Source organism: Aurantiacibacter aquimixticola, from assembly GCF_003605475.1.
Lineage (GTDB): Bacteria > Pseudomonadota > Alphaproteobacteria > Sphingomonadales > Sphingomonadaceae > Alteraurantiacibacter > Alteraurantiacibacter aquimixticola_B.
Window position 1 is genome coordinate 726,968 of the sequence record NZ_RAHX01000001.1, and the last position, 57,671, is coordinate 784,638.

Below are 57,671 nucleotides of genomic sequence, written 5' to 3' on the forward strand. Positions count from 1 at the left end.
ATGTCGGGCGATCCGCCGACGAACCATGCATTGGTTGGCCCGGTGCTCGTCCCGGTCTTGCCGAACAGCGGAATATCGAGATCGCGCAGACGGGTTGCGGTTCCACGCTGAACCACGCCTTCGAGCATGTGAACGGTCTGGAACGCGGTGCGCGCATCCATCACCTGCCGCCCGGTGCGCCCGAAACGCGGCATCGCGCCGCCATCGTACTCATCCATGTTGCAGCCGGTGCATTCACGCTCGTCCGCCCGCCAGATGACCTTGCCATCGCGATCCTGGACGTAGTCGATGACCGTCGGTTCGTTGAGCCGTCCGTGATTGACGAGCATGGCATAGGCCGCCGTCATCCGCTCGACCGTAGTGTCGCCCGCACCAAGCGCGAAGGCGGGATAGGGCTGATAATCAACACCTTCGGGTTCCAGGCCGGCATTCTCGAACGTGTCGATGACCTGCTCCATGCCGGAATCCATCGCGATATGGACCGTCATCAGATTCTTCGACTGCTCGAGCCCGTAACGCATAGGATATTCGCCGCCACCCCGGCTGCCGCCGAAATTGGTGAAGCATTTCTCGCCCAGATTACCGCCTTGATAATAGCAGTACTGCTTGTCCGGAACCATCGTCGCCGGGGTCATCCCGTTGTCGAGGCCGGTTGCGTAAACGAAGGGCTTCACCGTCGAACCGGGTTGGCGATTGGCCTGTGTTGCGCGGTTGAATGCGCCGAGGCGGCTGTCGAACCCGCCCTGCATGGCGAGGATGCGCCCGCTATCGGGCTGCATGGCAAGGAAGCCGCCGGACACTTCGGGCACGGTGCGCACGCGCCAGCCATTGCCGCTGGGCGAGGCGGCGATGACATGGCCGACCGCAAGATCATTGGGCACATTGGACAGCGGCGCTTCTTCTCCGCTGGTGAAGCCGATCGTCGCCGAGCCGCCATCGCGCTGCGTCACGACGCCGACGCGCCAGTCCTCGTAATTGATCGAAAGATACGAACTGCGCAATTGCGCAATCAGGTCGCCATTGTCCGGATTGATCGTCGCGATCGGGCCACTCCAGCCGCGATTGCCCTGGTAGCGAAGCATCGCACCGCGCAGGGCATCGCGCGCGGCATCCTGCATTTCCGTATCGAGCGAGGTCCGCACCCACAGGCCACCGGCATAGACGCTGTTTCGACCGTCTTCGCTTTCCTCGCCGAAAAGACCGATCAATTGGCGGCGCACTTCCTCGAGGAAATAGCCCGCATCGGCGCTGCGCTGCTGGCGTTGCCCCTGCACGATGCCGAGCGGCTGCGCCTGCGCCGCGTTCATCTGCGCCTGTGTGATATATCCATTGTCCTCCATCTGGCGGAGAACGAGATTGCGACGCTCCCGCGCGATATCGAAATTGCGTTCGCGGCTATATTCCTCGGGCGCGCGCGGCAGGATGGCGAGATACGCCATCTCGTGCAGTTCCAGATCGTCCACGTCCTTGTCGAAATAGGCGAGCGAAGCGGCCTGCACGCCGAAGCTGCGGCGACCGAGCGGAATTTCGTTTAAATAAAGGGTGATGATCTCCTCTTTCTCCAGCACGCCTTCGATGCGCGTGGCGAGGATCATTTCCTTCAGCTTGCGAGTGACGGAATATTCGTTGCCGACAAGGATGTTCTTGGCGACCTGCTGGGTGATGGTGGATCCGCCCACCGCACGCTCGCCCGAACCCAGCTTCGACATGTAATCGAACACGGCATTGGTGAAGCCACCCACATCGATGCCGTTATGGCTCCAGAACGTCTCGTCCTCGGCCGAAACATAGGCGTTGAGCAATTGCTCCGGCATGTCGCGGAATTGCAGCTCGACCCGGCGCTCACGCTCGTAACGGTGCACGATCTCACCATCGATGCCGCGCACGACGCTGGGCAGGTTGGGCTCATAATCGAGCAGCTTTTCGGCATCGGGCAGATCGTGTGCGAGCCAGAACCAGCCGATGATCGCCAGCAGCAAGCCGCCGCCCAACGCATAGAACAACACGCGGAACCAGCGCCGCGTCTCCCAGGCATGGCGCACATTGGTCCATGCGCCGCTTCCCCCGCGCGAAATGCGCCGGGTAAAGCCATTGCCGCTATCGGCCTCAGCGGAAATATTGTCACTCATGGCAGGGGCTCTAGCATGGGCATCGAAGATGAGGCCACAATGAATGCGCGCGTTTCATCGCGAAATTTTGCCTTCGATCAGGCGCCGGCCTGGCGGGCGAAATATATGCGGATCGCGCGCGCCATCACCTCGGCGAAACGCTCCTGCTCTTCAGGGGACGCAAGCGCGCGCGCTTCTTCCGGATTGGAGATGAAGCCCGCCTCGTAAAGCACGGCAGGAACGTCCGGTGCGCGCAGCACGGCAAGCGCGGCGGAGCGGCGCGGTTCGGGATGGAAACGCAGCGCGCCCTCGCCTTCCCGCTCGATCAGGCTCGCAAACTCCGCGCTGCGTTCCGAAGTGCGGCGCTGCGACAGCTCGACCAGGATCGCGTTCACCGCGGCATTGTTGGTGGAAAGATCCACGCCGTTGACAATGTCTGCATCGTTCTCTCGCTGCGCAAAGCGCGCCGCCGCTTCGGAGGATGCAGTTTCGGACAGGGTATAGATGCTCGCGCCTTCCACGCCTTCCTTGTCGCCAGCGGAGTCGGCGTGGATCGACACGAACAGATCTGCTCCCAAAGCGCGGGCGATTTCGGCACGCTCTTCGAGTACGATCAGCCGATCCTCGTCCCGCGTCATGGCAACGCGAACGCCGCCCTCCTCCAGCAATTCGTCGCGCAGGGCGCGCGCAAGGGCGAGAACGATCGTCTTTTCGCGATACCGCGCACCCACCGCCCCGGGATCGGGCCCGCCATGGCCGGGATCGATTACCACCAGCGGGCGGGACGCATCCTGCGGCCCCTCGATCGTTGGCAGGTCGAGCGCGGCTTCGGTTTCCGGCAGCAGGATCGTGAGCACGTAGTTGCGCCCGAGAACCGGCACCGGCACGCTTTTACCCCAGACATACAGCCCGCCCACCAGCAAAAGCGGCAGCAGGAAAAGCAGTCCTATCTGGATGCGGTGAGACACGGCGGTGTATCGAAACCCCTCTGCCCTGTTGCGTTTTCGCCTCGGACCTAGCGCCTATTGCGGGGTTGATGCCAAGGGATTTTTACCAAAGCGCGCAACAAGGTTGCCGAGACTATCCCCGGATGCTAGCCGTTTGCGCGCTGGCGAAGCCATCTTTTCAGATGCGCTTTTTCAGCCTTACGGGGCGGCACTCGCCGATGCCCGACACAGATTACAGGTTGATGCCGCAATGCAAAGCAAGAGCAACACTGCCACAACGCACCCGCAAGGGCGCGTGGCGGGTGTCGCTCCCATGCCGCAGCTACAGATGCTGCGCCTTCGCATAGCGGTAGACACGTTTCGCAAGCCCGCCCGCCACCGCTTTTCCAAGCGACATGGCAGCGGCGCGATCTTTTCCCCTCGGCACATCAGCGCCGGGGTTCACACATATCGGCAGACACGGCGTATCGGCGCGGCTTCAACCGGCCTGACCGCTTCGCATGTTTCTGCCCGGAGACAATTCAATGGCAACGCGCATGCTTATCGATGCGCGCCACACCGAAGAAACGCGTGTGGCGGTGCTCAAGGGAAACCGGATTGAGGAATTCGATTTCGAATCTGCCGAACACAAGCAGATCAAGGGCAATATCTATCTAGCCAAGGTTACGAGGGTCGAACCCTCCCTGCAGGCGGCTTTCGTCGACTTCGGCGGCAATCGTCACGGCTTCCTTGCCTTCAGTGAAATCCACCCGGATTACTACCAGATCCCGGCAGACGATCGCGCTCAGCTGCTCGCCGAAGAGGCCGCAGCCGCGGAAGAAGAGGCGCAGCTTCGCGCTGCCGAGGACGATGAAGAGGATGCCACCACATCCCCCGAGGAAGAGGCGGTCGATGAAGACGACGCCGTTCTCGAAGAAATAGATACGTCCGAAAAGGACGACGTTGCCACCATCGAGGAAGGCCATCTCGACGACGCGGACAGCGACGACGAGGATGACGACGACGAAAGCGACGACGGCGATAGGGAAGACGACAAGCCGAAGGGCCGCGGTCGTGGACGTCGGCAGGGTCGCGGTCGTGGCGGCAAGGGTCAGCAAGGTCGTAAGAGTGGCCGCGGCAGCCGTGCCAAGGAAATCGACGAAGCGCGCGCCAAGCGCCAGGCGCTTCGCCGTCGCTACAAGATCCAGGACGTTATCCAGCGCCGGCAGGTGCTGCTCGTCCAGGTCGTGAAGGAAGAGCGCGGCAATAAGGGTGCCGCCCTCACCACCTATCTCAGCCTTGCGGGCCGCTATTGTGTGCTGATGCCCAACTCCAGCCATGGCGGCGGCATTTCGCGCAAGATCAACAGCGGTTCCGATCGCAAACGTCTGAAGCAGATCGTAAGCGATCTTTCGCTGCCCAAAAGCATGGGCCTGATCGTGCGCACGGCCGGCCTTTCCCGCACCAAGACCGAGATCAAGCGCGATTTCGATTACCTCGCGCGGCTGTGGGACGAAATTCGCGAGCGTACGCTGGGATCGAGCGCGCCGAGCATGATCCATTCGGATTCTGACCTCCTCAAACGCGCCATTCGCGACATCTACAATCGCGAAATCGAGGAGGTGCTGGTCGAGGGTGAGGACGGCTACAAGGCCGCCAAGTCTTTCATGAAGCTTCTCATGCCCAGCCATGCGCGGCGGGTGAAGCATTACAGCGATCCCGTGCCGCTCTTCCAGCGCTACGGCGCGGAGGACGAACTGAAGGCGATGTACGAGCCTGTGGTGCAGTTGAAATCGGGAGGGTACCTCGTCATCAACCCGACCGAGGCGCTGGTGTCGATCGACATCAACTCGGGCCGCTCCACAAAGGAGCATGGGATCGAGGCGACCGCGCTCCACACCAATCTGGAAGCGGCCAAGGAAATCGCCCGTCAGCTGCGCCTGCGCGATATGGCTGGGCTGGTCGTGATCGACTTCATCGACATGGACCGGACGGGGAATGCCCGGAAGGTCGAGCGTGCCATGAAGGATGCGCTCAAGAACGATCGCGCGCGCATTCAGGTTGGCCGCATTTCGGGTTTCGGCCTGATGGAAATGAGCCGACAGCGCCTGCGCACCGGCGTTCTGGAAGCCACGACGCGCGAATGCCCGCATTGCGACGGCACCGGCCTTGTCCGCACGGCCAGCAGCGCCGGGCTTTCCGCCCTGCGCCTGATCGAAGACGAGGCGGCCAAGGGCAAGGGCTCGGTCATCACGCTCTATGCTTCCACGGAAGCTGCGGTCTACCTGCTCAACACCAAGCGCGCCGACCTCGCCGAGATCGAACAGCGTTACGGCGTCTCGGTCGCGGTAGAGCCGGAAGGCGAGGACGAAGGCGCGAAGATGCGCGTCGCTTCGTCCGGCCCGAAGCCTGCCAATGCACCGAAATTCGAAACCATCGTCGATGACGAGGAAGAGGACGAGGACGATACGTCGCCGGAAGACTCTGCCGAGGACGCCGATGATGATGGCGCGCCGAGGAAGAAGCGTCGGCGTCGCCGTCGCGGTGGCCGCGGCCGTAACAAGAGCCGCCAGCAGGATGATGGCGACAGCTCCGAAGAGCAGCCCTCCGATGAGGAAAGCTCCGATGACGATAGCGAAGAAGACGAAAAGCCGAAGAAGCGGCGCAGCCGTGGCGGCCGCGGCCGATCGCGCAAGGCCGACGACCAGGCGGATGACGTAAAGGCAGACGAGCCCGAGGCAGCGCCTGAAGCGGACGCGGAGGCCGAAGAAAAGCCGAAACCGAAGCGTACGCGTCGCAAGAGGGCCGATGCCGAAAACGCCGAAGACGCCAAGGCCGAGGAAAAGCCGAAGCCCAAGCGCCAGTCTCGTCGCAAGAAAGCGGACGAAGCGCCCGCCGAGGAGAAGGCCGAAGCCGAGGCCGAAGAAAAGCCCAAGCCGAAGCGCACGCGCAAGAAAGCGGTGGCCAAGGATGACAGCGCCGGTGGCGACAAGCCGGTCCTCGCCGAGGTGCTCGAAGGCGATCCGACACCGCAGGCCAAGGAAAAGCCCGCCGCCAACGATGCAAACGGGGATGCCGAAGCGAAGTCCGAAGACGGCGCACCCAAGCGCGGCGGTTGGTGGCAGCGCACATTCGGCCAGTGACGGATCGGGCCATGTCCGAAACCCCAGTTACCGTGATCCTGCTCGCCGCGCAGCGCACCGGGGTGGTCAATCCTCTCGCCGAGCGTGCCGGCGTCAGCCACAAGGCGCTGGTGCCGATCTGCGAGCGTCCGCTGATCGCGCATGTCATGGAAATCCTCACCACCCTGCCCGCCATCGAGGCAATCAGGGTGGTGCTGGAGCCTGACGGGCAGGAGGCTGTGGCCCCGGTTCTCGAGGAGTTTCGGGACCGGGGCGTGCCGATCGAGCTGGTGGACTCGGACAAGAACATCGTCGAAAGCGTGATCCACGCAACCAAGGGCGAGGACCGCGCCTTCATCGTCACGACGGCGGACAATGTCCTGCTGACGCACGAAGGCTTCGAACAGGCGCGCGCGACGCTTGCGACAAGTGACGGGATCATCAGCCTGACGACGCGCGAACGCGTTTGGGCCGTGCATCGCCAGGGGCAGCGCGGTTTTTACGATTTCAAGGATGCCGGCTATGCCAGCTGCAATTTGTTCGGTCTGAACGGTCGCAAGAGCCTGGCTGCGGCGGAAGTGTTCCGCGAAGGCGGGCAATTCATGTCCAACAAGGGCCGCATGATCCGCGCTTTCGGCCTGTGGAACATCATTCTGATGGCGACAAGGCGTATCACTCTGCGCGAGGGCATGGAGCGTCTGAGCAAACGCTTCGGCCTCGAGCTGAAGCCGGTCGTCTTCGAGGACGGCGCGCTGGCGGTGGATGTCGATAATGCCCGCACATACGCGGTCGCCGAATGGGTGCTGGGCCGGCGGCTCGGCATGGATATCGCAAAGCCGGTCATCGTGCCCGACGCATGAGGATTGCGCCCAGCTTGGCCCGGTCCTAAGCGCGCGAAACAGATAGCCGCAAGAGGCCCGCTCATGACAACCACCATACAGCCCCTGCGAATTCCCGATGAGGCCAAGGAGCGTGTGCGCACGCTCTTCATGGCCAAGCACGCGCTATGGGGCGGCGGGATGCATCCGGAAGACGGCAATCATGCGATCTACCACCACGAGGTGCGCACCAGCCTCGAAAATCTCGGCCTGAACCTCGAATTTGCCAACAGCTACGATGTGCTGTTCCAGCGGCCGGAAACTATCGATTTCGTGTTTCCGCTGCTCAATCGCGGCGGTTTCGTGAACAGCGAAATGCTGATCCCGATCCTGTGCAACATGCACCGCATCCCGTATCTCGGCGCGATGCCGTTCCTGCGCGGGCTCGGAGACGACAAATCGGTTTCGAAGCTTGCCTGCGTCCATGCCGGCGTGCCGACAGCGCCGTGGTTCTGTTATCGCCGCGGCGGTCCCGTCCAGGAAGCGGACCTGCCGCCCTCTCCCGACGGTCGCTGGGTCATCAAACCCAATGCGTCCTCCGCCAGCTGGGGGATATCGGACGCGCATGACTGGAACGGCGTCGCCAACGCCATCGCCAATATTCACGGCCAGGGCCACGACGCGATCGTCGAGCCCTATCTGGACGGATACGACGTGCAGTGCGCCTTCATCACGCTCGACAACACACCTACGGCGCTCCCCATGCTTTGGTATGAGCGCGAAAACACGCAGAAATTGTGGACCTATTACGAAAAGCGCGACCTCGTCCCCAATACCGAGAAAGCCGCACTAAAGCGGTTCGACGATGCGGACCTTGCCGCCAAGGTCGAGGAAATGGCACGCAAGGTCGCGCGCGAATTCGTACCCTTCGATTACGGCCGCATCGAATTTCGCGTGGACCTCAAGACCGGCGACATCAGTTTCATCGAGATCAATCTCAACTGCAATCTGTGGAGCGAGAAGGTAATGGCAAAGGCCGCGGCGGAGGCCGGGTTCAGCCATGCCGACCTGCTGGAAACGCTGCTGGCGGAATGCTGGGCGCGGCACGGTCTCATCGCGGGACGGTAAACTCCTTAAAATTCGGACGAAAGCCTATTGCCAGCGCCGTAATTTGCGTTGCCACTTCCTTCTCGGGATTGCGGGGTCGCGAGCCATTACGTCTTCGGGGAGGATGACTATGGCTCGCGGAGCTAACGGCGCGCGCAATTCGCGCTTCAGACAAGAGGAATACACGCAGCAGAAGTATGGCGCGGACATGACGACCCGCACGGACGACACCACTTACGGTTTCAATTCGACCGCGGGCCGCAATGTCTTCGATTTCGATATCAACCACTATCCGGCGCTGACCATCCGGAATGCCGACGGCGAAGACACGCTGGACTTCTCCGGCTTCGGTGGTGGCAGCGTGATCGATCTGCGGGACGGCCACTTCTCGTCCGGCGGTATCGCCGCACCCGATGCCGATACGGTGAACGCCAATCGCGCCGCCTATGGCGAGCAGATCGGCGTGGACATTTCGCCTACGTCGCAGGCTTCCATCGATGCGGTTTCCGCCAGCTTCCAAAACGCGAATGCCACCAGCATCGCCAATGACTGGGGCGTTACGGGTATCGCGGCGCTCAACTACAACAACATTTCGATCGCCTACGGCGCGGATATCGAGAATGCGATCGGCACGGCCTTTGCCGATGTCATCGTCACCAGTGGGCTGAACAATACGCTGACCGGCAATGCCGGTGCGGACACGTTCGTCTTCCTGAGTGACGAAAACCGCTTCTTCGGAGAATTCGACCAGGGCGGCACCGACACGATCACCGATTTCGAAGCCCGTATCGACCGTATCGACCTCAGCAATCTCGGCATCGATGCCGACTCGCGCTTTGTGGTCGACGGCAATTTCTTCGGCGTCGATATCGATGGCGATGGCGTGGTCGATCAGGGCATCGTCTTCGAGAACCTCGATTACGTGCCTTTTGCGGATATCTTCGCGTAAGATCGCATACCGACGACGAAAGGGCCGCGCGCACTCCGGTGCGGGCGGCCTTTTTCTTAACTGCGCCCTACGGTTCGATCTTGTCGCCCTTCCAATCGAACACCTTTCCGCTGTCATCCGGCCCCAGCCCCTCGAGCACGCCGAGCAGGTGATCGGCCGCCTCGGTGCGAGCACTCAACTGGCCTTCGGGCAGGTTCTTCTGAAATGGCTGCGACAGCGTGGTGTCGACTGTTCCCGGGTGTAATCCCACCACGCTCGCCCGCTTGTGCGTGCGGGCCATCTCTATGGCAAAATTGCGGATCAGCATGTTGAGCGCCGCCTTGCTGGCGCGGTAACTGTGCCAGCCGCCGATGCGATTGTCGCCGATGCTACCGACGCGGGCGGACAAGGCAGCGAACATCGCGGGGCGATCGCGCGACAACAGGGGCAACACATGCTTGGCGATCAGCGCTGGTCCTATCGCGTTCAGCCGCAACACTGCCGCCATGACGTCACCGTCCAGATGTTTGAAGCTGCGCTCCGGCCCGGTGCCGTCCGGCAAGGTGAGCACTCCGCTTGCCACTACGACGAGATCGGGCGGATCGTCTTTCCAGGGCGCCACGGCAGCGGCGATGCTCGCTTCATCCTCCAGATCGAAGGTGAACGGCGTGATCCGCTCATGCGAGGGAACGCTGCCGCTGCGCGATCCGGCATGCACGTCTGTGCCGCGCTCCGCCAGCGCACTCGTCATAGCGCCGCCGATCCCGCCGCTTGCGCCGAATATCGCCGCTTTCGTGAATGTCATGCGCGTCTTTCCTACAGCCTGCCCGGGTCGTTAGGTCCAACGCATGACGACGCCAATCCGCCCTCTGGCCCGTATCGCGGGTGACACTTCGCCGCGCAAGAGGTCACGCTTTTTGCCCGCAAGGTCACACATCGCGGATTTTGGCTCAGGACACTGTAACACTTGTCACACCCCCCCGTGCAAACCCTCGGCAAAGCGGCGCATTGGGCGAAGGTCCGGCTTGCTCTTGCGGGCGCAGTGGCTAAGTAGGCGGGCATACGCGTAAAGGACTGCAATCATGGCCACCTTCACCCTCCCCAAGAACAGCAAGATCCGCAAGGATGGGCAGACGCACCGCGCGGAGGGCGCAAAACGCACGAAGACGTTCCGCATCTATCGCTACGATCCCGATAGCGGGAAGAACCCACGTTACGACACGTTCGAAGTCGACCTCGACGATTGCGGTCCGATGGTTCTGGATGCGCTGTTCAAGATCAAGAACGAAATCGATCCCACGCTGACCTTCCGCCGCTCCTGCCGCGAAGGCATCTGTGGCTCTTGCTCGATGAACCTCAACGGCAAGAACGGTCTCGCCTGCACCACCGCGATCGAGGATCTGAGCGGCGAAATCCGCATCACCCCGCTGCCGCATATGGAAGTGATCAAGGACCTCGTCCCCGATTTCACGCACTTCTATGCGCAATATGCCAGCATCCGCCCCTGGCTGCAGACCGTCTCCACCACACCGTCGGGCAAGGAACGTCTGCAGGCACCCGAAGAGCGGGAGAAGCTGGATGGCCTTTACGAATGCATCCTGTGCGCCTGCTGTTCGACCGCCTGCCCCAGCTATTGGTGGAATAGCGACAAGTTCCTCGGCCCGGCCATCCTGCTGCAGGCTTATCGCTGGCTGGCCGACAGCCGCGACGAGATGACGGGTGAGCGCCTCGATCAGCTGGAGGATCCGTTCCGCCTCTATCGCTGCCACACCATCATGAACTGCGCCAATGTGTGCCCCAAGGGCCTGAGCCCCGCGCGCGCCATTGCCGAAATCAAGAAGATGCAGGTGGAGCGCGCGATCTGAGCGCACTCGCCGCGAAGTACGAACGGCTGATCGCCGCGGGTGAGCTGCGCCCGGATGCGGACCAGCGCCGCGCCGTCGAACGGCTGGCAAGGCTGCAAGGCGAGCTGGAGGCGGAGGAGGGCGGCGGCCTGCTCGGCCAGCTCTTCGGGCGCAAACAGGGCAGCCCCCGCGGCGTCTACATGTGGGGCGGCGTCGGACGCGGCAAATCCATGCTCATGGACCTGTTCGTCGTCACGCTGAGCATTACCGAGAAGCGCCGCACGCACTTCCACGCCTTCATGCTCGAGGTAGACGCCCTTATCCGCGAGGAACGCGAGGCGCAGACCGAAGGCCCGGTGCGCCGCGTCGCAAAGCGTATTGCTGCCGATGTGCGGTGCCTGGCCTTCGATGAGATGGTGGTGAACAACACCGCTGACGCCGCGATCATGGCACGCCTCTTTACCGCGCTGATCGTCGATGAAGGCGTCACCGTGGTGACGACGAGCAACCGCCCGCCGTCCGATCTCTACAAGGATGGCCTGAACCGGTCGCTTTTCCTGCCATTCATCGAACTGGTGGAGCGTGAGATGGACGTGCTACCGCTGAACGGGCCGACAGACTACCGGCTCGACCGGCTCGGCGATATCGAGAGCTGGCATACCCCGCTGGGCGACGAAGCGACCGCGCAGGTGACCGAGGCCTTCTATCGCCTCACCGACTATGACCCGGCCGATGCCGAGCATGTCCCTTCCGGCGAGCTGGCGCTCGGCGGCGGGCGGACGCTACATGTGCCAAAGAGCCTGAAGGGAGTTGCGGTCTTCAGTTTCAAGCGGCTCTGCGGCGAGAATAGAGGCGCTGCGGATTACCTCGCCATCGCGCGCGAATATCACTCCGTGATCGTGGTCGGCATCCCGCGCATGGGGCCAGAAAACCGCAACGAAGCCATTCGCTTCACCAAGCTTGTCGACGCGCTTTACGAGCAGGGCGTGAAGCTGTTCGTCACCGCCGCTGCCGAGCCGGAAGAGCTCTATCGCAAAGGCGACGGCGCGTTCGAATTTGAGCGAACGGTGAGCCGTCTCAAGGAAATGCAGAGCACAGAATACATGGCGCGCGGCCATGGGACAGCCGATTAGGCGATACCGAGCCGCGCAAGCGAACGGTCGAGCATCAGCAGTTGCCATAGCAGCCGCGAATGGTCCGACCGGCCGGAGATGTGCGCCTCTGCGATCTCGGCAATTCGTGCATTGTCGAACCACCCGGTGCGAGCCAGCATTGCGCTCCTGCCGATGCCTCGCGCTTTGCTAGCAAGCGGCCCACGAAGCCACTCGGCGATCGGCGTGACGAAGCCCTGCTTGGGCCGGTACAGGATGTCATCCGGCAGATAGCGCTCCATCGCCTTCTTGAGGATGAACTTGCCCTGCCCCCGCCGCACCCGCAGCCTCTCCGGCAGAGCAGCGGCAAACTCCACGAGCCGGTGGTCGAGCAGCGGCTCGCGCGCTTCAAGGCTCACCGCCATGCTGGTTCGGTCCACCTTGGTCAGGATATCGCCCGGCAGCCAGAAAGTGAGATCGGCATATTGCGCGGCGTCCAGACCGCTTCGCGCCGGAGCGCGCTTCATGACATCGATCAGCATTCTCTCGGCGCTATAGTCGCCGACCTGCCGTACAAGCGTTTCGCTGTAGAGACCGAAACGGATTTCGGGGGGCACGGCGGACAATGCGGACGCGTAACCCTCCGCGCCGGACCCGGCGAGCGATTGCAGCGTGCTCTTGGCGCGCAGCGGGCGCGGAGCCCAGTCGAGCTTGGGAAAGGCATCGCCGAGCGGACCGAGCACTTTCTTTCGCAATGCCGAGGGCAGCAGCCCACGCAACCGATCCTCGTGCGCATGAAAGACCTGCCGCCGATAGCCGGCGAACGCCTCGTCCGCCCCATCGCCCGATAGCGCCACCGTCACATGCTCCCGCGCCAATTGGCTCACGCGCCATGTCGGCAGCGCGCTCGCATCGGCGAAGGGCTCATCGAACATGCCCGCAATCGTGTCGATCGCGTCGAACTGGTCGGCGCTCACCTTGCGGGAGGCATGGTCCGTGCCGAACAGCTCCGCCACACGCTGCGCATGGGAGCTTTCATCGGCACTCTCGACGTCGAAACCGATGGAGCAGGTCTGCACCCTGCCCCGCCCCGTCTGCGACATGAAGGCGACGACCGCGGAGCTGTCTACTCCGCCCGACAGGAATGCGCCGAGCGGCACATCCGCCACCATGCGGCTTTCGACCGCCTGCTGCAGGTGGTGCAGCAACTCGGCCTCCAGATCCTGCGGCTTGGCCGAATGCCGCTTGTCGAAACGTATGTCCCAATAGCGTTGCGGCTCTGGCACAGGGCTGTCGTGCTTAAGCAGCAGCGTATGCGCCGCAGGCAGCTTCTTCACCCCGCGCAGGATCGAGCGATGATCGGGGACATAACCCCAGGTCATGTAATCCTCCACCGCCAAAGGATCGACGTCCCTCCGAAGGAGAGGGTGGGCCAGAAGGCCTTTCAGCTCCGAGGCGAAGGCCAGCGAACCGTCGGAAAGCTCCGCCATGAAAAGCGGCTTCACGCCGAAGCGATCGCGGGCGAGGAACAGTTTTCGCTCTCGCCGATCGTAGAGAGCGAAGACGAACATGCCGTGGAGATGCTTCACACAGTCTTCGCCCCACCGCTCCCAAGCGGCCAGGATCACTTCGGTGTCGCCATCCGTCCTGAAAATCGCGCCACGTCCTTCCAGCTCGCGCCGCAGATCGCGATAATTGTAGATTTCACCGTTGAACGTGAGGACACATCGCTCGTCCGCCGATTGCATCGGCTGCGGCGAACCTTCGATGTCGATAATCGACAGGCGCCGATGGCCGAGACCGACGCCGGGCCCCGTCCACACGCCCGATCCATCCGGGCCGCGATGGGCAAGCACGTCGCACATCCGCGTCACGCGCGATGGATCTACCGGCTTGATCGTGCCCGTGTGAAAAATGCCCGCTATCCCGCACATGGGTGGGGACGCTTAAAGACTGCCGCTCGCGCGGTCCATCCAGTCTTCGAGGCCCATGGTGGACTGGCGGAAATCGGTGATGGTGACCGAACCGTCCTCGCCCTCCTGTTCGGGGGAGGAAAGGATCAGCGTTGCCGTCGGACGCGCCCGGAACAGCAGCTTGTCCCGCATGGTGATGAGCTTCAGCCGCAAGCGGCTTTGTCCGGTCCAGCCTCCGCGGTTGAACCAGGTTTCCGAAGCGCGCCTATGCCTCCCCAGGGCCAGAATGCGTTCGCCGGACGCGCCATCGCCAGCGGCCGTCGCCTCCAGCCAGCGCCATTCGCTCTCGGGCGGCAACGCGCCTTCGCCGAACGCACCCGCCTCGCGCCCCTCGGCCTGCACAGCGTAGAGCGCGTACACGACATCGACCGTCCGACCCTCTGCATCGCGATAACTTGCGCGCACAGTCCTATCCGCTCCAGAGAGGCGCGGCTGCCACGGATATGCGCTAATGCTTTGCGCGCGGCTCCAGCCAGCAACCTCGGGCAGTTGCGACTCGACCGGCAAGTCGGCGGAGAGAGCACGCGCCTGCCCAGCCCATAATACTGTCGCCAGAGCCATCGCAGCGATCGCGAGCGGCAGACGCCAGCCAGCTGGCCGGCGACGCTCGAAACGACCGAAAAAGGATGCAGCGGCGAGCGCCTGACCGTCGATAAACGGCTCATCCACCGCGCGATCGAAGAACCGCCAACCGATGCCGAGAAGAATTGCCATGACAAGGGCGAAGAACAGCCAGCCATAAACGATGTGATCGAAGCCCTCGGCAAAGCCGATGCCCTGCGACTGCGCGATATAGATCGTCCCCCAGGCGCGGATGCCATTGGCGATGATCGGCAGCACGATGGCAAGCGCGACGAAGGCTGCACGCCTGATCCCGCTGCTGAAACAGACATGCGCGACGAGCGTACCCAGCGCGATCATCGCGATCAGAAATTTCACGCCCGAACAGGCCTCTGCCACCTCGAACAGACCCGCGGGCGTGTCGATGAAGACACCGTCGATATGCGCCGGTATGCCACTGGCCATGGTCAGTGCGATGGTGATGTCCGCCGTGATCATCTGCAACGCAGGGACAAGCTCGTCTCCCACCGGAACGAGGAACAGGGCGTAGGCCAGCGGAAACAGCAGCGCCCATGCGACGCGCGGGCCGAGAATGGCGATCACGCTCGCCTGCAATGCGCCGACGACACCCAGATGCGTCGCGGTGTTCAGCCCCGAAAGATCGCCCAGCAGCCAGACGAACAGGGCAGCAGCCAGGATTGTCAGCCCCGGCCACCAGGCGCGCGGTGTCAGCTCGGCCAGCTCCGATGCCCTTTGCCAAACGAGCCATGCCAGGATCGCCGGGACCAGAAGGATGTGGTTGTATGTCGAGCTGTCCCACCATTGCATCGCCATCTCGGCCCAATCGGCGGCGAGTAGCGCGAAGAGAGCGGCCCAGGCCAGCGCCAATTGCGCGAGCGGCAGCCGCCATTGCGGCGCGATGCGCTCTATCGCCGGCGCGCGGCGGGGTTCGATCGCATCAAGCCGCATCGCGCGAATGGTCGTTGCCGAAACCCATAAGCCGCGGCAGGTCGCAAAGCATCGATTGCCAGCTCATCGTATCGAGCACCATGCGACGGGCATCAGCTGCGATGGCCTCACGCTCTGCCGGGCGAGCGAGAAGATGCAGCGCGCGCGTGGCGAAAGCGCGGTCGTCCTCCGCCACCACCAGATGCTCTCCATGCTTAGCATCGATGCCGGTCGCCGCTTCCGGACTTGCGAGCACGCAGCGGCCCATCGCCATCGCTTCTAGCACCTTGTTCTGAACGCCGCGCGCAATCGTGATCGGCGCCACCACTATCGTCGCACCCGCAATGAACGGGCGCACATCGGGGACAGCTCCGTGGATCGTCACGCCTCGCAATTCGCGCAAGGCCCTGACCGCGTCGCTCGGCGCTCGGCCGACAATGTGGAAATGCGCGTCGTCGGCACCTCGCTGGATCGCGGGCAGGATAGCATGTGCGAAACGCGTGACGGCGGCGACGTTGGGGGCGTAGTCCATCTGCCCGGTGAACACGAAATGCGGCGCGCCATCCTTCATCGCGGGATGCGGTTCGACGCTGGCGAGGTCGAAAAACGCGCAGTCGATGCCATTTCGCAAGGGACGGATATCGTGCGCGGTCGTCGTGCGGGAGCGCAGCAGGCCTGCCTCGGCCTCGCTCACCAGCAAGGTCGCATCGGCATTGGCGGCGAGCGTCGCTTCCACCCGCCGAAGCAGCTTCGCTTCGCGCGCGTCGATCCAGCCACGCGGACCTGCGCGGTCGAGCGCGTAGGCCTCGAATTTCGCCGAATCGACATCGACCAGATCGACGACCAGGTGCCCTGCCCAATCGCTCGGCACGTATTGTCCCATCTGGCCCGAATACACGTAGATCGCTCTGATATCGCGCTGGGCAAGCGTGACGCGGACCCAGTCCTGCAAATCCTGCGAGCGAAAAGCGGCTAGGCTGACGGGCTCGCGCCGCACAAGCGCTTCGAAACCGGCCACGCTGACCGGCTTGGAACGCCACGGCATGCAGTGTGTCGCCGCCAGCGCCTCGAGCTCGCCCTCGTGCTCCTTGTCCTCATGCGTGTCCGCCAGACAGCCGACATGGACCGGTGCCAGCTCGGCAAGCGCCTTGAGGATATGATGCGATCGGATCTTGTCTCCGCGATCGGGCGGGAACGGCAAGCGATGGGCTAGAAAGAGGATTTCGCCGCTCATCCCAGCCCCCGCGAAATCATCGGTCCGATCCGATTGGCGAGCGGCAGGGGAAGTTTCTTCCAGAGCGCGATCTGCCGTTGGTGCCGCGCGCTATTGGGATCGGCATCGCGCGGGGCATGGCCGGACGCAGTCCAGCTGGCATAGGACAGGGGCTGCGGCGTGAAACCCCAGTTCCTCTTGAAATGATATGCCCCGCTGCCGGCCTTGCTCCGCCCGAAATCGAAGCGCTCGCATCCTTTATAACGCGCGTGCAGCATAAGCTCGAAATACATGCGGTCATTGGCGCGCAGGCCGCGCGCGGCATGGGTTCCACCGCCCCAATAAGGCATCACCGCCCCGTCGTGATATAGCGACAGGACGCTGGCGACTGGCACGCCGTCATGGCTGATAGTCAGGATATCCGCATCGAGCATGTCCAGCACGGCTGCGAACAGGCTGCGCGGAAATACCGGTGTGCCGAGATTGCGGACGCTTTCGGCATAGACCGCGTAATGCGCCGCGCGGTCCGCTTCGCCCGTACCCACGCGGATAGCGAGATTAGCCTTGAGGCCCTTGCGCACTTCGGCCCGTTGTTTGCGCGGGATGGCCAGCAACTGTGCTTCATCACCGGCAGCGAGTTGGGCGACAAAGCCCGCATGGCTGTCGGTGCGCACGTCCCATCCCTCGCTTACATCGCCGCCACGCAGCTCAATCGCGGGACAGGAAAGACGCCCCGCCAATTCCTGCGCCCCGCTGCAAAGCGATGCAGCGCACGTCCCGAGCACGCCGCCTTCCACGGCAAAGCCGCTCGATGCAAGGACTCGACCGAAGATCGGCGAATGCACTTCGCTCAGCGGCAACCAGCCCACGAGTATGCCGCCCTTTTCCGCTACCAGCCCATGCGCACGCTGCCCGGTGCCCGCCTCGACCGCCAGCAGCCAGGATGGTCGATGGAAGATGCTTCCACCCTGCCGCGCGACAAAAGTCTCGATCCGGTGCACTTCTTCCGGCTCGCCGAGGTCGGCGATGCGGATGCTTTCACGCAGCGAGGCGAAAGGCGCGTTCATGCGCTTGCCCGATGGAGGGTTGCCTTCTCGGCCTCCAGGCGTAGAGCCTCGCGATGCGCGATCACATCGATCCGCCCCCAGGCAAATTCGCGTACCAGCTGACGCAGCTTGCCCGCCATCTTTTCGAGATTTGTGTAATGCCGCAGCCGGGATCGCAGTGGTGCACCGGCAACGCGCGGCTGGCCGGGGTCGATCTCCCATGGATGGAAGTAGAAGATGGCTGGCCGCCCCTCGTCACGGTTGACCTGCCGGATCGCCCAGCGGCTGAACGCGTAGGGCAGCACGCGGAAGAAGCCGCCGCCGCCCGCGGCCAGACGTTTTCCGCGAAATTGCGCCGTCGTCACCGGCAGCTCCACCAGATCGCTCCACGGCAGAGGATTGAACGCGAAGCGCGGAGCGTCGGCCCAGCCATAGTGATCGTGCGCTACGGGCGCGACGCTGGAGGAATAGAGATAGCCCTGCTCCGCCAACTCCATGAAGGCCCAGGGCGTGCGCTGGTCAATGGAGAAGCTAGGCGCGCGATAGCCTATCACGCGCTCTCCGCAGCAATCCTCGATCGTTTTCCGGGTGCGCTCGATATCGGCGGCGAAGCTCTTGCGGTCCATGCGGAACACGCGCTCGTGATCCCAGCCATGGCTCGCAACCTCATGACCTCTGGCTGCGATCTCGCGCAGGAGACCGGCATGGCGCTTCGCCACCCAGCCGAGAGTGAAGAAGGTGGCGCTCGCTTGCGCCTCGTCGAACAGGTTGAGAATGGCGTGCACATTGCGCTCGACCCGGTCGTCGAGACCGCCCCAGCTGTCCCGCTCGATAACGCCCTCGAACGCGCCGACCTGGAACCAGTCCTCGACATCGACCGAAAGGCCGTTGACGACGCGCCCCGGTGCGTCGCCTTCGTCGAAAGCGATGGCGTTCACCGATGCGCTCCTTACGCGGCCTTGCTCGAATCCATCTCGCCCTCGATCCAGTCGATGAGCATCGTCAGCGTCTGGCGGATGGAGCGTTCCTGTTCGAAGGAGCGCGCCTCGATCCGGGCCAGCTGCTCGCGCATCTCGCCGATCTCGGTGCCGCCCGTTTCACCGTCGGCGTCGACAGGACGCTCAGCGACGTCGTCGAGCTTGGCCCGGAGTTCTGCGATCTGCGCATCACGCTCGGCAATCGCGCCGTCGAAAGCTTCGATAAGCATGGCTTCGCGTTCGAGGATCGCCGCGTTGACCTGCTCCCGATCGAGACCACTCGCCACGGTATTTGAACCGCTGTTGTTCACGGGGGCCTCGGGCACGGCCGGTGCGGGCGGCACCGCACGCTCACTGCCCATTTCCGCCAGCACGGCTTCGAGCATCGCGCTATCGATATCGCTGCGCTTTTCGATCGCGCCCGCCAGCATCAACCGGTTGGCGATCTGGTTCACGCGGCGCGGAATGCCATCCGAGGCGGCGAAAATTCCGGCGAATACATCCTCGGCGAAAGAGGGATTGCCATTCCACCCAACCTTTTCGAGACGGTGGACGATATACGGCTCGATCTCCGCTTCCTGCATCGGCTCGAGGTGATGCGCGGCGATCACGCGCTGACGCAGCTGCTCCAGCCCATCATCGTTCTGCAACGTCTCGCGAAATTCCGGCTGTCCGAGCAGAAGCGTCTGCAACAGCGGATGATTTCCCAGCTGGAAGTTCGAGAACATGCGCAGCTCTTCCAGTGCCTGCACCGAAAGGTTCTGCGATTCGTCGATGATAAGCAGGCAGCGACGCCCTGCGCGCGCTTCCTCGTGCAGGAAACTCTCGATATCGGTGAGCGCAGTCGCCTTGTCGTGTCCCTCGACGTCCAGTCCCATCGCGCCGGCAACGACGTGGACGATCTCTTCCTCGTTGAGTTTGCTCGTCACGATCTGCGCCACGGTGACCGCATCGGGATCGAGCGTTTTCATCATATGCGCGACCAGCGTCGACTTGCCCGAGCCGACTTCGCCGGTGATGACGATGAAGCCCTCGCCCTGCGCCAGGCCGTATCCGAGATAGGACAGCGCTTTCCTGTGCGTGATCGACCGGAAGTAGAATTCCGGATCGGGCGTAAGCTGGAATGGCTTGCCGGACAGACCGTAGAAATCGTCGAACATGGTTGGTGATCCTTTCGGGCGGTCAGAACGTGTAACGAAGGCCGACAAGCGCGGAGGCGGCGGAATAGTCGGGCAAGTCTTCGCGTGAGATACCATCGAGGCCGACGGCGGCCGTACCGGCCAGCCCATCAAGCAGAGTGCGGTTGTACGCGGCGCTCAGGCTGTAACCGAGAGCATCGCCCAGCCCGTCGGCGCCCGGTTGGAACAGGCTTAGCGAGCCACCCAGATTGACACCGGAACGCTGATCGAGCTGTCGCGCGGCATAGGCGGCGAGCCAGTAAGTCTCGTCCGCCACACCGTCGAGCGCCGCAAGTACGGTGTCATCGCCTGCGAAGAAGCTACGGCGATCATAGCCAGTGCCTATGCCGTAGGAGAGGCGACCGCTTTGCGCGCCATAGCTCAGAGATACGCCGCGATTGCGGAATACTGCGGAGCGAAGCGATCCAAGGCGCGCAAGAGCGCAATTATCACCCTCCACCCCGAGCACGCAGCCGCCGAGATCTCCGCTGATCGGATTGCGGAAGGCATCAAAATCCGTGCCTAGCTCGTCCAGCGCGCCGACCACCTGGCCGCCGAAGCTGTTGAGCGTGTCATAGACCGAGACATTCAGGCTGGAGCGCGCGTTCGGCGCGTAAGCAAGCGAGCCGTAATAGGTCGTCGATCCATAGCGCCGACCGACAGTCGCCGCGGCAGAGGTGCGGCGGCTCGGGCGCCACAACACGCCGACATCCCAAATCAGACCGTCGGTCTCATAAGCGATGGTGCGCGGCTGCGTTTCATCGGTGATGAAGCGTCCAACCGGCCCACGGATCGGCAATCCTTCGTCATCGCGAAGGGCGTCGCGGCTCGAAACCTCGACATCCTCGTAACCTACACCGCCAACCAGCGCGACGTTGGGAGAGACCGGAACGGTCACATCGGCGCGGACGTAGCGATCGTCGATACGCTGATCGAGGTTGGACACGTCCTGGCGGTTCCATCCGGCGCCGACGCCGACGCCGACCGGCAGGACCGTATCGGGCGCCAGACCGGCCCGCACGGCGGCATTCTGCGTTACGGCCTCATCGAAAATATCGACCGGGTCGGCATCGGCGGCGACCAGTACGGCATCGGGCGATTCCACCCGCGTATAGCCGATGCGATACGCCCCGGTGACTTCAGCCGCGCCCAGCTGGGTGCGCGCGGACGGCCCGGCATAGACGGAGTAGAACTGGCTGGTGAAATCGTCATCTGCGCCGAAATCGCCAAGCGATGTGCTGCCATCGCCATCGACGCGGGTGCGTGATGCGAGGCCGCCCGCCTCCAGCGTTACCGCAGGCCCGGCCACGGCGAGCGAGGCGCGGGCGATGCCGGAAACCGTGTCCGTATCGGCGACATCGTCGTCCCACCCGATCCGCCGTTCATAGCGAAGCGATGCGGAGCCTTGCGAGTAACGTCCGCCGAAGCCAGCATCGACGCCCACGGCGGCGCGAGTGTAGGTGACGACGTCGTCTCCCGGCTCGAGCTCCGCCGTCACGACCTGCGCTGCCTCGATATAGGGCGCAATCGCCACGCCTCGGTTCGTGTCGGTCGCGTCGTCCTCGGCATTATCGATATCCTGCGCCAAGGCCGTGGCGGGCAGCGCAGCCAGGAGGGCGAGCGAGGTGAATATCATGCGCATGGCGATCAGGACTCCTGCCCGTAATAGGCACCGAAGCGGCGCCCGCTCGGGCTGAAATGGGCCGCGTTCAGCATCAGCTTGAGATCGGGGCAGGACGAAAGCAGCGTCAGCGCATCTTCGAGCGCGCTCTGTCCGGTGCGGTCTGCGCGCGCGACCACGATGGCCTGTCCGACATGATTGGCGAGCTCCGCCGCCGGAGAAGCGGCAAGCGCCGGAGCGCTGTCGAAAATGATGATGCGGTTGGGCGCGGCGCGGGTGAGCCGGTCCAGCACCTCGGCGGTGCGCGTGCTAGCGAGAAATTCGCTATCGGACGTCGTGTGATTGCCCGCAGGCAGCACGTGCAGCCCGGCGATATCGGTGGCAAGAACGCAATCCTCGACGCGGATATCGTCGCGTGCCAGCACGTCCATGAAGCCCGGACCACGCGGCAGGCCGAGCATCGACAGGATGGACGGCTTGGCGAAATCCGCATCCACCAGCAGCACTTCGCTGTCTTTTTCCGCGGCCATCGCCAGAGCCAGATTTGCGGCCGTGAAGCTCTTGCCTTCAGCCGGAAGGGGAGAGCACACCAGCACACGCTGGGCGAGCTTGCCGGAGCCCGCCTCGCGCGCCTTGCGCACCGATTGCAGCACCTGGCGTTTGACGATGCGGAATTCTTCGAGAAGCGTCGTTACCGCTCCGTCGGGCTGGATCAGGCCATGCCGGGCAAGCGCGTCCCGGTCGATCTCATGCACATCCTTGGAAAAGTGCACATCCTCGTAAACCGGCTCTGCCGCGGGCGTCTCGACAATTGCGGGCGCATTGTCCGCGGAGGTTTCCACCTTGCGCCTACGCCGCACGACGCGTCGATTGACGGGCTTGGCCAGTTCACCCGGCACCGGGGCCGGCGCGAAGCTGTCGCCCAGGCCGAACGCGTCTTCGGCGCGTTCGATCAGGGAACGGCGGTCCGGCGTGATCTTGCTGTGCTCGGTCATATCCGTCCCCTCACGCCATGGTGCTTCGCTGCAGCAGCTCGACGCCGAGCAGGACGACGAACAGCACGCCCAATCCGCCCACACCGGCTGCGAAATATTTCAGCCGCTGGCGGCGCAGCTCGCGGCCCGCTTCGGTGAAGGTGTGGCTGATCGTGCCGACGACCGGCAGGCCGAAGGTTCGCTCCAGCTGGCTCGCTGTCGCAAAGGTGGAGCCCAGCTTGCTCAGCGTGAATGCCGTTCCGGCGCCCGCTCCGATGCCGACGATGAGGACGCCCAGTAGCAGCAACGGACGGTTCGGCGCGGCAGGCGCGCGCGGCGTGGTCGGCGGATCGACAACTTCGAATTGCGTGGCGCTATTTTCGTTGCGCAATTCACCGCGCAGGCGCAGTTCTTCCCGGTCTTCGAGCAGGGCATCGTACTGTTCGCGCAGCACCTCGTAATCGCGGCTGATCCGCTGCGCCTCGGCGGCGGCTCCCGGCTCGCGGGCGGCGCTGGCATTGATCGAGGCGATTTCCGCCTGGAGAGCGGCTGCGCGCGATTGCAGCGACATGACATTGGATTGCCGCTCCCCCCGCATGCTCTGCAAGGATGTGTAGGCCGGGTTCGGCATGCCGCCCGGCGCACCGGCAGCAGCTGCGCGCTGGCGGAGACTGGCGACACTGCGCTCCGCCGCGATGACATCCGGGTGCTCGCTCGTCATCCCGCGGGCGCGCATCGCGTCGAGATTGGCTTCCGCCTGGGCAAGCGTAGCCTGTGGCCCGCCCCCGCCCGGCGCGGCAATCGTGCGCGGGGTGCTGGCGATCTGTCCATCGAGAGCGGCCATGGCGGCCTGCGCTGCGGCAAGGTCCGCCTCGACGCTGCGCAATTCTGCACGCGTCGCGCTCAGCTGCGTGGCAATGGCTTGAGCCCCGCCAACAAGGTCCGGATTGGCGGCCTCGAAGGCGAGCCGACGCTCTTCGGCTGAGGCGAGCTCCGCCTCGCGCTCTGCCAGCTGCTGATTCAGGAATCCGATGCTGTCCGCCATTTCGCCGCGTGCGCCGCCGAGATTTTCCTCGCGAAAAATGTCGATCATGCGCTGCGCGATCGTGCGCGCGAGTTCGGCGTTTTCGGCATCCGTCAGTTCGCTGCGACCGCTTTGCGCGGATATCTCGAAGATGTTCTCGCCCTGGCTGACGACGGCGATATCGTCTTCGAGCCTGTCGATCGCCGCTTCCATCTGCGTCGGCGTGCTCACCGCGTCGCCAATGCGGGTGGAACGCACGACCTTCTCGAGATTGACGGAGCTGACCAGCGTCTGCCGAATGCGGTCGATATCGCGCTCACGCGCATTGGCACCGATCCCGATCTGCTCGGTCAGCACGTCGTCCAGCTGGACGAAAATGCGCGTTTCGGATTCGTAAGTATTCGGGATCAGCGCGACGACCAGCCAGCCCAGCAGGCAGATGCCCCAGGCAATGGCGAGCGCCAGCCAGCGACGGTTCCACACCGCCCATAGCCCTGCGCGCAGTTCCTCGAGAAGCTGATTCACGCCTCCGATCTCCTCAGAACATGCTTTCGGGGATGATGATGACGTCGCCCGGCATCAGCATGACATTCGCTTCGCTATCGCCGCGGCGCAGCAGGTCGGACAAACGCAGATCGTATTCGCGCTGCTCGCCGCTCTCGCGGTCGAACCGGATAAGCCGCGCGCGATTGCCCGCTGCGTATTCGGACAGGCCGCCGACGGAAATCATGGCGTCCAGCAGCGTCATGTTCGCGCGGAAAGGGATGGAGGCCGGCTCCGCCGTCGCGCCGACGATCCGCACCTGCTGGCTGAACGTCCCGGCAAATTCATTGACGATCACCGTGACCAGCGGCTCTTCTATATATTGGGAAAGCTGCAAGCGGATGTCTTCCGACAGCATGGTCGGCGTCTTCCCCACGGCGGGCATGTCGGACACCAGCGGCGTCGTGATGCGGCCATCGGGACGCACCTGCACCTCCGCACCAAGCTCGTCATTGCGCCAGACGTGGATGGTCAGCTTGTCCAGCGGGCCGATGACATATTCCTCGCCCGGCCCTTCCTGCATCGACACGAAGCGTGCGGGGGCAAGCTCCGATCCGGCGGAATTCCCGGCACAACCCGTGAGGGCGAGCGCAAGCCCCGCTGCCATAAGCACGGTTCTTGGCGACAATTTGCTGCGCATGAAATGCGTCCTTCGCGATGTGTGGCGCTTGGCTGACGCGGCCTCTATTGCCCCGCACGCTTTACGCCCTGGATCCGGTCACGCTTTCTCGCGGAAAAGAGTGAACATCGCGTTAGTATTGAAGCCCCGCCGCCCGGAAATTCAGCCCTTTTGGAACGCTGTCCCGTTTCGGGACGCGGGCTGGAGAGAAGCTTAAACCAGCATTTCAAGCGCGGCGCCCTGGCCCAGGAACGCCGACGGGCTGGCGGTTGCACCGTAAGCTCCTGCGCAAAAGACCGCGACGATGTCGCCTACTTCGGCGCGTGGCAGGTGCGCCTGGTCGGCAAGGCGATCGAGCGGCGTGCACAGGCACCCTACGACATTCACCAGCTCCTCGGCATCCGCATCGAAGCGACTGGCGATGGCGAGCGGGTAATTGCGCCGGACGACTGTGCCGAAATTGCCCGACGCCGCCAACTGGTGATGCAATCCGCCATCGGTGATGAGATAGGTGACCCCGTGGCTATCCTTCCGGTCGACGATGCGCGTGAGATACACGCCCGCCTCGCCGACAAGGTAGCGGCCAAGCTCAATGACGAATTCGGTTTCGGTCAATTCCGGCGGCAGAGTATCGAACTGCCGTTCAAGTGCGGCTCCGACGGCAGCGATGTCGAGCGGCGCGTCTCGGTCGAAATAGGGTATGCCGAAGCCCCCGCCCATATTGAAATGCGGCACCGTCACGCCTGCTTCCCGGGCCAGTCGCGCTGCAAGCTCGAGCGTGCTCGCCTGCGACTGGATGATCGCTTCGGCGTCCAGCGCCTGACTGCCCGCATAAATATGAAATCCACGCCAGTTGGCCCCGGCATCGACGATGCGACGGGCAAGTTCCGGCACGCGGCCCTCATCCACCCCAAAAGGCTTGGCACCGCCGCCCATCTTCATGCCCGATCCGCGAAGATCGAAGTTGGGATTGACGCGGATGGCAAGGCGCGGCGCGATATCGAGCGCCTTGCCAAACGCGAGCGCGCGCTCCGCCTCGTTCTCGGACTCCACATTCAGCGTAACCCCGGCGCGGATCGCCGCCGACAGCTCGCGGTCCCGTTTGCCCGGGCCGGCAAAGCTGATCTCCCGCGGCAGGAAACCGGCTGCCCTCGCCTGCTCCAATTCCCCGCCAGATGCGATGTCGAGACCGTCGACATGATCTGCGATAAATTCGAGAAGTGGTCCGTAAGGATTTGCCTTCATGGCATAATGCAGGCGGAGCCGTTCCGGCATTGCCGTGCGCAAGTCCGCGATGCGGGCAGCGATCAGATCGCGCGAGTAGACGAAAAGCGGCGTGTCACCCGCCTCCTTCACCAGCGCGCTTGCTATCCGCCCGCCGATGGCCAGCTCACCGTGCAATGCGGAGAAATGCGGCGGAATCGGACCGTGCGGCTTCATTCTGCGTCTCGCTTCAGCCGCGCGCGATCGATCTTGCCATTCGGGTTGAGCGGCATGGTTTCGACCCACTCGATGTGCGCAGGCTGCATGAAATTAGGCAATTCCCGTCGAAGGGCCGCACGCAGTGCTTCGTCACCGCCCTCGCCCCGCACGATGAGATGAATTGCGTGACCGAGGCGCGGATCGGGCACGCCGAATGCCACCGCCTCTTCCGCGAGGCCGGTGGCGCGGGCGGCATCCTCGATTTCCTGCGGACTGATGCGGTTTCCGGCGCACTTGATCATCGCATCCTCCCTGCCGACGAAATACAGCAAGCCATCGTCGTCGCGGCAAACGGTATCGCCAGACCATACTGCAGTACCGCCATGTTTCGATGTCGCCGGTGCCGGGCGGAAGCGTTCTGCGGTTCGCTCGGGATCCTGCCAGTAGCCCTGCGCGACGAGCGGCCCGCAATGGACGAGCTCACCGTCGGAGGCCGCGGCCCCGTCCTGGTCGATCACCAAAATCTCCGCAAAGGGAATAGCCTTGCCAATGGACGTAGGATGCGTGTCGACAAGCTCGGGATCCAAGTAGGTCGATCGAAAGGCCTCGGTCAATCCATACATTGGAAAAAGCTTTGCCTGCGGGAAGATGTGTCGCAAAGCTTGCACCAAATCTTCGATGAGCGCCCCGCCGCTATTGGTTAGCCGCCGCATAGTTCCAACAGCGTCTTGCGACCAATCCTGCTCGGCAAGCTGCACCCAAAGCGGGGGCACAGCCGCCAGCGTCGTGATGGAATGTCTGGCGCATGCCTTAATGACATCGCGCGGCGTCAGATAATCGAGCGGCACCACGCTCCCGCCCGCATACCAGGTCGAAAGCAGTTGATTCTGCCCGTAATCGAAGCTGAGCGGCAGCACGGCCAGCGTCACATCGTCGCGCTCCATCTCGAGATAATGCGCCACGCTCACTGCGCCGAGCCACAGATTGGCGTGGCTCAACATAACGCCCTTCGGCCTGCCGGTCGAACCGCTCGTGTAAAGAATGGCGGCGAGCGAGTGCGGATCCAAGTCCGATAGACTTGCCGATCCTTCGCCGCCGCCCAAGCCTGACAGGAACGCGGCCTCTTCGACGATCTTGCACTCCGTCGGAACATCGTCGTGTTCCAGCGATGCAGTCCGGCCGGCATTGGCGATGAGAAGGTCTGCCCCGCTGTCAGCAAGGATATGCGCAACCTGCGCCCGCTTCAGAAGGGGATTGATCGGCACATGCACCAGCCCGGCTCGCGCCGCCGCGAGCGGAAGCAGGCATGTTGCCTCCCCCTTGCTGCCCCACGTCGCGACCCGCGCGCCCTTTTCCGGCACCGCATCGGCAAGCCACGCCGCCATGCGCGATACCTGCCGTCGCAGGTCAGCCCAAGACAGCGTCCGATGACGCAGGATCAGCGCAGGGTCGCCATCCTTGCCGCGTTCTGCGATATGGTCGAGCGGCCGTGGCACAGGATCGGGCGCGGTGGACATGGGGCCTTTCGAAAAGCGATACGATGACGGCGGTCAGCTATCACGACACCATTAAGGACTTGCAAGACCTCGCTTGGCGCGATGGCGGACCTTTTGCCCGCCCGGCGTGGTTCGTAATGCTCGAAGAGATGGTTGGCGCGCCGCTCTTCGCCGTCGCAAAGGATGGCGATGAGGCGATTTGCCTGCCGCTGATGCGCGGAGAGGCTGGGTGGGAAGCACTGACCAACTGGTATGCGTTCACATGGCAACCCTTGCGAACACACAACGCGCATGACCAGTTGCTGACAGCTTTGGCCGAGGAGATGCCCACGAAGACCGACAGGATCGTGCTCGACAAGCTGACGCGCGAGGACGCGGCGCATTTGAAGCGCGCTTTTCGTGGCACTGGATGGTCTAGCTTCGCCGAAGTGGCCGACACCAACCACATCCTGCAGGTCCAGGGCCGGCCTTTCGCCGCTTATCTCGCAGAGCGACCCGGTGCGCTCCGCACAGCGCTTTCTCGCAAGACGAAGAAGCTCGATACCGTCATGACAAACGAATTCTCGAATGCCGACTGGTCGATTTTCGAGGACGTCTACGCCGATAGCTGGAAGCCTGCCGAGGGCAATGCGGACTTGTTGCGCCGATTTGCACGGCAAGAGAGCGCAGCCGGCCGTCTTCGCTTTGCCATCGCGCGGCACGATGGGGCGCCTGTTGCCGCGCAATTCTGGACGGTCGATAATGGCACCGCGTTCATTCACAAGCTCGCGCATCGCCGCGGCGCCCAGGCGCTCTCTCCCGGAACCATCCTGACTGCCGCCCTGATGGAACACATTATCGATACGGACGGCGTCGCAACGGTCGATTTCGGCACTGGCGACGAACCTTACAAGCGCGACTGGATGGAGCAGGTCCGCTTGCGATACCGGCTCACCTGCCTGCGACGCGACAAGCCGCGGAATTGGCCGTTGCTGCTGAAGTCCCGGGTCAAGGCAATGCGCGGCAAACTTGTCAGCTTCGCCGACGCTGGCTAGTGCGCGGAAAGCATGGCGAGCAACCTTCCCATTCCTGTCGAGCAGACAGGCGAAACCGACCTGGTCCTGCGCCAGGTCCTGCAGGACGTACTCGGCCTCTCCGCAGAAAGAGTTGCGCGGTTCGATGAGGACAGCGGCCTTTTCGGACATTTGCCGGAGCTCGACTCGATGGCAGTCGCCGGCCTGTTGACAGAGCTGGAAGACCGGCTCGAAATCCTGATCGAGGACGACGAGGTGGATGGCGAGATGCTGGAAACCTATGGCGCACTGCGCACCTTCCTCGCCGAAAAACGCGCGGACGACTGACCGGCGATGCAGGCGGGCAACTGGCCCATCTCTCGGGAAATGCAGGAATATGCCGTTCGCTTCGACAAGGCTCGGCAGCGACGCCTGCTGATCGTCCCAGCTCTGTTCGACGAGGGGAACAAGATGCGGCGCCTCACCGTGCAACTGATGCGTACGCTGGACCGCGGTGGCGTGGATACAATCCTGCCGGACCTTCCCGGCATGAATGAGAGCCTGGCCTCGCTTGCCGAACAGACGCTCGAAAACTGGCGCGCCGCAATCGCCGCGGCAGAGCACGCTTTCGCTGCCACCCACACGCTGACCATCCGGGGCGGCGCCTTGTGCAAACCGGACGGCCCCGCGACACGCTACGCTCCACTGCCCGGGCCCACGCAATTGCGCGATTTGCTGCGCGCTCGCGCCATCGCCGATCGCGAGGCCGGGTATTCGACCACTCGGGATCAATTGCTCACCGCCGGTCGCGCAGAGGGCTTGCTTCTTGCAGGCTACCAGATCGGACCGGAGATGATCCGGCAACTGGAAGCGGCCGACATCGATTTTCGCGACGACGACATTCGCCAGCGCGATATCGGCGGCGTGGGCCTCTGGCTGCGCGCCGAGCCGAGCGGCGACGCGGCGCAGGCAGAAACGCTGGCACAGATCGTGCTGGAGCGGCTGCGGTGACCCGGCGTCACGTCCACTTCGACTGCGAAGGCGATACGCTCGTCGGAACTCTCGACGAGGCGCAGAACACTAGCGGCTTGCTCATCGTAAGCGGCGGAAACGAGATCCGGGCGGGCGCTTTTGCCGGACAAGCCGAATTGGCGCAGAAAACTGCCGCCGAAGGTTTCCCTGTCTTCCGCTTCGACAGGCGCGGCATCGGCGATAGCGAAGGCCAGAGTCGTGACCTGCGGGAGCGCGCCGTGGACATTTCCGCAGCGGAGAAGGCATTCATGCGCGAGTGTCCATGGATCAGAAGCATGGTCGTCTATGGCAATTGTGATGCCGCATCGGCGCTCATGCTCATGCGGGACAGGCGACATCACGTGCTCGTCCTCGCAAATCCGTGGCCTTATGAAAGCGATCAAGCGCCGGAAATGCCCTCCCCCAAAGCGATACGCGAGCGTTACGCGGACCGCCTATCAAGACCATCGGGATGGCGCAGGCTGTTGCGCGGCGATGTCGATTTCGGACGGCTTGCCAAGGGATTGAGGTCCGCGTTGGGGCAGGATCGCAAGCCGAGGACGTTTGTGTCCGAGATGGCCGAAAGCCTCGATGAATGCGCCTTGCCTCATGTCATTCTCCTATCCGGGAACGACCGCACGGCGACAGCCTTTGCCGAAGAATGGGATGATCGACCGGGAACGGTGAAGACCTGTGACGGCGCGGGCCATAGCTTTGCCGAACCGCATGCTCGGGCCTGGCTACGCGAACAGCTGCTGGAGATGCTGCGCCGTTAGCGCACGAAAAGGCTGGCCAGCTCGACATGGGTCGACCAGCGGAACTGCCCGACAGGTCGAAGCTCGGCGAGCCGAAAGCCGGCCTCTGCCAGGACTTTCCCGTCGCGTGACCAGCTTGAAGGATTGCAGCTGATATAGGCGACCCGCTCGATCGCACTGGCGGCGATCTGTTCGATCTGGGCGCGCGCTCCGGCACGAGGCGGATCGAGCAGGACGGCATCGAAAGCTGATATTTCAGCGGCGCGGAGCGGATTGCGGAAAAGGTCGCGATGCGCGGTTTCGACAGGTTTTCTTGCGCGCGCCGCCGAAGACCGACAGGCGAGGACAGCAGCCTGCTCCGCCTCATAAGCGGTCACCTTGGATGCATCCGAAAGCGCGAATGCGAACGTACCGAGACCCGCAAAGAGATCTGCGATGGTGTCGCTTTCGCCAAGCCACTCCATCGCAGCCTTCACGAGAGCGTTTTCGCCGTGGCGCGTGGCCTGCATGAACGCACCTGGTGGAAATGCGACCGCGACGCCGCCCAGGGTTATTGTCGCAGGTTCCGGCTCCCAAAATGGCTCCGGCCCGTAGCCCTGATCGAGCGTCAATCGGGCCAGCTGGTGTTCGCGGCAGAAATCGAGAAGATCCTCGGCCTGTTCGAGACCTTCGGGAGCGAAGCCCTTAAGGCCAAGGTCAACGCCCTGATTGACGCGGGCCAAGTTGATGTCGATGCCGTATCGGCCTTTCAGCTTGGCGAGATAGCGTCGCAGCGGCGCGATCAGCGCGAATAGTTCGGGCAACAGGACATGGCATTCCGTTAGGTCGACGACCTTGTGCGATCCGCCTTCGTTGAAGCCAATTATCGGTCTGCCGCCGCCATTGACCGCCCGCATTGTCGTCTTCCGGCGCGATTTCGGCGGAGACATTGCCGGTGGCAGGACCTTCTCTGGCTCAAGCCCCTGTCCACTTGCCGCGTGGACGACCCGATCACGAACGAAGGCAGTCAATGCCTCCTCGTCGCAATGCTGCAGCTGGCATCCGCCGCAACGGTCGAAATGTCGGCAGGGAGGCTCGACATGATGCGGGCCGGAAATGATTGCGCCTTCTTGCGTGAGGCGATCGCCGGGTGCCCCGCCTGCGACATGCCGACCGCTTGCGGTGACACCATCGCCCCGCGCTGCAATGCGGACGATCTCTTCTGTCTCGTTCATAGAAATGCGTCGTAAGCGTGTGGTATCACGTCGACAAGCTGACCTGCCGAGAAAGCAGGGCGCGCCAGTCTGGCGGCCTCTGTATGAAGGTAAACTGCTTCCTCTGCAGCTCTCATCATCGCGCTTCCCGAAGCGATCCGGCTGGCAATCAGCCCCGCAAGCACGTCGCCCGTTCCGGCGGTCGACAACCACGATGGCGCGGGCGGGAAGAGGGCCGTGTCGCCACCCTCACCTACCAAAATGTTATCGGCACCCTTGGCGAGGATCGTCATGCCGGTGGCGCCGTGCAGGGCTCGCGCCTTCTCCAGCTTCGTCTCGGCCGAGACGTCGAAAGCCTCGCACAGAGCAGACAATTCCCCTTCATGCGGCGTCGCGATCGAGCGGCGCAGCTCGTGCTCGGGTGTGATGAGATGGAGGGCATCTGCGTCCAGGACCAGTGGCTTGCCGCTCTTCAGCGCCGCATCCACCCGGCCCTGCGCCGCCTCATCTCGACCGAGACCTGGGCCGATCACCACCGCATCGATACGCTCGTCGTGCAAAAGATCGGCCACATCTGTGTCATCGTGAACGATATCGATGGGCATCGCGGGGTGCAGATGCTCGCTGGCAAACATCACATAGCCCGCACCACCATGCTGCGCCGCGCGCGCCGTCATGATCGCAGCGCCAGGCATTTCGCCTCCGACGACAAGAACCATGCCACGCGAATATTTGTGGGAGTCGGCAGCGGGTGCGCACAATCGGGGACGCGGAGCGAGGCGAGCCGCGCCATCCAACGGACCAACGCGGATATCGACCACCCGCCGCTCGCCCATTCGCGCGGAAGCAGGCATCAGCCAGTGGGCTGGTTTCCATGCGGCGAGTGCTATGGTCAGATCATACCTCGGCAGGCCATCGTTCAGCAGTCCACCTGTGTCGCTGTCCACGCCGCTCGGCAGATCGATGGCAACGCACAGATCGTGGCTCGCGGCCAATCGGGCCACGAGATCGCGCAAGTCATCGGACAACGGTCGCGACAGACCGGTACCGAACAGACAATCGACGAAGACATGTCCGCTCGCCTCTTTGACCGGCTTCCCGCTCCATTCCGAGCGGGCGCTTTTGGCAGCATCGGTGGCTGGATCGAGCGGCGCGACGACCGATACATCCACGCCGCGCCGTTCCAGCTCACGCGCGATGACATAGCCGTCGCCACCATTGTTGCCCGGGCCGCACAGCACGGTAACGCTCCGTCCGGCACATAGCCGCCAGACCCACTCCGCCGCGCCCGTGCCCGCGCGTTGCATCAGGCTTTCGACGGTTTCGCCTGCATCGAGCAGGCTTTGCTCCGCAGCTCGCATCTGTTCAGCAATCAGGACTTGGCGAGCGTGCCTCACCTCATTCGGCCACGGGAAAGCGATAGCGGTCCGCGCCGACGCGGACCTCTACCGTGCCGTCGGAGCGCTCGACAACGGCCTGCTCCACCCCGTCCGCCGTCACGATGCCACGGCCCGGCACGCCGAATTCAAAACGACGAAACGCACCATCGGGATGGCGCACAATGAGCAGGCGCTCTCCCTCCGCCTCGGCCCGCTCCATCGTGCATTCGGGAGCGAAAGAGGCCGCGCCGCCAAGCGCGCATTCGATCTCGGAGCCTGCCACCTCGTCGCCTCGCTCTTCGCAGGCGACCAGCAGTAGCAGGGCCAGCGCGCTAGATATCCGCAAAGACATGCGTTTCGCTTTCCGCGCCGGGGTGGGTCACCGCGCCCCTCACTGCCGGGCCGACATTGCGCGCATAGCGCCAGAGCGCGCCGGACTGGTAATCATTACGGCGCGGCTTCCAGTCGCGGCGGCGCGCTTCCAGCAGATCCTCCGCCACGTCCAAGTCGATCGTTCCGGCCTCCGCATCGATGGCGATGGTATCGCCATCCTCGATAAGCGCGATAGGCCCGCCATCGGCCGCTTCTGGCCCGACATGGCCGATGCAGAAACCGCGCGTCGCACCGGAGAAGCGGCCATCGGTGATAAGAGCGACTTTCTCGCCCATGCCTTGGCCGTACAGCGCGGCGGTCGTGGACAGCATTTCGCGCATGCCGGGCCCGCCCTTCGGTCCTTCGTAGCGAATGACGATAACGCTGCCTTCCGCTATGTCGCGCGCTTCGACGGCGGCGAAAGCATCCTCCTCGCAATCGAACACCCGCGCGGGGCCTCTGAACTGCAGCCGTGTCATCCCCGCAACCTTCACGATGGCCCCTTCCGGCGCGAGTGATCCCCTGAGGCCGACGACGCCACCGGTAGGCGTGATCGGGTTCGAGACTTCGTAAATGATCTTCTGGTCGGGGTTCCAGGTGACTTCCTCGATATTCTCGCCGAGCGATTTGCCGGTCACGGTCAGCGGTTCGGGATCGAGAAAGCCGCCATCGAGGAGCGTCTTCATCAGCATGTAGACCCCGCCCGCTTCGTGCATGTCCTTCGCGACATAGCGCCCACCCGGCTTCAGGTCGGCGATGTAGGGGGTGGACTTGAAGATCTCGGCCACGTCGAAGAGGTCGAAGGCGATGCCGCATTCGCTTGCCATCGCCGGAAGATGCAGCGCGGCATTGGTTGATCCGCCGGTCGCCGCGACGACGCGGGCGGCATTCTCGAAAGCGGCACGACTGCATATGTCGCGCGGGCGCAGATTGTGGGCGATCAGCTCCATGACCTGGCGACCCGCGGCAACCGCTATTTCTTCCCGCGATTTGTAAGGTGCGGGGGCCATGTTGCTGTTTGGTAAGGACAATCCGATTGCCTCACCCACGCACGCCATGGTGTTGGCGGTAAACTGTCCGCCGCATGCGCCGTGGCCGGGACAGGCGACTTTCTCGAGCGCGGTGAGCTCTTTCAAGGGGCAATTCCCGGCGGCGTGCTGGCCGACGGCCTCAAAAACGTCGACGACGGTCACGTCTCCACCCTTCCACGTGCCGGGAAGGATCGATCCGCCATAGACGAAGATGCTCGGCACATTCAGCCGCAGCATTGCCATCATCATGCCGGGCAGGCTCTTATCGCAGCCGGCAAAGCCCACCAACGCATCGTAGCAATGGCCACGCACCGAAAGCTCGATAGAGTCCGCGATAACCTCGCGGCTTACCAGCGAGCTTTTCATGCCCTGATGGCCCATCGCAATGCCGTCTGTGACGGTAATGGTGTTGAACCGTCGCGGCGTACCACCTCCCTCCTCTACCCCGCGGCGGCAGATATCGGCCTGCGCGTTCAGCGTGGTGTTGCACGGCGCGCTATCGTTCCCGGCGGAAGCGATCGCAACAAAAGGCTGCGCGATCTCTTCCTCGCTCATGCCCATTGCGTAATAATATGACCGATGCGGCGCACGTTCTGGCCCCACGGAAACGTGGCGGCTTGGCAATTTGGATTTATCGAACCGACTCATTCCGCGTGCTTGAAGCGGGCGCGGCCGGGAATCAAGTCAGGCCGTCTCCAGCGCCAGCTTCACCCGGCCCGCGACATCGGCGATGATCGCCGCCCAGCGCGCCTGTCCGCGCTCCTGCGTGATGAGGTTGTTGCGGATTTCGATCGCGCAATAGGGCCGTCCATGCGCCTCCGCGTGACGGTTCATCGTCGCATTGAGCTCGCGGCCCGAATAGGGCTCGTTATCGCCCACTGTGACGCCCAGCTCGCCGAACAGGCGGATTGCGTGCAGCGCGGCGCGCTCGTCCTCATTATACAACAAGCCGATTTCCCACGGACGCTCCTGGCCCGGTTTGCTTTCAAGTTCGGGCGTGAAGCTGTGTATGGAAAGGATCAGGCCCGGCTGCACCTCATCCAGCCAGCGCTCCATCGCCGAGTGATAGGGCCGGTGGTATTCCTCGAGCCGCTTGTCCCGGTCCGCCCCGATATTGCCGGGGACGAGAATGCCGTCGCTCGTGGTGGGGACGAGGCCGTCTGCCTCTTCCTCACGATGCAGATCGACCACCAGACGGCTGACCTCCCCCAGCATGGCCGCGATATTGTGCCGCCGCGCCAACCGCTCGCACACGCCCGCCGCGCCAATATCGTAGGCGACATGCTTGTCGAGCGTACCGGGCGGCACGCCGAGCTCGATCCCTTCCGGCACGAAGTTGGACGCATGATCGCATACCGCGACAATGCCACCGCGCGTGGCCTCTCCGATAAATCGGTAGACGGGTTCGCTCATCGAAGATTGCCTTTCATCTGCCACCAGTCGGGATGGTCGGCGGCCAAGGTTTGCGCTGCCTTATCGCGGACGGAGGAATCTTCAAACAACGCAAAACACGTCGCCCCGCTGCCGGACATTTCGGCGAGCCAAGGCTTTTGCGCCTCGAGTGCCGCGAGCACGTCAGCGATGGCCGGGCAGAGCGAAATGGCAGGTGCGCGCAGATCGTTGCGCCCGGCGCGGGTAATCTCGCTGACCTGGCCTTCGGGCAAAGCCCCCCGGTCCTTCCCGTCCCACGCGGCGAAGATCGGCCCAGTGGCAAGCGGAATGCGCGGATTGATGAGCAAGACCGCCATGCCCGTCAGATCGCTTTTAACAGGCTGCAATTCCGTGCCGGTGCCGCGCCCGATGCAAGTAAGGCTCTCGACACAGGCAGGCACATCCGCACCCAGCCGCGCCGCACGTTCGCGCCAGTCGTCGGGCAGGCCATACCGATCGCGGATGATGCGAAACACAGCGCCCGCATCGGCAGAACCGCCGCCCAACCCCGCCGCGACGGGCAGGTTTTTTTCCAGCGCAATGGCGAGCCCATCGGGTCGCGGCAGCGCAGTGAGCGCGTGCATGACGATATTGTCGAAGGGGTTATCGAGCGCGGTCGCGAATTCGCCAACTGTCGTCAGCGTATCGGCGTCCGCCGATGCCGCACCGAGCGTGTCACCGGCATCGACGAAAGCGAAAAGCGTCTCCAGTGCATGATAGCCATCGTCCCGCAGCCCGCGAACATGCAGGGCAAGGTTGATCTTGGCGTAGGCGGTTTCGCGCATCAGATCCTCTCCGGAACGGAAAGAGGGACCATCCGCAGGATAGTGGAGAGGCACCGGCACATAGCGCGATGGTGAAGGTGCCCCTCCACCACGCTTCGCGTGGTCCCCCTCCCCCGATGGGGGAGGATATTACGCATCACATATTCGGATAATTCGGCCCGCCGCCGCCTTCGGGCGTGGTCCATTCGATGTTCTGGTTCGGATCCTTGATATCGCAAGTCTTGCAGTGGACGCAGTTCTGCGCGTTGATCTGGAATTTCGGCTCCTGCCCTTCCTCAATCAGCCACTCATAGACACCCGCCGGGCAGTAGCGCGTCGAGGGGCCGGCGTAGACCTCCAACTCGCTTTCGCGCTGCAATTCCAGATCCCGCACTTTCAAATGGTTGCGCTGATCCTCGGCATGGTTGGTGAAGCTGTAGGAAACACTCGTCAGCCGGTCGAAGGTGATCTTCCCGTCGGGCTTGGGATAATCGATCGGCTTGTGCAGGTCCGCGCGCTGCAATTCCTCGTAATCGCGATGATGGCCCATTTCGGGAAAGATGCCGATCTTCAGCTGGCGCATCCACATGTCGATACCCGCGAGCACCGTGCCGACATCGCCGCCGAACTTGGCAACGAGCGGCTGTGCGTTCTTTACCTTCTTGAGCTCGGTCGCGATCCAGCTTTCGCGCAAATTGGCCTCATAATCGGCAAGCTCGGTGTGCTCCGCGCTCTCGCCGATCGCCTTCGCGACGCTCTCGGCGGCGAGCATACCGCTTTTCATCGCGGTGTGGCTGCCCTTGATGCGCGGCACGTTCACGAAGCCCGCCGCGCAACCGATCAGCGCACCGCCGGGGAAGGCCAGCTTGGGAATACTCTGCCAGCCGCCCTCGTTGATCGCGCGCGCACCGTAAGCAACGCGGGTTCCGCCTTCGAGATATTCGCGGATCGCGGGATGCTGCTTCCAGCGCTGGAATTCCTGGAAGGGCGAGACGTAGGGGTTCTTGTAATCGAGCGCCGTGACGAAGCCCAAAGCGACTTGGCCGTTGGCCTGATGGTAAAGGAAGCCACCGCCCCAGGTGTCACTTTCCGAGAGCGGCCAGCCCTGCGTGTGCAGAACACGGCCCGGGACATGCTTGGCAGGATCGATGTCCCACAATTCCTTGATGCCGAGGCCGTAGACCTGCGGCTCGCAATTCGCCTCGAGGTCGAAGCGTTCCTTCATCTTCTTGGTGAGATTGCCGCGCGCGCCTTCGGCGAAGAGCGTATATTTGGCGTGGATTTCCATGCCCGGCTGGTAATCCGGCTTGTGCGATCCATCGGCGGCGACGCCCATGTCCTGCGTCACCACGCCGGTCACCGCGCCGCTGTCATCGAACATCACTTCGGATGCCGGGAAGCCGGGGAAGACCATGACGCCCAGCGCCTCGGCCTGTTCGCCCAGCCAGCGGGTCTGGTTGGCGAGCGAGCCGGTGTAGCAGCCATCGTTCGACATGAAGGGCGGCATCATCAGATGCGGCAACTCGAACTTGCCGTTTTTAGAGAGCATGTAATGCAGGTTCTCGGTGACGGGGGTTTCCGCCATCGGGCAGTCCATCTCCCGCCAATTGGGCAGAAGCTCGTCCAGCGCCTTGGGATCGACCACTGCGCCCGAAAGGATATGCGCTCCGATCTCGGAGCCCTTTTCGAGCACGACGACCTCGAGCTCTTCCTTCAGCTGCTTCAGCCGGATCGCCGCGGCCATGCCGGCGACCCCGCCGCCCACGATCACGACATCGACGGGCATCGATTCCCGTTCGCTCATCATTTCATCCCGTTTTGCGAAAGTTGCATTGCAAGGGCACTTGCGTGCTGCCCCGTTGCAGGTCAAGACCGGCCTTGGTCCCAGAATGGAAAATCGCAGCGATATTTCCCTTGCCGAACAATACGCCGCCACCCTCGACTGGTGGCGCGATGCGGGCGTGGATCAGGACTTCGGCGACGAGGCCACCAACTGGTTGGCGGATCCGGAAAAGCCCAAGCCACGGGCGATGGCGGCGTCTGCTGCCGAAGCGCCACAGCCCGAGGCCGAGCCGGCAATCTCGCCCGAGACGTTGCCGACCGACCTCGCCGCATTTCGCGAATGGTGGGTTTCGCCCGACAGCCCCCTGCCCGCCGCGCCCGGCCCAAGGATTGCGCCACGCGGCGAAGCCGGGGCGGAACTGATGATGGTGGTCCCGATGCCGGAAGCCGATGACGACGACACGCTGCTGAGCGCCGCGCAGGGCAAGCTGATCTCCAATATCGCCCGCGCGTCAGGCCACTCCACCGATGCGACCTACATAGCGTCAGCCCTGCCTGGGCACATGCCGTTGCCGGACTGGGCGGCTCTGGGCAGCGATGGTCTTGGCAATGCGGTGCGGCGCCATGTCGAACTCGTCAAACCGAAGCGCGTCATCGTCTTCGGCAGCGCGCTGCCCGCCCTGCTCGGCCATGATGCCGCTGCTGCACCTGAATCCTTCACCGCAATCGGCGACGTTCCCGCGCTCGCCACTTTCGCTCCCGACCGTTTGCTCGGCCACGCGCGGCAGCGCGCGCGGCTGTGGAATCGCCTGCTCGAATGGACCTCCGCATGAAACGCTTGCTGACCCTCTGCGCTCTTTCCCTGTCCCTCGCCGCACCCTCCTGGTCCGCCGCAAGCGCGCAGGACACGCGGACATATTTTTCCGGCCGGATCGGCGTGCAGGAAGTGCCGCAGCAGCTTTCTGCTGAGGAGCGGGCGCATTTCGTAGCGCTTTTCCGCGCGATCGAGCGGCAGGAATGGCAGACGGTGGAAAGCCTTATCGCGCAGCGGCCCGATGGCTTGCTGACCGATGTGGCGCGGGCGGAATATTACCTCCACGCGAACTCCCCCCGCGTCGAACTTCCCGCGTTGCAGGACTGGCTGCGCACCGGACGCAGTCTTCCCCAAGCCCCCCAAATCGCGCGTTTGAGCGTCACCCGCGGTGCCTATGAAGAACCCAGCCTGCCGTACATTCGCGACTTCCGACGTCAGAGCGTGATGCCCCGTCGCACACGCCCACGCAGCATCTCCGACGGCACGATGCCGGACAGTATCCGGGCCGATATTCTCGAACATATTTCCAACAGCGATCCCGATGGAGCGCGGCTTTTGCTGGATGGTGTCGACTCCCTTCTCAGCAGCGAAGCGAGGGCCGAATGGCGTCAGCGCGTCGCGTGGAGCTATTTCATCGAGAACCGCGATGCCGAAGCATTCGCGATCGCACAAACGGTGGGCACCGGCAGCGGATCGTGGGTAGCGGAAGGCGACTGGACCGCGGGCCTTGCGGCATGGCGGCTCGGCGATTGCCAGGCGGCGGGCGATTACTTCCAGCGGGCCGCCTCGGGCGCGTCCAGCCCCAATTTGCGCAGCGCCGCGCTGTATTGGGGATCGCGCGCAGCGATGCGATGCCGTCAGCCTGAACTTTCAAGCGCGCTGCTCAATTCCGCGGCGAATGACGATCGCACAATGTACGGTATGCTCGCCGCCGAACAGCTCGGTCGGCAATTGCCAGACCGGGTCGAGAGCGCCGACTTCACGCCGCAGGACTGGCAGGCGCTAGGCGATGAGCGCAATATTCGCATCGCCGTAGCCCTGTCGGAAATCGGCCAAGATGTGCTCGGCAGTCAGGTGCTGCTACACCAGGCTCGCATCGGCGATCCCGGCGATTACGAAGCGCTGTCCCGGCTCGCGCGAACACTCGGCTTCCCGCAGACCCAGCTGTACATGGCTTACAACGCTCCGAGCGGCGGAGAGGCGGACCCCGCTTCGCATTTCCCCGCGCCGAAGATCGCGCCGTATAATGGCTGGCGCGTCGATCCCGCTCTTGCCTTCGCGCATATCCTGCAGGAAAGCGCCTTCCGTCCCGACGCGACGAGCCCCGCCCAAGCACAGGGTCTGATGCAGATAACCCCGATCACCGTGCGCCAACACGCTCCTTCGCTAGGCGTCAGCGCGAGCGCGGTGAATATCTACGATCCTGCAACCAACCTCGCATTCGGCCAGCGCAATCTGGAGATGCTGCGCGACGATCCCACCACTCAGGGGCGGCTGCCGGTCATCATGGCGGCTTACAATGCCGGCATGACACCTATTCGCAGATGGGAGCAGGAAATCGACGATCGCGGTGACCCGCTGCTCTATATGGAAGCGATTCCTTATTGGGAAACGCGCGGTTACGTTTCCATCGTGATGCGCAATTACTGGATGTATGAGCGGCAGGCGAACGCGGCATCTCCCAGTCGCATGGCGCTGGCGCAGAATGGCTGGCCGCTCTTCCCGGACGGCACCGCGCCGACGCAAGGCCGCGTCTACATGTCGACCGAGCAGCGTTGATGGCAATCGATGAGAGCCGCACTTTCGTACCGCTTCACATCGCGCTACTGACCGTCTCCGACACACGAACGCCGGACGACGATACGTCGGGTGACATCCTTGCCGATTGCATCGAAACGGCAGGCCATGCACTGGTTCACCGCGCAATCGTTGCGGACGATGCGGATCTGCTTGAGATAACGCTCAGAGAGTGGATTGCAGACGAAAGCGTCGATGCAATCATCTCTACAGGCGGCACGGGCTTGACGGGCCGCGACGTGACCCCGGAAGCGCTCGATCGGGTTAAGACCAAGAACATTCCCGGTTTCGGCGAACTGTTTCGCTGGGTGAGCTACGAGACGATCGGCACATCGACGATGCAGTCTCGCGCCTGCGCGGCGCTTGCCGATGACACCTATATCTTCGCTCTCCCAGGTTCGAACGGCGCGGTGAAGGATGGGTGGGGCCGGATCCTAGCCGAGCAGCTCGACAGCCGCAATCGTCCCTGCAATTTTGTCGATCTGATGCCGCGCCTTCGCGAACGGTAGGTCACTTCGCCGGAACAGCGCCGGGCAGATCGCGTTGCCTCCTGAAATCAGGGGGAAAATTTGCCCGATATTGCCGGTCTCGATACGACGATGTTGCTGCTGCTGTTCGGAGGCGCAGCAGTGCTCATCGCCTGGTTCGGCAGCAAGATGGCGGGGATCGCCGACATCCTCGCAGACCGGACGGGCCTTGGGGAGGCGCTGATCGGTTCGGTGCTGCTCGGCGCGGGCACCAGCATTTCGGGCATTGTAACATCGATCAGCACCGCATCCGGCGGCGCGCCGGAGCTGGCGGTATCCAATGCTCTTGGTGGGATCGCGGCGCAGACCATGTTTCTGGCCCTCGCCGATATCGGCTATCGCAAGGTCAATCTCGAACATGCGGGCGCGAGTGCTGTGAATCTCGGCCAGGCGACGATGCTGATAGTGCTGGTGACCATTCCGCTGCTCGCTTTCGCCGCGCCCCCGTTCGCGCCCTTCGGCATCCATCCCGTCACGCCGATCATGATCGGTGCTTATCTGATCGCTTTGCACAACGCCCATCGGATCAAGCTCGCGCCGATGTGGAAACCTGAGAAAACGGCAGAAACCCGCTCCGAAGACGACGATCAGGAACACGATCCGCGCAGCACGCTGGTGCTGGCACTTTCCTTCGCCGGACTGGTCGCAATCGTCGGATCATGCGGCTGGGTCGTCGGAGAGACCGGGCTCGCGCTGTCCGAGAGGCTCGGTATTTCGCAAGGCGTTGTCGGCGCGCTGGGGACGGCGGTGGTTACCTCGCTGCCTGAACTCGTCACCACCATCGCCGCTGTTCGCGCAGGCGCTCTGCAACTGGCAATCGGCGGGATCATCGGCGGCAACATGTTCGATGCGCTCTTCCTCGCCGCTAGCGACATCGCTTATCGCGACGGCAGCATCTATCACGCCATCAGCGAACGGAGCCTGTTCTGGCTCGCGATCGTCATCGTCATGACCGCAATTCTGTTGATCGGTTTGTTGCGACGCGAAAAGCAGGGGCCGGGCGGCATCGGTTGGGAATCGGTCCTGCTCCTGGCCATTTGGCTCGGCGGCGCTGGCCTGCAGGTAAGCCTCGGCTGATCAGACTTGTCGCGCGGCGACGCTTGTTCTATTAATGTTCCGTGAGCAATACGCACATTCCAATTAAGGGTCGCGGCGCGCAGTCGGCGGCGACACCGCAGCGTTTCGGGCTGGCGGAGCGCGCGACAGATGGCGATTGGCGCGATGCGATGGAGGCGCTGGACGGACCGCCGATCAAACTACGAACGACGGTTACGGAAGAGCGGCCCAAAACCATTCTCTCCTTTAACCAGTCGCCGGATATCGCCTTTGATCGTTCGGTAAATGCCTATCGTGGCTGCGAGCACGGCTGCGTCTATTGTTTCGCCCGCCCTACGCATGCCTATCACGATCTCTCGCCCGGCCTCGATTTCGAAACCAAGCTGTTTGCGAAGCCGGATGCGGCGCGTTTGTTGCGCGAAACCCTTTCCCGCCCGAAATACCGTCCCCGCCCCATTGCGATGGGCACCAATACCGATCCGTATCAGCCCATAGAGGATCGCTACCGCATAACACGCGAAATGCTCGAAGTGCTGCGCGACGCGCGTCATCCGGTGACGATCACGACGAAGTCGGATCGCGTATTGCGCGATATCGACATCCTGGCGGACATGGCAGGAATGAATCTGGTCGCGGTCGCCATTTCGGTGACCAGTCTCGACCCCCGCCTGTCGGGTAAACTCGAACCGCGCGCCGCTGCGCCCGCCAAACGTCTAGCTGCTCTGGGCGAGCTGGCGACGGCCGGAGTGCCAACGCATTGCTCCATCGCGCCGGTGATCCCGGCCATCACCGACGAATTCATGGAAGAGATCATCCAACACGCTGCTCGCCAAGGCGTCAGCAGTGTCGGCTGGATCCCGCTCCGCCTACCCCATGAAGTATCCCCGCTGTTTCGCGAATGGCTCGGCGTGCATTTTCCGGAGCGTGCGGGCAAGGTCATGAGCATCGTGCGATCCATCCGCAGCGGGAAGGACAACGACCCGCAATTTTTCTCCCGCTTGCGACCGATAGGCGTCTGGGCGGAGCTCTTCCGGGCGCGTTTTCGGATTGCCTGCCGCAGGGCCGGTATCGAAAAAATGCGTTTCGAGCTCGAGGTAGGGCATTTCCGACGACCGGGAGCCGAAGGACAACTGCGACTTTTTTGAAACTATCGCGAAGAAAGAGGCGAAAACCGCTAAGCGCTTGCTTCGCATTGTCACGAAGCTCGGCTAGCCCTAATGGCCAGCCTAGAAACCGATTCGCAGATCATTGAATGTTAGGGGATACTTGCATGAGGAAGTTGACGACCGCACTGATGAGCGCAACCGCGCTCGCAGCAACGCCAGCGATCGCTCAGGACGATAGCGGCTTTTACATTGGCCTCGGCGCAGGTGTCGTAGCGCCTGAAGATGTCGATTTTGGTCTCGATGACGCTGTCATTGTCGCGGAAGGCGATTTCGGATGGGAAGCCGAGGGCGTGATCGGGTACGATACCGGTCCAATCCGCTTCGAAATCGAAGGCGCTTACAAGAATTTTGACTTCGATCGCATCGAAGCGAATGATGTCGGCATCCCGGTCAATGATCGCTTCGACGGCGAACTCGACGATCTGTTCTTCGACGATGCGGAAACTCTGAATGGCGAAGGTGTCATCTGGAGCGGTATGTTGAACGCGCTGTTGGATCTCGGCGGCGACGGCCGCGGCTTCGGCGTCGCCGTTGGTGGTGGTGTCGGCATTTCGAACGCCCGGATCGAAGGACTGCGCGCCTTCGATAACGATTACGGCTTCGTCGATGACAATGATGTGCATTTTGCATGGCAGGCCGTTGGCCAGATCTATGCTCCTTTGACCGATCGGATCGATGCTTCGCTGAAGTACAAGTTCCACAATGTGCCCGGCTTGGAGTTCGTCGACGATATCGATCGGCCTTTCGAGACGACCGTCTCGACGCACTCGCTGCTCGGCACCTTCATCTACAATTTTGGTGGCGCAGAGGCTCCGCCGCCTCCCCCGCCGCCGCCTCCGCCGCCGCCTCCCCCGCCGCCGCCTCCTCCTCCCCCGCCGCCCCCGCCGCCTCCGCCGCAGGCTGAGTGCAACACGGGCCCCTACATCGTGTTCTTCGATTGGGATCAGAGCGACATCACGCCCGAGGCCGCAACCGTGCTGAACAGCGCCGTCACCGCCTATCGTGATTGCGGCACAGCCCGCGTCATGCTCGCCGGTCACACCGATACGTCGGGTCCGCGCGACTACAACATGGGCCTGGCAGAGCGTCGTAACGACTCCGTTCGCGCCTACATGACCAGCCGCGGTGTCCCGGGCACGCGCATCTCGAGCGAAGCCTTCGGTGAATCGGACCTCCGCGTACCGACCGCCGACGGTGTCCGCGAGCTGCAGAACCGCCGTGTGGAAGTGATGTACGGTCCGGGTTCGGGCATGTAATCACGCCGCAAGGCTGACACAGAAAAAAGGGCCGGGAGATCGATCTCCCGGCCCTTTTTCTTTGGCGAAACAATTTTGGTGGGCCGCTTTAGAGCATCAGACAGATACCATCAGGCCACGACGCGCAAGTGTCCGGCTCCCCTGATCGGCGATAGTTTGGCGTCCTGCAGGCCTGATACGGTCGAAATTTTCTCGATGACATCGCTGCCGAGCGCAAAATCGCTGCCAAGCAGCATCTGCGCCTCACTGCCCTCGCCTAGGCAAAGCCGCACCAGCACTTCACCGTGCCCGGCGCGCCCGGGTTTGAGCAGGTCGCGCAACGCCCGGAGTGCTTCGGCGTCATGAATGTCGGCGGACAATTGCATCCGCGCCGCGCTGGTAACATCCGCCAGCGGTCTCGCCCCACGCACCGTGATGCGTGGCGGATCGTCGGGGTTCGGCGAGTCCAGTTCCACGTTCAGCAGAATGCAGGTGCCGTTGGATGCCCATTGCTGGAAATTTTCGACGAGAGACTCCTCGAAACACGCAGCGCTGAATTGACCCGAAGAATCCGAGAAATCAGCGCGGATGAATTCCGCTCCTCGTTTGGTTCGCCCCTTGTTGACGCTTTCTACCAGCGCCGCCATCACCGCATTCTCGCGTCCGCCGGCGACACCGCCATCCATTAGCGCCGCATAAGACCGCGCACCATTGGCCGACGCGATCATGCGAAATTCCTCGACCGGATGAGCGGCGAAATAGAAACCGAATGTCTCGCGCTCCATCGCCATCTGCTCGGGCCGCGACCAGGCCTGCGCATCCTTCAGCCTGAGCGAAGGCTCCGCGTGCTCCTCTCCGCCAAACAGGCCGACTTGTCCGCTGGCCTTTTCGCGATGCGCAGCATCGGCCACGGCCAGCAGCATGTCGGCATTGGCGAGCACCTTTGCCCGGTTCGGTTCGAGCGCGTCGAAAGCACCCGCACCCGCCAACCCTTCAAGCTGCTTGCGATTCATCGAGCCATGCGGTGCGCGGCGGAAGAGGTCCTCCAGATCCTCGAATGGCCCGTGCGATTGCCGCTCTGCCACCAGCTGATCCATTGCCTTCTCACCGACATTGCGGATGCCCGCGAGCGCGTAACGCACTGCCCACCCCTCATCGGTTTGCTCGACCATGAATTCGGCCTCGGAAGCATTGATGTCAGGTGCAAGTAGCGCGACGCCATTGCGCCTCGCATCGTCGACGAACACTGCAAGCTTCTCCGACTGGTGCATGTCGAAGCACATGGAAGCGGCGTAGAATTCTTCCGGGTAATGGGTTTTCAGCCAAGCTGTTTGATAGCTGAGCAGGGCGTAGGCTGCCGCGTGCGACTTGTTGAAGCCGTAGCCGGCAAACTTGTCGATCAAGTCGAACAGGCGGTTCGCTTCGTTTGCGTCGATCCCGGACACTTCCTCGCAGCCATCGCAGAAGCGACCGCGCTGCTTGTCCATTTCCGCCTGAACCTTCTTGCCCATCGCACGGCGCAACAGGTCTGCATCGCCGAGCGAGTATCCCGCCAGGATCTGCGCGGCCTGCATGACCTGTTCTTGATAGACGAAGATGCCATAGGTCTCTTCGAGAATGCCCTCCAGCTTTGGATGCGGGTACTCGATCTCCGCCTCGCCCGCCTTGCGCTTTCCGAACAGAGGGATGTTGTCCATCGGGCCGGGCCGGTAGAGCGAAACCAGCGCAATGATGTCTTCGAACTTCGTCGGCTTCACCGCCGTCAGCGTGCGCCGCATCCCTTCGGATTCAAGCTGGAAGACGCCGACGGTATCGCCGCGCTTCATCAACTCGTAAACCTCGGCATCATCCCAGGCGAGCGTGTCGAGATCGACTGTTATGCCTCGCCGCTCCAGCAGGTCGACCGCCTTGCGCAGCACGCTCAGCGTCTTGAGGCCGAGGAAGTCGAACTTCACCAGCCCGCTGTCTTCGACGTGCTTCATGTCGAACTGCGTTACCGGCATGTCCGATCGCGGGTCGCGGTAGAGTGGGACGAGCTGGCTGAGCGGCCGATCGCCGATCACCACGCCCGCCGCGTGGGTGGAGGAATTGCGCGGAAACCCCTCAAGCTGCATCGCCAGATCGACAAGGCGCTTCACTTGGTTGTCATTGTCGTATTCGCGCTTGAAATCGGCGGCGCCGTTTAGCGTGCGCGGCAAAGTCCAAGGATCGGTCGGGTGGTTCGGCACCATCTTGGTGAGCCGATCCACCTGCATATATGGCATCTGCAGGATGCGACCCGTGTCGCGCAGGACGGCGCGCGCCTTCAACTTTCCGAAGGTGATGATCTGCGCAACCTTGTCGTGGCCATAGCGCTCCTGCACGTAGCGTATCACTTCGCCGCGGCGCGTTTCGCAGAAGTCGATATCGAAGTCCGGCATCGAGACGCGTTCCGGGTTCAGGAAGCGCTCGAACAGCAGGCCCAGGCGGATCGGATCGAGATCGGTAATGGTGAGCGCCCAGGCGACCAGCGACCCGGCACCAGAACCACGGCCCGGTCCGACCGGAATGCCCTGCACCTTTGCCCATTTGATGAAGTCGGCAACGATCAGGAAGTAGCCTGGAAAGCCCATATTCCGAATGATGCCGACCTCGTAATCGAGACGATCGACATAGACTTTAAGCTCTTCGTCGGAGAGATTTTCGTATAGCTCGAGCCGCGCGGCGAGGCCACGTCTGGCGTCCTCCTCCAGCATGCGCGCTTCGCCTTCGACATCTCCCGCAAGGCTTGGCAGGATTGGATCGCGACGGGGTGGGGCAAAGGCGATGCGCTGGGCAATAACGAGCGTATTAGCAGTCGCTTCCGGCAAATCGGCGAATAGCTCCTCCATCACGCTGGCGGTCTTGACGTAAGCTTCGGGATTGGAGGTTGGCCTATCGTCGCTATCGATCTGGCTCGAATTGGCGATGCAGAGCATGGCATCATGCGCACTGTGCTGATGCGGTTCGGCGAAGTTGGCAGGGTTGGTCGCGACGAGCGGCAGGTTCTGCGCATAGGCGAGGTTCAGCAATCCTACCTCGGCCGCCTGCTCCACCGGATTGCCGCGCCGGGCAAGCTCGACGTAAAGGCGCCCGGGAAAGAACGCTGACAGCCGCTCCGCAAGTTTATGCGCGCGCTTTTCCTTGCCGTCGGCCAGAAGCCGCGTAATCGCGCCTTCAGCCGCCCCGGTAAGGGCGATCAGGCCGTCTGAATGACCGTCGAGATCGGCGAATTCGACATGCGGCTGCAGCTCCAGCGGACGATCGAGATGCGCCCGGCTGACGAGGTGACACAGATTGTTCCAGCCGTCCTCGTCCTGTGCGTAGAGTGGAAGGTAATCGACCGGCTCGTCATGCCCCCGCCGCACGCCGAGAAGTGTTCCGACGATGGGCTGCACGCCCTCGCCCTTGGCGGCTCCCGCGAACATGGTCGAACCATAAAGGCCGTTACGATCGCAGATGGCGATGGCGGGAAAACCGCGCTCCTTCGCCAGTTTCGCGATTGCCTTCGGATCGATCGCGCCTTCGAGCATCGAATAGCTGGAAACCACGCGAAGCGGGACGAATGGAGCATATGGCATGAAGCGAATATGCGCCTTCCCAGCCCAATCTTGAAGGGCTTATTCGGGAGCTATCCCCTGCTTCGCTTCGGCGATCTTCTTGCGCGTCTGACGGACTTGCGAGACCGCTCCATAAACGACGAGCGCGGCTAGGAAGATCCAGACCCAGATCGGGATGTTACGGCCCGCTATGGCCAGATAGAGATACGCGGAGACGAAGAAGAAGCCGGCCAGCATTGTCGGTAGGACAGTCGACTTGCCGGCCTTGGCGCGCTTCACCAGCCAGGCCACGCTGGCGATGAAGAAGGGAATCGCGCCGATATAGATGGCGCCGAAAATCCACGGGTTTACGCCGTAATTCTCGCCCAGCGAGAGGAACCAATCCATGAATGCCTCGACCATGTCGTCAATCTCCTACGGCTCTTTCATTCGCTTCATCGCCTCATCCGGTTACTTGAATCTGCACCGATCGATCAGATCGAAGCTGTCGGACCAGGTCTGACCGTGATCGACCCATCCCCGCCCTGCACCGGCCGCCAAGTCTCACGAATGGCGCAACCGGCACTGACCCGCTCTATCGTATTCTCGCCCACCCTCTGGTCGGTGCCGTTGGCATGGACATCCCACTCGCCAATCCAGAAGTCGAAGGCAGCGTATTGCTCGGCCGCAAATGGCGGCGCCTGCACAGCGGCGGGCGGAGCGTCTTGCGCGGGCACAGCGGCGAGAAGCGCCAACGGCGTAGCGATGGTGAGCATAGGTCCAATTCTCCCGGTCCGTCCCTACCGCGGTGTGGCGGAACGGTCGGGCATGGACAAGTCAGGCAGTTGTAGGGAAGTCCTCATGCGCTGCGAGCCGCTCGATCTCCTCGGCGTGATACTCGCGGTCCCCCGCCTTCTCGATGTAGAAATCGTGGCGCTTCTCCGCCGGATACGCCATCACGTGGCGAATGAGCTCGGCAAAGGTGCCGGAGCGCAGGCCCTTCGCCCCGTCGAGCACGCCGTCACCATCCCCTGCGGCATGAAGCGAGGCGCGGTCGTCCCATTGGATACCGGGACGATGGGTGTCGTCGGCGCGAAAGGTGCTCGGGTGGTCTGTCACAGGCGATCTCCTTTGCCCCTCAACGCGCCAGCCCCGCTTCCGGTTTCTACTCGATACGCCCTTCGTGCAGTCGCACCACGCGATCCATCTTCGCCGCGAGGCGTTCGTTATGCGTGGCGACAAGGGCTGCGCTACCTTGTCCGCGCACCAATTGCAGGAACTCCGCCAGCACGCGCTCGCTCGTTTTCTCGTCGAGATTGCCGGTCGGCTCATCCGCCAGCACCAGTTGCGGCTTGTTCGCAAGCGCGCGGGCAACGGCGACGCGCTGCTGCTCTCCGCCGGAGAGCTTGCTGGGTCGGTGGCCGAGCCTGTGTTCGAGGCCGAGCGCGCCGAGCAGGCTGTCGGCCCGCGCCTCCGCATCGCCGCGCGACGCACCGACCAGCAGCTGTGGCAGCACCACGTTCTCGCGGGCGGTGAAGTCCGGCAGGAGGTGGTGGAACTGGTACACAAAACCGAGATGATCGCGCCGAAGCGTCGTGCGATCGGCACTGTCGAGCGCGCTCGCATCCTGGCCCGCAATCTCGATCTTGCCGGAGAAGCCGCCTTCAAGCAGCCCTACCGCCTGCAACAGGGTGGACTTGCCCGAACCGGACGGGCCGAGCAGCGCGACGATCTCACCGGGCGCGATAGAGAGGTCCACGCCATTGAGGACGTCGATCTTGACCCCGCCCTGCTCGAAGCTGCGCGCGAGACCGGTCAGCTTCACGACGGCGTCACTCATAGCGCAGCACCTCCACGGGATCGGTGTTCGACGCCCGATAGGCCGGGTAAAGCGTGGCGAGGAAGCTGAGACCCAGTGCCATGCCGGCAATCATGAATACTTCGGCAGGATCGGTGCGGCTTGGCAGTTCGGTCAGGAAGCGAACCGATGGATCCCACAGCTCAATCCCGAATGCAGTGCTGAGGCCAGTCACGATCGGACCCCTGAAGAACAGCACCAGAAAGCCGAGCGCGAGGCCCGCCAGCGTGCCGACCAGGCCGACGACCGAGCCTGTTGTGACGAAGATCTTCATCAGGCTTCGCCGCGTCGCGCCCATCGTGCGCACGATGGCGATATCGCGGGTCTTGGAGCGCACCAGCATGACGAGCGAGGAGAGGATGTTGAAAGCCGCAACCAGCACGATGATGGAGAGCGCGAAGAACATGGCAACGCGCTCGACCTGCAAGGCTTCGAACAGCGAGGCGTTCATCTGCTGCCAGTTGGTGACCACGGCGCGGCCTTCCAGCCGCTCGCGCACCGGAGCCATGATCCTCTCCACCTCGTCGGGATCCTCGGTCTGGACCTCGATCATGCCGATGCTGTCGCCCGTCATCAGCAGGGTTTGCGCAGTCGGAATCGGCATCATCACGAAGCGTTCGTCGAAGTCGTAAAGGCCCACCTCGAACACCGCGGTCACGGTGTAGCCGATCTGCCGTGGCACCGTGCCGAAAGGCGTGGTGCGGCCTTGCGGATTGATGATGGTGATTGTCTCCCCCAGCCTGATGCCGAGGTTCTGCTGCAGCCGCGATCCGATGGCGACGTTCTGCAAGTCAGGTTGCAGCGTGTCGAGACTGCCGACCAGCACATTGGGCTTGAGCGCGGCGATGTCCTCCATCGTGTTGCCGCGCACGAAGATGGCTTCCGCCCTGCCGTTATAGCTGGCAAGCAGCGGCTGCTCGATCAGCGGGCTTGCCTCGATCACGCCGGGCGTCTCGCGCACTTCCTCCAGCACTTCCTGCCAGTTCTCCAGCCGCCCGCCATAGGCCTGCACCACGGCGTGGCCGTTCAGGCTGGTGATGCGATCGAGCAGTTCGGCGCGAAAGCCGTTCATCACGCTCATCACGATCACCAGCATGGCGACCGAGAGCATGACGACGGTGATGGAGATGCCCGCGACCAGGGCGATCACCGCCTCACTGCGCCCGGGCAGCATGTAGCGCTTGGCGATGGACCATTCGAATGGGGAGAGGATCACGTCAGGTGGTTTCCGTGCTTGAGAGTGCGCGGTCTAGGGAGCGCCCCCTTTCGCTGCAATGAAGCGCCGGGGCAAGCCCGCGCGCTGCGTTTTGCCGGCGGGGGTGTGACAAGTGGCACAGTGTCCAGAGGCAAAAACACCCGATCCGTCACCTTGCGGGCAAAAAGCGTGACCTTTCGGTAAGATGTGTGACCGTTTCGGGCCGTCGTGCGACCTTGAGCGGAAAAAGTGCGACTTTTCACCGTTCTAAAATGTGACTTTCTCAAAAGCGAAATGTCACCTTTTGAAAAGCGAAGTGTGACCACGGGCAAGCTCCACGAAACGCAGCATCCGAACCACTAAGCCGCTGCGAAGCGTGTAGGACAGACTACTGCGCCAGCTCGCCGGCGATCCACGCATCGACATGCGCTTCGAGAACATCGAGTGGCACCGCCCCGTTTTCCAGCACCGTGTCGTGAAAGTCGCGCAGGTCGAACTCCTCGCCCAGCGCTTCTTCGGCGCGGCTGCGCAGCTCCCGGATCTTCAGCTCGCCCAGCTTGTAGGCCAGCGCCTGGCCCGGCCAGGTGATGTAGCGATTGACCTCGGCATCGATATTGCCCGGTGAAAGCGCCGTGTTGCCGAGCATGAAGTCGACCGCTTCCTGCTTTGTCCAGCCCAGCGCATGAATGCCGGTATCGACCACCAGTCGTGAAGCGCGCCACATCTCGTAGCTCAAGCGCCCCATCTCCTTCGCTGGCGTATCGTAGAGGCCCATCTCGATGCCGAGCCGCTCCGAGTAGAGGCCCCACCCTTCCACGAAGGCGGTGAAGAAGGTGCCGTATTGGCGCAGCGGATGCATATCCAGTTCCTGCTGCAGCGCGATCTGGTGATGGTGGCCGGGCACCGCCTCATGCACGCCGAGCGCGGGCAGTTCCCACAAGGGTCGCTGGTCGAGCTCGGTCGTGTTCAGGCGATAGATGCCCGCCTGTCCGGTGGCGATAGAGCCGCGCTCGTAATAGGCCGTGGTGTTGCCCGGCGCATTGGCGGCGGGGATCGGCTCCACCGTATAGGGCAGGCGCGGCAGCGTGCCGAACAGGCGCGGCATCCACCCGTCGATCTCCTTGGCGAGCGCGCGGGTATATTCGACATAGCTTTCCGCATCGGTCGGGTAATATTGCGGATCGGTGCGCAGGTGCTCGATGAACGCCTCGCGGCTGTCGAAGCCCGCCTCCGCCGCCACCGCTTCCATTTCGGCCCTGATGCGTGCGACTTCGGAGAGGCCCAGGTCGTGGACCTGCCGCGGCGTCATGTCCGTGGTGGTGAAGCTGCGCACGCGGTAGGCGAAATATGCCTCACCGCCGGGCGTCCCGCCGATGCCGGGTGCCGCGTCCGTGCGGCAGGCGGGCGCGAAGCTCTGCGTGTAGTAGTTTTCGAACGTGCGCAGCCCGGCAAACGCACCTTCGGTAATGGCGCTGCGCCCGCGCGCGACGATATCGTCCCAGCGGTCTTCGGAAATCGTGGAGGGACGCTCGTCGAAGGCCTGCCACCACACGCTTTCCTCCGGCGTATCCGCGATCAGGCCGGAAATGCGATCCTCGAACCCTTCCATCGGCCCGCAAGGCTGCGTCAGTCCACGCTCGATCGCGCCTTCACTGCGGGCGATAAACGACTGAATGTATTCGGGATAGCTTTCGAGCCGGGTCAGATAGCTGTCATAGTCCTCGGCGGTAAAAAGCGGGGAGGAATAGGGCAGGCTCGTGATCGCCCCTTGCGGCCCGCCGCGATTGGTGAAGGTGATGTAGCGATCCTGATCGAAACTTGCCGCCTCCAGCCTGTCGGAGAAGTTGCGCGCCATCAGCGCGTAGTCGATCCGCAGGTCCGTCGGCAGCGCAGCCTCATCAATCGAATTCAGCCGCTGCTGAAATTCGCGCGCCTCCATGTTGCGCCGGTCATATCCCTCCATGGACGGATCGGACAGTTGCCCATCCCCGCGCCGGTCACCCAATGAGGTCGCAAGGCTGGGCGATCCATCCAGCGTCCATTCCCACACATCGTCGCGCAGTTCGCGGAAATCGGCCTCGGCATCCTGCGCGAGCGCGGCTTGCGGCGTGGTGATTGCAAAGGCGGCGGCAAGTGCGAGGCGGTGCATGGACGAAGTCTCCCGATCGTTTCGCGCGAGACTACCCCTACGGGCCGTCATGGCAAGGTTAGTCCCGCCCTCTGTCCCCTATACCGGGAATATCCGGCTCCAGAGTGGACGCCACCTCTACCTCCGCGACTTCGACGACCCCCCGGCCCAGATGGCTGCGGGAACGGCCATAGGCGAAGTAGATCGCCAGCCCGATCGCCGTCCACAATGGCAGGACGAGCATCGCCTCGCTCGGCAGATTGAGGAACAGAAACAGGCAGCCGGCTATTGTGAGCGGTCCGATGATCGCGAGGCCGGGGACGCGGAAACTGCGCACCCTCGCGCCATCCGTCCGGCGTAACACCATCACGGCGATTGCGACCATCCCGAACGCATACAGCGTACCGGCATTGGCGATATCGGCGAGCTGTCCGACAGGGAAGAAGGCCGCTCCGATCGCCACGACGATACCGGTGAAGGCGGTGACGACATAGGGCGTCTTCCATTTGGGGTGCACTTTCGAGAGGCCTTCGGGCAGCAGACCGTCTCGGCTCATGACGAAGAAGATGCGTGTCTGGGCAAAAAGCAGGACGAGAATAACGGAGGGCAGCGCCAGGATGGCCGCGTAGCCCAGCATATTGCCGATTGCACCGAAGCCGATCTGTCGCAGGACATGGGCCAGCGCCTCGTTGGAACACACGAGCGCGTCCGCAAATTGCGGCATCGCGCATTGCCTTGCCAGCTCCTCCGAACCGGCCGGGAAAGGAATGCCGTTCGGCCCCATGATGGGCTGGCCGCCGATCGTGCCGATCGCGCCTGCCGCCACGAGGATGTAGAAGACCGTGCAGAAAAGCAGGGACCCGATCAGGCCGATCGGCACATTGCGCTGCGGATCCTTCGTTTCTTCCGCCGCCGTACTGACGGCGTCGAAGCCGACATAGGCAAAGAAAATCGTAGCGGCAGCGCCCACCGCGCCGACGCCTGTTCCCCAGCCTCCGAAGACGCCTGCGGGCAGAAACGGATTGAAATGGGCGGGGTCGAATTCCGCGCTGGTCAGGGTGAGAGCGATAAATAGCGTCAGCGCCGTCACCTTGATGGCGACCAGCACCGCGTTGACCTTTGCGCTCTCCGACGTGCCGATCATCAGAAGCCACGTCACCAGCAAGGCAATGATCATCGCGGGCAGGTTGATGACGCCGCCCGGCGCACCTCCCAGCGCCAGCGGCCCGGCGGTCAGCCACGGAGGCAGCGCGATGCCGAAAGTATCGTTCAGTATCGTTCCGGTGAAATAGCCCGACCAGCCTACCGAAACGGCGGAGGCGGCGATGGCGTATTCGAGCACGAGCGCCCAGCCGACCGTCCAGGCCAGCAATTCACCCATGGTCGCATAGCTGTATGTGTAAGCCGATCCCGCAACGGGTATCATCGAGGCGATCTCTGCGTAACAGAGAGCCGCGACAATGCAGACCGTTCCGGCGATGACGAAGGCCAGCATCAAGCCCGGCCCGGCTTTCTGTGCGCCGGCGGCGGTAAGAACGAAAATTCCGGTCCCGATGATGCAGCCGATGCCGAACAGCATGAGTTGCAACGCACCGAGAGAACGATGCAAGGACTTGCGCTCTGCCGTCGCGAGGATGGCGTCGAGCGGTTTCACCCGGTCAAGCAGCATTTTGGATGGTTCCACCAGGCTTGCCGCGGGACCGCCCCGCTCCACCAGCCGGATCGGCGCGATTTATTGCATCACGGGCGCGCGGAAAAGCAAATTCTGCCGATCCGTCCATCCGCCGCGTGCAGACAGCACACCGCCTCGGTCTGGCGCGACCCGACCGGGGAAGATTCACCCCCCGCGCAGCGTCTGCACGCCCCAGTCGCGTTGCAGCAGATAGAGCACGATGCGCGCCGCCTCGCCGCGGTGCGGATTGTCGAGGCCGCCCTGGCTTTCCACCAGCAGCTTGGCATCGGCATTGGCCATGTCGATCAGCTTGGTCACCTGCTCCATGCTGGCGATGTTGAAGCCCTCCTCGCCCGATTGCCTCGTGCCGAGCAGCTCGCCGCCGCCGCGCAGTTTCAGGTCTTCCTCGGCGAGGTGGAAACCATCTTGGGAAGTCTTCATCAGTTCGAGGCGTTTCTTCCCCGTTTCGCTTAGCTCGGCGGAGCGCAACAGCAGGCAGGTCGATTTCTCGCTGCCTCGCCCGACCCGTCCGCGAAGCTGGTGCAGCTGGGCAAGTCCGAAGCGCTCGGCCTGCTCGATCACCATCAGCGTTGCATTGGGCACATCGACACCGACCTCGATCACGGTGGTGGCGACCAGCACCTTAGCCTCTCCCGCGGCGAAACGTCGCATGCCTTCGTCCTTCAACTCGGGCGCAAGCTGGCCGTGGACGAGCACCACGTCATCGCCGAAGCGCTCCTTCAGCGCCGCGTAGCGCGCCTCGGCAGCGGCGAGATCGTCGTCCATCGTCTCGCTCTCGCGCACCATCGGGCAGACCCAGTAAGCCTGCTGGCCGCTCTCGACATGGCGACCCACGGCGGCGGCGATATCGTCCATCCGGTCGATCGGCAGCACGCGCGTGTCGATCGCCTGCCTGCCGGGAGGGAGCTCGTCCAAGCGGCTGACTTCCATCTCACCGTGATTCGCAAGCACAAGCGTGCGCGGGATCGGTGTCGCCGTCATGGTGAGCGTATGCGGCGTCACCCGGCCCTTCTGCGTCAGCATCAGGCGCTGGCCCACGCCGAAACGATGCTGTTCGTCGATCACCACCAGGCCGAGATTGCGGTAGCTCACCGTATCCTGGAAAATCGCATGCGTGCCGACGACGATGTCGATGCTGCCGTCGAGCAGGCCCATCAAAATGCTCTCGCGCGCCCTGCCCTTGTCGCGGCCCGTCAACAGCGCGATTTCGACGCCGGTGGGCCGGGCAAGTGCGCGAAGGCTGTCGAAATGCTGGCGGGCGAGCAGTTCGGTCGGCGCAAGCATTGCCGCCTGCGCGCCAGCCTCGACTGCGACCAGCATCGCTTCGAGCGCCACCACCGTCTTGCCCGCGCCGACATCGCCCTGCAGCAGCCGCAGCATCGGGCTTGCCTGCGCCATGTCGCCCGCGATCTCGTCGATGCTGCGCCGCTGCGCGCCCGTAAGTGGGAACGGCAGCTGCAACCTCTCCCTCAGCGCGCCATCTCCTTGCAAGGCCTGCCCTTTGCGCGCGCGGTTCTGCTGGCGCACCAGCATGAGGGCGAGGGCATTGGCGAACAGCTCGTCATAGGCGAGCCGGTCGCGCGCCTTGGTCGCCTCGCCGCCATGCGCCGCCGCGATGGCCTCACGCCATGTCGGCCACGCCTCGCGCTCCAGCGTCGTCGGTTCGATCCATTCGGGAAGACTGGGCGCGCGTTCCAGCGCCTGCTCGGCGAGCGATGACACACGCGGTTGGGTGAGCCCTTCCGCAAGGCGATAGACCGGCTCCACCATCCGTCCCATCGCATCTGCGCTTTCTTCCGCCACGTGGTCGGGATGCACGATCTGCAGCATCTGGTCGTACTGATCGAGACGGCCCGCCACCCAGCGCTTCTCGCCCACCGGCAACTGCTTCTTCGCCGTGTATGAGGCGCGCCCGAAATAGGTCAGCGTACAGATATTGCCCGGCTCATCGCGCGTCAGCACGCGGTATGGCCCGCGCGGGGAGCGGCTGGCGCGGTGTTCGACCACGGTCAGCGGCACCACGACCTGCTCGCCCACCTGCGCATCGTCGAGATCTGTCACCGCACGGCGGACCACGAAGCGTTCCGGCAGGTGGTAAAGCACATCCCGCACCCGTTCGAGCCCAAGCTTGCCCAGCGGCTTTTTCAGCTTCGGTCCGACGCCTTCGAGGCCGTCGATCTCGGCAAACAGGGGATTGAGGACATCGGGGCGCATTTTTGCCCCCTAGCCCATCGCATTGCGGATCGGTAGGAGGCGCAGCCATGACATCCACGGACCTCACACAGCGCCTCGCCCGCGCCAAATTCCGCGCCTGGCATCGCGGCACGCGGGAGGCCGATTACATGTTCGGCGGGTTCTACGACACCTATCACGCCGACTGGGACGAGGACGGCCTC

Annotated in this window: 48 protein-coding genes (2 of these 48 running past the window's edge); 17 read left to right on the top strand and 31 right to left on the bottom strand. The window is 63.3% G+C overall.

Going from position 1 to position 57,671, the window contains the following annotated elements; genetic code table 11:
• Both D6201_RS03750 and D6201_RS03755 read right to left on the bottom strand, forming a co-directional pair.
• On the bottom strand, positions 1-2,129 hold the 5' portion of the coding sequence (locus D6201_RS03750) for a penicillin-binding protein 1A (protein ID WP_120047605.1). 421 nt of this gene lie to the left of the window's left edge; only the first 2,129 of its 2,550 coding nucleotides appear in the window; the start codon lies at positions 2,127-2,129; the stop codon falls past the left edge of the window.
• Positions 2,130-2,206: 77 nt separating this feature from the next.
• Positions 2,207-3,076, bottom strand: a complete 870-nt coding sequence (locus tag D6201_RS03755; RefSeq protein ID WP_120047606.1) for an N-acetylmuramoyl-L-alanine amidase family protein — start codon at positions 3,074-3,076, stop codon at positions 2,207-2,209.
• A gap of 503 nt (positions 3,077-3,579) precedes the next feature.
• Between D6201_RS03755 and D6201_RS03760 the strand changes: the two genes are divergently transcribed.
• The 4 genes from D6201_RS03760 (at position 3,580) to D6201_RS03775 (ending at position 9,030) form a co-directional block, all read left to right on the top strand.
• A complete protein-coding gene (locus tag D6201_RS03760) occupies positions 3,580-6,177 on the top strand; it encodes an Rne/Rng family ribonuclease (RefSeq protein ID WP_120047607.1) in 2,598 nt (865 codons plus the stop codon).
• 11 nt (positions 6,178-6,188) lie between these two features.
• Positions 6,189-7,016 (top strand): NTP transferase domain-containing protein, encoded by an 828-nt coding sequence (locus D6201_RS03765; RefSeq protein WP_120047608.1) that lies wholly within the window; start codon positions 6,189-6,191, stop codon positions 7,014-7,016.
• A gap of 63 nt (positions 7,017-7,079) precedes the next feature.
• On the top strand, positions 7,080-8,102 hold the full coding sequence (locus D6201_RS03770; protein ID WP_120047609.1) for a D-alanine--D-alanine ligase family protein: 1,023 nt from the start codon (positions 7,080-7,082) through the stop codon (positions 8,100-8,102).
• Between the two features lie 103 nt (positions 8,103-8,205).
• On the top strand, positions 8,206-9,030 hold the full coding sequence (locus tag D6201_RS03775) for a M10 family metallopeptidase C-terminal domain-containing protein (RefSeq protein ID WP_165853488.1): 825 nt from the start codon (positions 8,206-8,208) through the stop codon (positions 9,028-9,030).
• A gap of 67 nt (positions 9,031-9,097) precedes the next feature.
• Here D6201_RS03775 and D6201_RS03780 read toward each other — a convergent pair whose 3' ends face one another.
• Entirely contained in the window at positions 9,098-9,814 is a 717-nt protein-coding gene (locus D6201_RS03780) for an SDR family NAD(P)-dependent oxidoreductase (protein WP_120047611.1), read from the bottom strand.
• 277 nt (positions 9,815-10,091) lie between these two features.
• On the opposite strand from D6201_RS03780, the gene D6201_RS03785 reads away from it, so the two are divergent.
• Both D6201_RS03785 and zapE read left to right on the top strand, forming a co-directional pair.
• A complete protein-coding gene (locus tag D6201_RS03785; protein WP_120047612.1) occupies positions 10,092-10,874 on the top strand; it encodes a succinate dehydrogenase iron-sulfur subunit in 783 nt (260 codons plus the stop codon).
• Positions 10,871-11,986, top strand: coding sequence for a cell division protein ZapE (gene zapE, locus D6201_RS03790; RefSeq protein WP_120049179.1), 1,116 nt, complete (start codon positions 10,871-10,873; stop codon positions 11,984-11,986). The genes D6201_RS03785 and zapE overlap by 4 nt, the downstream gene beginning before the upstream one ends.
• Here zapE and D6201_RS03795 read toward each other — a convergent pair.
• From D6201_RS03795 to D6201_RS03850, 12 genes are all read right to left on the bottom strand, one after another.
• A complete protein-coding gene (locus tag D6201_RS03795) occupies positions 11,983-13,878 on the bottom strand; it encodes an XrtA/PEP-CTERM system amidotransferase (RefSeq protein ID WP_120047613.1) in 1,896 nt (631 codons plus the stop codon). The genes zapE and D6201_RS03795 overlap by 4 nt on opposite strands.
• 12 nt (positions 13,879-13,890) lie before the next feature.
• A complete protein-coding gene (gene xrtA, locus D6201_RS03800) occupies positions 13,891-15,447 on the bottom strand; it encodes an exosortase A (protein WP_193725686.1) in 1,557 nt (518 codons plus the stop codon).
• A complete protein-coding gene (locus tag D6201_RS03805; protein ID WP_120047614.1) occupies positions 15,437-16,660 on the bottom strand; it encodes a TIGR03087 family PEP-CTERM/XrtA system glycosyltransferase in 1,224 nt (407 codons plus the stop codon). Before D6201_RS03805 ends, xrtA begins: the two co-directional genes overlap by 11 nt.
• A complete protein-coding gene (locus D6201_RS03810) occupies positions 16,657-17,706 on the bottom strand; it encodes a FemAB family XrtA/PEP-CTERM system-associated protein (protein WP_120047615.1) in 1,050 nt (349 codons plus the stop codon). Before D6201_RS03810 ends, D6201_RS03805 begins: the two co-directional genes overlap by 4 nt.
• Positions 17,703-18,623, bottom strand: a complete 921-nt coding sequence (locus D6201_RS03815) for an XrtA system polysaccharide deacetylase (RefSeq protein ID WP_242447412.1) — start codon at positions 18,621-18,623, stop codon at positions 17,703-17,705. The genes D6201_RS03810 and D6201_RS03815 overlap by 4 nt, the downstream gene beginning before the upstream one ends.
• 11 nt (positions 18,624-18,634) lie before the next feature.
• The gene (locus D6201_RS03820) at positions 18,635-19,822 is read right to left on the bottom strand and encodes an XrtA/PEP-CTERM system-associated ATPase (protein ID WP_120047616.1); all 1,188 of its coding nucleotides are present in this window, start codon (positions 19,820-19,822) and stop codon (positions 18,635-18,637) included.
• Positions 19,823-19,844: 22 nt separating this feature from the next.
• The gene (locus D6201_RS03825) at positions 19,845-21,482 is read right to left on the bottom strand and encodes a preprotein translocase subunit YajC (protein ID WP_120047617.1); all 1,638 of its coding nucleotides are present in this window, start codon (positions 21,480-21,482) and stop codon (positions 19,845-19,847) included.
• Between the two features lie 5 nt (positions 21,483-21,487).
• Complete coding sequence (locus tag D6201_RS03830; protein WP_120047618.1) at positions 21,488-22,456, bottom strand: P-loop NTPase family protein; 969 nt, start codon at positions 22,454-22,456, stop codon at positions 21,488-21,490.
• Between the two features lie 10 nt (positions 22,457-22,466).
• Positions 22,467-23,984, bottom strand: a complete 1,518-nt coding sequence (locus tag D6201_RS03835; protein WP_120047619.1) for an XrtA system polysaccharide chain length determinant — start codon at positions 23,982-23,984, stop codon at positions 22,467-22,469.
• A gap of 13 nt (positions 23,985-23,997) precedes the next feature.
• Positions 23,998-24,642 (bottom strand): XrtA/PEP-CTERM system exopolysaccharide export protein, encoded by a 645-nt coding sequence (locus D6201_RS03840; protein WP_120047620.1) that lies wholly within the window; start codon positions 24,640-24,642, stop codon positions 23,998-24,000.
• Positions 24,643-24,834: 192 nt separating this feature from the next.
• Complete coding sequence (locus tag D6201_RS03845) at positions 24,835-26,061, bottom strand: pyridoxal-dependent decarboxylase, exosortase A system-associated (protein WP_120047621.1); 1,227 nt, start codon at positions 26,059-26,061, stop codon at positions 24,835-24,837.
• Positions 26,058-27,560 carry an acyl-CoA ligase (AMP-forming), exosortase A system-associated gene (locus D6201_RS03850; RefSeq protein WP_120047622.1) on the bottom strand — a complete coding sequence of 501 codons (1,503 nt, stop codon included), beginning with the start codon at positions 27,558-27,560 and terminating at the stop codon, positions 26,058-26,060. Before D6201_RS03850 ends, D6201_RS03845 begins: the two co-directional genes overlap by 4 nt.
• A 23-nt stretch (positions 27,561-27,583) precedes the next feature.
• Between D6201_RS03850 and D6201_RS03855 the strand changes: the two genes are divergently transcribed.
• The 4 genes from D6201_RS03855 to D6201_RS03870 are packed head-to-tail and all read left to right on the top strand — an operon-like array spanning position 27,584 to position 30,318.
• Positions 27,584-28,573 carry a GNAT family N-acetyltransferase gene (locus D6201_RS03855; RefSeq protein WP_120047623.1) on the top strand — a complete coding sequence of 330 codons (990 nt, stop codon included), beginning with the start codon at positions 27,584-27,586 and terminating at the stop codon, positions 28,571-28,573.
• Positions 28,574-28,585: 12 nt separating this feature from the next.
• Entirely contained in the window at positions 28,586-28,879 is a 294-nt protein-coding gene (locus D6201_RS03860) for an acyl carrier protein (RefSeq protein WP_120047624.1), read from the top strand.
• Positions 28,880-28,885: 6 nt separating this feature from the next.
• Positions 28,886-29,542, top strand: a complete 657-nt coding sequence (locus D6201_RS03865) for an alpha/beta hydrolase family protein (RefSeq protein WP_120047625.1) — start codon at positions 28,886-28,888, stop codon at positions 29,540-29,542.
• Positions 29,539-30,318, top strand: coding sequence for a hydrolase 1, exosortase A system-associated (locus D6201_RS03870; RefSeq protein ID WP_165853489.1), 780 nt, complete (start codon positions 29,539-29,541; stop codon positions 30,316-30,318). The genes D6201_RS03865 and D6201_RS03870 overlap by 4 nt, the downstream gene beginning before the upstream one ends.
• Here the strand turns inward: D6201_RS03870 and D6201_RS03875 are convergent.
• The 7 genes from D6201_RS03875 to D6201_RS03905 form a co-directional block, all read right to left on the bottom strand.
• On the bottom strand, positions 30,315-31,511 hold the full coding sequence (locus D6201_RS03875; RefSeq protein ID WP_120047626.1) for a class I SAM-dependent RNA methyltransferase: 1,197 nt from the start codon (positions 31,509-31,511) through the stop codon (positions 30,315-30,317). The genes D6201_RS03870 and D6201_RS03875 overlap by 4 nt on opposite strands.
• Positions 31,508-32,887 (bottom strand): NAD(P)H-hydrate dehydratase, encoded by a 1,380-nt coding sequence (locus tag D6201_RS03880; RefSeq protein WP_277949476.1) that lies wholly within the window; start codon positions 32,885-32,887, stop codon positions 31,508-31,510. Before D6201_RS03880 ends, D6201_RS03875 begins: the two co-directional genes overlap by 4 nt.
• A gap of 1 nt (position 32,888) precedes the next feature.
• Positions 32,889-33,221, bottom strand: coding sequence for a hypothetical protein (locus D6201_RS03885; protein ID WP_120047628.1), 333 nt, complete (start codon positions 33,219-33,221; stop codon positions 32,889-32,891).
• Positions 33,202-34,920, bottom strand: a complete 1,719-nt coding sequence (ilvD, locus tag D6201_RS03890) for a dihydroxy-acid dehydratase (protein ID WP_120047629.1) — start codon at positions 34,918-34,920, stop codon at positions 33,202-33,204. The genes D6201_RS03885 and ilvD overlap by 20 nt, the downstream gene beginning before the upstream one ends.
• Before the next feature lie 36 nt (positions 34,921-34,956).
• A complete protein-coding gene (locus tag D6201_RS03895; RefSeq protein WP_120047630.1) occupies positions 34,957-35,685 on the bottom strand; it encodes an N-formylglutamate amidohydrolase in 729 nt (242 codons plus the stop codon).
• Positions 35,682-36,488 carry a 4-(cytidine 5'-diphospho)-2-C-methyl-D-erythritol kinase gene (locus D6201_RS03900; protein WP_120047631.1) on the bottom strand — a complete coding sequence of 269 codons (807 nt, stop codon included), beginning with the start codon at positions 36,486-36,488 and terminating at the stop codon, positions 35,682-35,684. The genes D6201_RS03895 and D6201_RS03900 overlap by 4 nt, the downstream gene beginning before the upstream one ends.
• A gap of 136 nt (positions 36,489-36,624) precedes the next feature.
• Entirely contained in the window at positions 36,625-38,271 is a 1,647-nt protein-coding gene (locus D6201_RS03905; protein ID WP_120049183.1) for an electron transfer flavoprotein-ubiquinone oxidoreductase, read from the bottom strand.
• An 85-nt stretch (positions 38,272-38,356) separates the two neighbouring features.
• On the opposite strand from D6201_RS03905, the gene D6201_RS03910 reads away from it, so the two are divergent.
• From D6201_RS03910 to D6201_RS03935, 6 genes are all read left to right on the top strand, one after another.
• Entirely contained in the window at positions 38,357-39,082 is a 726-nt protein-coding gene (locus D6201_RS03910; RefSeq protein WP_133303937.1) for a uracil-DNA glycosylase family protein, read from the top strand.
• Positions 39,079-40,842, top strand: a complete 1,764-nt coding sequence (locus D6201_RS03915; protein ID WP_242447413.1) for a lytic transglycosylase domain-containing protein — start codon at positions 39,079-39,081, stop codon at positions 40,840-40,842. Before D6201_RS03910 ends, D6201_RS03915 begins: the two co-directional genes overlap by 4 nt.
• The gene (gene moaB, locus D6201_RS03920) at positions 40,842-41,369 is read left to right on the top strand and encodes a molybdenum cofactor biosynthesis protein B (RefSeq protein ID WP_120047634.1); all 528 of its coding nucleotides are present in this window, start codon (positions 40,842-40,844) and stop codon (positions 41,367-41,369) included. Before D6201_RS03915 ends, moaB begins: the two co-directional genes overlap by 1 nt.
• A gap of 60 nt (positions 41,370-41,429) precedes the next feature.
• Complete coding sequence (locus tag D6201_RS03925; RefSeq protein WP_242447414.1) at positions 41,430-42,464, top strand: sodium:calcium antiporter; 1,035 nt, start codon at positions 41,430-41,432, stop codon at positions 42,462-42,464.
• 41 nt (positions 42,465-42,505) lie between these two features.
• Entirely contained in the window at positions 42,506-43,588 is a 1,083-nt protein-coding gene (locus tag D6201_RS03930) for a PA0069 family radical SAM protein (protein WP_193725687.1), read from the top strand.
• A 125-nt stretch (positions 43,589-43,713) separates the two neighbouring features.
• Positions 43,714-44,865, top strand: a complete 1,152-nt coding sequence (locus tag D6201_RS03935; protein WP_120047635.1) for an OmpA family protein — start codon at positions 43,714-43,716, stop codon at positions 44,863-44,865.
• 110 nt (positions 44,866-44,975) lie between these two features.
• Here the strand turns inward: D6201_RS03935 and dnaE are convergent, their stop codons facing one another.
• The 9 genes from dnaE to recG form a co-directional block, all read right to left on the bottom strand.
• The gene (dnaE, locus tag D6201_RS03940; RefSeq protein ID WP_120047636.1) at positions 44,976-48,443 is read right to left on the bottom strand and encodes a DNA polymerase III subunit alpha; all 3,468 of its coding nucleotides are present in this window, start codon (positions 48,441-48,443) and stop codon (positions 44,976-44,978) included.
• 39 nt (positions 48,444-48,482) lie between these two features.
• Positions 48,483-48,824 carry a hypothetical protein gene (locus tag D6201_RS03945; RefSeq protein WP_120047637.1) on the bottom strand — a complete coding sequence of 114 codons (342 nt, stop codon included), beginning with the start codon at positions 48,822-48,824 and terminating at the stop codon, positions 48,483-48,485.
• 71 nt (positions 48,825-48,895) lie between these two features.
• On the bottom strand, positions 48,896-49,177 hold the full coding sequence (locus D6201_RS03950) for a hypothetical protein (protein ID WP_120047638.1): 282 nt from the start codon (positions 49,175-49,177) through the stop codon (positions 48,896-48,898).
• Positions 49,178-49,238: 61 nt separating this feature from the next.
• Entirely contained in the window at positions 49,239-49,520 is a 282-nt protein-coding gene (locus D6201_RS03955) for a hypothetical protein (protein WP_120047639.1), read from the bottom strand.
• A gap of 46 nt (positions 49,521-49,566) precedes the next feature.
• The gene (locus D6201_RS03960; RefSeq protein WP_120047640.1) at positions 49,567-50,241 is read right to left on the bottom strand and encodes an ABC transporter ATP-binding protein; all 675 of its coding nucleotides are present in this window, start codon (positions 50,239-50,241) and stop codon (positions 49,567-49,569) included.
• Positions 50,234-51,475, bottom strand: coding sequence for a lipoprotein-releasing ABC transporter permease subunit (locus tag D6201_RS03965; protein WP_120047641.1), 1,242 nt, complete (start codon positions 51,473-51,475; stop codon positions 50,234-50,236). Before D6201_RS03965 ends, D6201_RS03960 begins: the two co-directional genes overlap by 8 nt.
• Before the next feature lie 367 nt (positions 51,476-51,842).
• Positions 51,843-53,603, bottom strand: a complete 1,761-nt coding sequence (locus D6201_RS03970) for a DUF885 domain-containing protein (RefSeq protein WP_120047642.1) — start codon at positions 53,601-53,603, stop codon at positions 51,843-51,845.
• 58 nt (positions 53,604-53,661) lie between these two features.
• Positions 53,662-55,251 carry an amino acid permease gene (locus D6201_RS03975; RefSeq protein ID WP_120049186.1) on the bottom strand — a complete coding sequence of 530 codons (1,590 nt, stop codon included), beginning with the start codon at positions 55,249-55,251 and terminating at the stop codon, positions 53,662-53,664.
• 168 nt (positions 55,252-55,419) lie between these two features.
• Positions 55,420-57,489, bottom strand: a complete 2,070-nt coding sequence (recG, locus tag D6201_RS03980) for an ATP-dependent DNA helicase RecG (RefSeq protein ID WP_120047643.1) — start codon at positions 57,487-57,489, stop codon at positions 55,420-55,422.
• 47 nt (positions 57,490-57,536) lie between these two features.
• On the opposite strand from recG, the gene D6201_RS03985 reads away from it, so the two are divergent.
• On the top strand, positions 57,537-57,671 hold the 5' portion of the coding sequence (locus D6201_RS03985; protein WP_120047644.1) for an FAD assembly factor SdhE. The gene runs 135 nt beyond the window's last position; the window shows 135 of its 270 coding nt (coding positions 1-135); its start codon is at positions 57,537-57,539; the stop codon falls past the right edge of the window.

Excerpts from the sequence above, each read along its gene's own strand:
- D6201_RS03900 (WP_120047631.1), bottom strand. The coding sequence starts at position 36,488 with ATGCGCGAAACCGCCTACGCCAAGATCAACCTTGCCCTGCATGTTCGC.
- D6201_RS03820 (WP_120047616.1), bottom strand. The coding sequence starts at position 19,822 with ATGTTCGACGATTTCTACGGTCTGTCCGGCAAGCCATTCCAGCTTACG.
- D6201_RS03935 (WP_120047635.1), top strand. The coding sequence starts at position 43,714 with ATGAGGAAGTTGACGACCGCACTGATGAGCGCAACCGCGCTCGCAGCA.
- D6201_RS03770 (WP_120047609.1), top strand. The coding sequence starts at position 7,080 with ATGACAACCACCATACAGCCCCTGCGAATTCCCGATGAGGCCAAGGAG.
- D6201_RS03785 (WP_120047612.1), top strand. The coding sequence starts at position 10,092 with ATGGCCACCTTCACCCTCCCCAAGAACAGCAAGATCCGCAAGGATGGG.
- D6201_RS03760 (WP_120047607.1), top strand. The coding sequence starts at position 3,580 with ATGGCAACGCGCATGCTTATCGATGCGCGCCACACCGAAGAAACGCGT.
- D6201_RS03950 (WP_120047638.1), bottom strand. The coding sequence starts at position 49,177 with ATGCTCACCATCGCTACGCCGTTGGCGCTTCTCGCCGCTGTGCCCGCG.
- D6201_RS03855 (WP_120047623.1), top strand. The coding sequence starts at position 27,584 with ATGACGGCGGTCAGCTATCACGACACCATTAAGGACTTGCAAGACCTC.
- D6201_RS03910 (WP_133303937.1), top strand. The coding sequence starts at position 38,357 with ATGGAAAATCGCAGCGATATTTCCCTTGCCGAACAATACGCCGCCACC.
- D6201_RS03765 (WP_120047608.1), top strand. The coding sequence starts at position 6,189 with ATGTCCGAAACCCCAGTTACCGTGATCCTGCTCGCCGCGCAGCGCACC.
- D6201_RS03850 (WP_120047622.1), bottom strand. The coding sequence starts at position 27,560 with ATGTCCACCGCGCCCGATCCTGTGCCACGGCCGCTCGACCATATCGCA.
- D6201_RS03865 (WP_120047625.1), top strand. The coding sequence starts at position 28,886 with ATGCAGGCGGGCAACTGGCCCATCTCTCGGGAAATGCAGGAATATGCC.
- D6201_RS03975 (WP_120049186.1), bottom strand. The coding sequence starts at position 55,251 with ATGCTGCTTGACCGGGTGAAACCGCTCGACGCCATCCTCGCGACGGCA.
- D6201_RS03825 (WP_120047617.1), bottom strand. The coding sequence starts at position 21,482 with ATGCGCATGATATTCACCTCGCTCGCCCTCCTGGCTGCGCTGCCCGCC.
- recG (WP_120047643.1), bottom strand. The coding sequence starts at position 57,489 with ATGCGCCCCGATGTCCTCAATCCCCTGTTTGCCGAGATCGACGGCCTC.
- xrtA (WP_193725686.1), bottom strand. The coding sequence starts at position 15,447 with ATGCGGCTTGATGCGATCGAACCCCGCCGCGCGCCGGCGATAGAGCGC.
- D6201_RS03830 (WP_120047618.1), bottom strand. The coding sequence starts at position 22,456 with ATGACCGAGCACAGCAAGATCACGCCGGACCGCCGTTCCCTGATCGAA.
- D6201_RS03780 (WP_120047611.1), bottom strand. The coding sequence starts at position 9,814 with ATGACATTCACGAAAGCGGCGATATTCGGCGCAAGCGGCGGGATCGGC.
- D6201_RS03805 (WP_120047614.1), bottom strand. The coding sequence starts at position 16,660 with ATGAGCGGCGAAATCCTCTTTCTAGCCCATCGCTTGCCGTTCCCGCCC.
- D6201_RS03945 (WP_120047637.1), bottom strand. The coding sequence starts at position 48,824 with ATGGTCGAGGCATTCATGGATTGGTTCCTCTCGCTGGGCGAGAATTAC.
- D6201_RS03970 (WP_120047642.1), bottom strand. The coding sequence starts at position 53,603 with ATGCACCGCCTCGCACTTGCCGCCGCCTTTGCAATCACCACGCCGCAA.
- ilvD (WP_120047629.1), bottom strand. The coding sequence starts at position 34,920 with ATGAGTCGGTTCGATAAATCCAAATTGCCAAGCCGCCACGTTTCCGTG.
- D6201_RS03905 (WP_120049183.1), bottom strand. The coding sequence starts at position 38,271 with ATGAGCGAACGGGAATCGATGCCCGTCGATGTCGTGATCGTGGGCGGC.
- D6201_RS03895 (WP_120047630.1), bottom strand. The coding sequence starts at position 35,685 with ATGAGCGAACCCGTCTACCGATTTATCGGAGAGGCCACGCGCGGTGGC.
- moaB (WP_120047634.1), top strand. The coding sequence starts at position 40,842 with ATGGCAATCGATGAGAGCCGCACTTTCGTACCGCTTCACATCGCGCTA.
- D6201_RS03915 (WP_242447413.1), top strand. The coding sequence starts at position 39,079 with ATGAAACGCTTGCTGACCCTCTGCGCTCTTTCCCTGTCCCTCGCCGCA.
- D6201_RS03795 (WP_120047613.1), bottom strand. The coding sequence starts at position 13,878 with ATGTGCGGGATAGCGGGCATTTTTCACACGGGCACGATCAAGCCGGTA.
- D6201_RS03860 (WP_120047624.1), top strand. The coding sequence starts at position 28,586 with ATGGCGAGCAACCTTCCCATTCCTGTCGAGCAGACAGGCGAAACCGAC.
- D6201_RS03845 (WP_120047621.1), bottom strand. The coding sequence starts at position 26,061 with ATGAAGCCGCACGGTCCGATTCCGCCGCATTTCTCCGCATTGCACGGT.
- D6201_RS03810 (WP_120047615.1), bottom strand. The coding sequence starts at position 17,706 with ATGAACGCGCCTTTCGCCTCGCTGCGTGAAAGCATCCGCATCGCCGAC.
- D6201_RS03840 (WP_120047620.1), bottom strand. The coding sequence starts at position 24,642 with ATGCGCAGCAAATTGTCGCCAAGAACCGTGCTTATGGCAGCGGGGCTT.
- dnaE (WP_120047636.1), bottom strand. The coding sequence starts at position 48,443 with ATGCCATATGCTCCATTCGTCCCGCTTCGCGTGGTTTCCAGCTATTCG.
- D6201_RS03875 (WP_120047626.1), bottom strand. The coding sequence starts at position 31,511 with ATGAACGAGACAGAAGAGATCGTCCGCATTGCAGCGCGGGGCGATGGT.
- D6201_RS03960 (WP_120047640.1), bottom strand. The coding sequence starts at position 50,241 with ATGAGTGACGCCGTCGTGAAGCTGACCGGTCTCGCGCGCAGCTTCGAG.
- D6201_RS03885 (WP_120047628.1), bottom strand. The coding sequence starts at position 33,221 with ATGTCTTTGCGGATATCTAGCGCGCTGGCCCTGCTACTGCTGGTCGCC.
- D6201_RS03775 (WP_165853488.1), top strand. The coding sequence starts at position 8,206 with ATGACTATGGCTCGCGGAGCTAACGGCGCGCGCAATTCGCGCTTCAGA.